This is a genomic window from Enterobacter sp. T1-1 (genome assembly GCF_000710795.1).
Taxonomy (GTDB): domain Bacteria; phylum Pseudomonadota; class Gammaproteobacteria; order Enterobacterales; family Enterobacteriaceae; genus Enterobacter; species Enterobacter cloacae.
Map to the genome: position 1 here is coordinate 115,344 of NZ_JALW01000003.1, position 49,600 is coordinate 164,943.

The 49,600-nt window shown below is 54.6% G+C and carries 46 protein-coding genes, 4 tRNA genes and 1 other annotated feature (1 of these 51 running past the window's edge); of the genes, 22 read left to right on the plus strand and 28 right to left on the minus strand.

Annotated features, from left to right (window positions below; all coding sequences use genetic code 11):
- The 4 genes from AK59_RS0101190 to ugd form a co-directional block, all read left to right on the plus strand.
- Positions 1-629: the 3' portion of an EpsG family protein gene (locus AK59_RS0101190; protein ID WP_149896229.1), read on the plus strand. 337 nt of this gene lie to the left of the window's left edge; 629 of the gene's 966 nt are visible here — the last part of the coding sequence; the start codon falls outside the window, past its left edge; it ends in the stop codon at positions 627-629.
- Positions 630-746: 117 nt separating this feature from the next.
- The gene (locus tag AK59_RS0101195; protein ID WP_029881821.1) at positions 747-1,892 is read left to right on the plus strand and encodes a glycosyltransferase family 4 protein; all 1,146 of its coding nucleotides are present in this window, start codon (positions 747-749) and stop codon (positions 1,890-1,892) included.
- A 255-nt stretch (positions 1,893-2,147) separates the two neighbouring features.
- Entirely contained in the window at positions 2,148-3,554 is a 1,407-nt protein-coding gene (gndA, locus tag AK59_RS0101200; RefSeq protein ID WP_029881822.1) for an NADP-dependent phosphogluconate dehydrogenase, read from the plus strand.
- A 253-nt stretch (positions 3,555-3,807) separates the two neighbouring features.
- Entirely contained in the window at positions 3,808-4,974 is a 1,167-nt protein-coding gene (gene ugd / locus AK59_RS0101205; protein ID WP_029881823.1) for a UDP-glucose 6-dehydrogenase, read from the plus strand.
- Between the two features lie 51 nt (positions 4,975-5,025).
- Here the strand turns inward: ugd and AK59_RS0101210 are convergent, their stop codons facing one another.
- Complete coding sequence (locus AK59_RS0101210) at positions 5,026-6,030, minus strand: NAD-dependent epimerase (protein ID WP_029881824.1); 1,005 nt, start codon at positions 6,028-6,030, stop codon at positions 5,026-5,028.
- Between the two features lie 192 nt (positions 6,031-6,222).
- Here AK59_RS0101210 and wzzB point away from each other — a divergent pair, with 192 nt between their 5' ends.
- Entirely contained in the window at positions 6,223-7,203 is a 981-nt protein-coding gene (gene wzzB / locus AK59_RS0101215; RefSeq protein WP_029881825.1) for an LPS O-antigen chain length determinant protein WzzB, read from the plus strand.
- A 39-nt stretch (positions 7,204-7,242) separates the two neighbouring features.
- Here the strand turns inward: wzzB and hisIE are convergent, their stop codons facing one another.
- From hisIE to hisL, 9 genes are all read right to left on the minus strand, one after another.
- Positions 7,243-7,854 (minus strand): bifunctional phosphoribosyl-AMP cyclohydrolase/phosphoribosyl-ATP diphosphatase HisIE, encoded by a 612-nt coding sequence (gene hisIE / locus AK59_RS0101220; RefSeq protein ID WP_000954830.1) that lies wholly within the window; start codon positions 7,852-7,854, stop codon positions 7,243-7,245.
- On the minus strand, positions 7,848-8,624 hold the full coding sequence (hisF, locus tag AK59_RS0101225) for an imidazole glycerol phosphate synthase subunit HisF (RefSeq protein ID WP_029881826.1): 777 nt from the start codon (positions 8,622-8,624) through the stop codon (positions 7,848-7,850). The genes hisIE and hisF overlap by 7 nt, the downstream gene beginning before the upstream one ends.
- Positions 8,606-9,343, minus strand: a complete 738-nt coding sequence (gene hisA, locus AK59_RS0101230; RefSeq protein ID WP_029881827.1) for a 1-(5-phosphoribosyl)-5-[(5-phosphoribosylamino)methylideneamino]imidazole-4-carboxamide isomerase — start codon at positions 9,341-9,343, stop codon at positions 8,606-8,608. Before hisA ends, hisF begins: the two co-directional genes overlap by 19 nt.
- On the minus strand, positions 9,343-9,933 hold the full coding sequence (gene hisH, locus AK59_RS0101235) for an imidazole glycerol phosphate synthase subunit HisH (protein WP_001103580.1): 591 nt from the start codon (positions 9,931-9,933) through the stop codon (positions 9,343-9,345). Before hisH ends, hisA begins: the two co-directional genes overlap by 1 nt.
- Complete coding sequence (gene hisB / locus AK59_RS0101240; protein ID WP_020686233.1) at positions 9,933-11,000, minus strand: bifunctional histidinol-phosphatase/imidazoleglycerol-phosphate dehydratase HisB; 1,068 nt, start codon at positions 10,998-11,000, stop codon at positions 9,933-9,935. The genes hisH and hisB overlap by 1 nt, the downstream gene beginning before the upstream one ends.
- Positions 10,997-12,058, minus strand: coding sequence for a histidinol-phosphate transaminase (hisC, locus tag AK59_RS0101245; protein WP_029881828.1), 1,062 nt, complete (start codon positions 12,056-12,058; stop codon positions 10,997-10,999). The genes hisB and hisC overlap by 4 nt, the downstream gene beginning before the upstream one ends.
- The gene (gene hisD / locus AK59_RS0101250) at positions 12,055-13,359 is read right to left on the minus strand and encodes a histidinol dehydrogenase (RefSeq protein WP_029881829.1); all 1,305 of its coding nucleotides are present in this window, start codon (positions 13,357-13,359) and stop codon (positions 12,055-12,057) included. The genes hisC and hisD overlap by 4 nt, the downstream gene beginning before the upstream one ends.
- Before the next feature lie 5 nt (positions 13,360-13,364).
- A complete protein-coding gene (hisG, locus tag AK59_RS0101255; protein WP_000886595.1) occupies positions 13,365-14,264 on the minus strand; it encodes an ATP phosphoribosyltransferase in 900 nt (299 codons plus the stop codon).
- Between the two features lie 45 nt (positions 14,265-14,309).
- Positions 14,310-14,433 (minus strand) — a sequence feature (His leader region).
- Positions 14,409-14,459, minus strand: a complete 51-nt coding sequence (gene hisL / locus AK59_RS1000000124870; protein ID WP_013009236.1) for a his operon leader peptide — start codon at positions 14,457-14,459, stop codon at positions 14,409-14,411. Its footprint overlaps the feature before it by 25 nt.
- A 175-nt stretch (positions 14,460-14,634) precedes the next feature.
- On the opposite strand from hisL, the gene AK59_RS0101260 reads away from it, so the two are divergent.
- From AK59_RS0101260 to AK59_RS0101270, 4 genes are all read left to right on the plus strand, one after another.
- The gene (locus tag AK59_RS0101260; protein WP_013097842.1) at positions 14,635-15,459 is read left to right on the plus strand and encodes an SDR family oxidoreductase; all 825 of its coding nucleotides are present in this window, start codon (positions 14,635-14,637) and stop codon (positions 15,457-15,459) included.
- Between the two features lie 41 nt (positions 15,460-15,500).
- Positions 15,501-16,430 (plus strand): LysR substrate-binding domain-containing protein, encoded by a 930-nt coding sequence (locus AK59_RS0101265; RefSeq protein ID WP_013097841.1) that lies wholly within the window; start codon positions 15,501-15,503, stop codon positions 16,428-16,430.
- Positions 16,431-16,647: 217 nt separating this feature from the next.
- Complete coding sequence (yoeI, locus tag AK59_RS1000000124875) at positions 16,648-16,710, plus strand: membrane protein YoeI (RefSeq protein WP_099458931.1); 63 nt, start codon at positions 16,648-16,650, stop codon at positions 16,708-16,710.
- Positions 16,700-18,058, plus strand: coding sequence for an APC family permease (locus AK59_RS0101270; protein WP_013097840.1), 1,359 nt, complete (start codon positions 16,700-16,702; stop codon positions 18,056-18,058). The genes yoeI and AK59_RS0101270 overlap by 11 nt, the downstream gene beginning before the upstream one ends.
- A gap of 121 nt (positions 18,059-18,179) precedes the next feature.
- Here the strand turns inward: AK59_RS0101270 and sbcB are convergent, their stop codons facing one another.
- Positions 18,180-19,616: an exodeoxyribonuclease I gene (gene sbcB / locus AK59_RS0101275; RefSeq protein ID WP_029881830.1), complete on the minus strand. Its 1,437-nt coding sequence runs from the start codon at positions 19,614-19,616 to the stop codon at positions 18,180-18,182.
- 198 nt (positions 19,617-19,814) lie between these two features.
- Between sbcB and dacD the strand changes: the two genes are divergently transcribed.
- The 4 genes from dacD (at position 19,815) to AK59_RS0101295 (ending at position 23,228) form a co-directional block, all read left to right on the plus strand.
- Positions 19,815-20,981, plus strand: a complete 1,167-nt coding sequence (gene dacD / locus AK59_RS0101280) for a serine-type D-Ala-D-Ala carboxypeptidase DacD (RefSeq protein WP_029881831.1) — start codon at positions 19,815-19,817, stop codon at positions 20,979-20,981.
- 118 nt (positions 20,982-21,099) lie between these two features.
- Positions 21,100-21,573: a DNA gyrase inhibitor SbmC gene (gene sbmC, locus AK59_RS0101285; RefSeq protein WP_029881832.1), complete on the plus strand. Its 474-nt coding sequence runs from the start codon at positions 21,100-21,102 to the stop codon at positions 21,571-21,573.
- A gap of 92 nt (positions 21,574-21,665) precedes the next feature.
- Entirely contained in the window at positions 21,666-22,724 is a 1,059-nt protein-coding gene (locus AK59_RS0101290) for an FUSC family protein (RefSeq protein WP_029881833.1), read from the plus strand.
- Between the two features lie 168 nt (positions 22,725-22,892).
- Positions 22,893-23,228 carry a DUF496 family protein gene (locus tag AK59_RS0101295; protein WP_010432067.1) on the plus strand — a complete coding sequence of 112 codons (336 nt, stop codon included), beginning with the start codon at positions 22,893-22,895 and terminating at the stop codon, positions 23,226-23,228.
- A gap of 49 nt (positions 23,229-23,277) precedes the next feature.
- On the opposite strand, the gene AK59_RS0101300 is transcribed toward AK59_RS0101295, so the two are convergent.
- Positions 23,278-23,610 carry a gamma-glutamylcyclotransferase family protein gene (locus AK59_RS0101300; protein WP_029881834.1) on the minus strand — a complete coding sequence of 111 codons (333 nt, stop codon included), beginning with the start codon at positions 23,608-23,610 and terminating at the stop codon, positions 23,278-23,280.
- A gap of 54 nt (positions 23,611-23,664) precedes the next feature.
- Positions 23,665-23,740 (minus strand) — tRNA-Asn (locus tag AK59_RS0101305).
- Positions 23,741-23,901: 161 nt separating this feature from the next.
- On the opposite strand from AK59_RS0101305, the gene emmdR reads away from it, so the two are divergent.
- Entirely contained in the window at positions 23,902-25,356 is a 1,455-nt protein-coding gene (emmdR, locus tag AK59_RS0101310; protein ID WP_120727113.1) for a multidrug efflux MATE transporter EmmdR, read from the plus strand.
- 103 nt (positions 25,357-25,459) lie between these two features.
- Positions 25,460-25,535 (plus strand) — tRNA-Asn (locus AK59_RS0101315).
- A gap of 138 nt (positions 25,536-25,673) precedes the next feature.
- Here AK59_RS0101315 and AK59_RS0101320 read toward each other — a convergent pair.
- The 3 genes from AK59_RS0101320 to shiA all read right to left on the minus strand — a co-directional run bounded on the left by AK59_RS0101320 (position 25,674) and on the right by shiA (position 30,306).
- Positions 25,674-27,446 (minus strand): aminopeptidase P family protein, encoded by a 1,773-nt coding sequence (locus AK59_RS0101320; protein ID WP_029881836.1) that lies wholly within the window; start codon positions 27,444-27,446, stop codon positions 25,674-25,676.
- A gap of 18 nt (positions 27,447-27,464) precedes the next feature.
- Positions 27,465-28,919, minus strand: a complete 1,455-nt coding sequence (locus AK59_RS0101325) for an AMP nucleosidase (RefSeq protein WP_020684707.1) — start codon at positions 28,917-28,919, stop codon at positions 27,465-27,467.
- Positions 28,920-28,992: 73 nt separating this feature from the next.
- Positions 28,993-30,306: a shikimate transporter gene (gene shiA / locus AK59_RS0101330; RefSeq protein ID WP_020684706.1), complete on the minus strand. Its 1,314-nt coding sequence runs from the start codon at positions 30,304-30,306 to the stop codon at positions 28,993-28,995.
- 192 nt (positions 30,307-30,498) lie between these two features.
- On the opposite strand from shiA, the gene ldtA reads away from it, so the two are divergent.
- A complete protein-coding gene (ldtA, locus tag AK59_RS0101335) occupies positions 30,499-31,434 on the plus strand; it encodes a L,D-transpeptidase (RefSeq protein WP_029881837.1) in 936 nt (311 codons plus the stop codon).
- An 85-nt stretch (positions 31,435-31,519) separates the two neighbouring features.
- On the opposite strand, the gene AK59_RS0101340 is transcribed toward ldtA, so the two are convergent.
- Positions 31,520-31,595 (minus strand) — tRNA-Asn (locus AK59_RS0101340).
- A 320-nt stretch (positions 31,596-31,915) separates the two neighbouring features.
- Here AK59_RS0101340 and nac point away from each other — a divergent pair.
- The 4 genes from nac (at position 31,916) to AK59_RS0101360 (ending at position 34,899) form a co-directional block, all read left to right on the plus strand.
- Positions 31,916-32,833: a nitrogen assimilation transcriptional regulator NAC gene (nac, locus tag AK59_RS0101345; RefSeq protein ID WP_010432103.1), complete on the plus strand. Its 918-nt coding sequence runs from the start codon at positions 31,916-31,918 to the stop codon at positions 32,831-32,833.
- A 96-nt stretch (positions 32,834-32,929) separates the two neighbouring features.
- A complete protein-coding gene (gene cbl, locus AK59_RS0101350) occupies positions 32,930-33,880 on the plus strand; it encodes an HTH-type transcriptional regulator Cbl (protein WP_013097829.1) in 951 nt (316 codons plus the stop codon).
- 358 nt (positions 33,881-34,238) lie between these two features.
- Positions 34,239-34,613, plus strand: coding sequence for a type II toxin-antitoxin system RelE/ParE family toxin (locus tag AK59_RS0101355; RefSeq protein WP_020687566.1), 375 nt, complete (start codon positions 34,239-34,241; stop codon positions 34,611-34,613).
- Complete coding sequence (locus AK59_RS0101360; RefSeq protein WP_014832568.1) at positions 34,597-34,899, plus strand: XRE family transcriptional regulator; 303 nt, start codon at positions 34,597-34,599, stop codon at positions 34,897-34,899. Before AK59_RS0101355 ends, AK59_RS0101360 begins: the two co-directional genes overlap by 17 nt.
- Before the next feature lie 95 nt (positions 34,900-34,994).
- On the opposite strand, the gene AK59_RS0101365 is transcribed toward AK59_RS0101360, so the two are convergent.
- Positions 34,995-35,927 (minus strand): LysR family transcriptional regulator, encoded by a 933-nt coding sequence (locus AK59_RS0101365; protein ID WP_029881838.1) that lies wholly within the window; start codon positions 35,925-35,927, stop codon positions 34,995-34,997.
- A gap of 141 nt (positions 35,928-36,068) precedes the next feature.
- On the opposite strand from AK59_RS0101365, the gene AK59_RS0101370 reads away from it, so the two are divergent.
- Positions 36,069-36,458 (plus strand): RidA family protein, encoded by a 390-nt coding sequence (locus AK59_RS0101370; protein ID WP_013097827.1) that lies wholly within the window; start codon positions 36,069-36,071, stop codon positions 36,456-36,458.
- A 191-nt stretch (positions 36,459-36,649) separates the two neighbouring features.
- Here the strand turns inward: AK59_RS0101370 and AK59_RS0101375 are convergent.
- The 6 genes from AK59_RS0101375 to AK59_RS0101400 form a co-directional block, all read right to left on the minus strand.
- Positions 36,650-36,725: transfer RNA gene (locus AK59_RS0101375), tRNA-Asn, on the minus strand.
- Between the two features lie 168 nt (positions 36,726-36,893).
- The gene (locus AK59_RS0101380) at positions 36,894-39,083 is read right to left on the minus strand and encodes a TonB-dependent siderophore receptor (protein ID WP_013097826.1); all 2,190 of its coding nucleotides are present in this window, start codon (positions 39,081-39,083) and stop codon (positions 36,894-36,896) included.
- A 26-nt stretch (positions 39,084-39,109) separates the two neighbouring features.
- Positions 39,110-40,435, minus strand: a complete 1,326-nt coding sequence (locus AK59_RS0101385; RefSeq protein ID WP_029881839.1) for a lysine N(6)-hydroxylase/L-ornithine N(5)-oxygenase family protein — start codon at positions 40,433-40,435, stop codon at positions 39,110-39,112.
- Positions 40,432-42,174 (minus strand): IucA/IucC family protein, encoded by a 1,743-nt coding sequence (iucC, locus tag AK59_RS0101390; RefSeq protein ID WP_029881840.1) that lies wholly within the window; start codon positions 42,172-42,174, stop codon positions 40,432-40,434. The genes AK59_RS0101385 and iucC overlap by 4 nt, the downstream gene beginning before the upstream one ends.
- A complete protein-coding gene (locus tag AK59_RS0101395; protein ID WP_029881841.1) occupies positions 42,171-43,118 on the minus strand; it encodes a GNAT family N-acetyltransferase in 948 nt (315 codons plus the stop codon). Before AK59_RS0101395 ends, iucC begins: the two co-directional genes overlap by 4 nt.
- Positions 43,118-44,860 carry an IucA/IucC family protein gene (locus AK59_RS0101400; RefSeq protein ID WP_029881842.1) on the minus strand — a complete coding sequence of 581 codons (1,743 nt, stop codon included), beginning with the start codon at positions 44,858-44,860 and terminating at the stop codon, positions 43,118-43,120. The genes AK59_RS0101395 and AK59_RS0101400 overlap by 1 nt, the downstream gene beginning before the upstream one ends.
- Before the next feature lie 138 nt (positions 44,861-44,998).
- On the opposite strand from AK59_RS0101400, the gene AK59_RS0101405 reads away from it, so the two are divergent.
- Entirely contained in the window at positions 44,999-46,210 is a 1,212-nt protein-coding gene (locus AK59_RS0101405) for an MFS transporter (protein WP_029881843.1), read from the plus strand.
- On the opposite strand, the gene mtfA is transcribed toward AK59_RS0101405, so the two are convergent.
- The 4 genes from mtfA to AK59_RS0101425 form a co-directional block, all read right to left on the minus strand.
- Positions 46,207-47,004, minus strand: coding sequence for a DgsA anti-repressor MtfA (gene mtfA / locus AK59_RS0101410; RefSeq protein ID WP_029881844.1), 798 nt, complete (start codon positions 47,002-47,004; stop codon positions 46,207-46,209). The genes AK59_RS0101405 and mtfA overlap by 4 nt on opposite strands.
- A gap of 228 nt (positions 47,005-47,232) precedes the next feature.
- On the minus strand, positions 47,233-47,775 hold the full coding sequence (locus AK59_RS0101415) for a chorismate mutase (protein WP_029881845.1): 543 nt from the start codon (positions 47,773-47,775) through the stop codon (positions 47,233-47,235).
- Positions 47,776-48,118: 343 nt separating this feature from the next.
- The gene (locus AK59_RS0101420) at positions 48,119-48,514 is read right to left on the minus strand and encodes a flagellar protein FlhE (RefSeq protein WP_231501482.1); all 396 of its coding nucleotides are present in this window, start codon (positions 48,512-48,514) and stop codon (positions 48,119-48,121) included.
- A gap of 8 nt (positions 48,515-48,522) precedes the next feature.
- Positions 48,523-49,600 (minus strand): FHIPEP family type III secretion protein (locus tag AK59_RS0101425; protein ID WP_029881847.1); only part of this gene is annotated, 1,078 nt, incomplete at its 5' end.

Here is a 49,600-nt window from a genome sequence, read left to right on the forward strand (position 1 = left end):
ATGAAATGACGCAGATTCGTGTAGCTATAGCTATAAGCTTTGTTCTCTTAAGTCTTTACTTTAAATCGAACGAACGAACTAAATTGTCATTTTTGTTTTTTATACTTTCAATATTGTTCCATTACTCCATGGCATTCTTTATTATGGGCCTGATAATACCCAACGCATGGTTGGCGAACAACAAACTAAAAATACCTGTAATTTTTCTTTATGCAGTGATAGCAGCAGTTATTTTGTATTACATACAGGATATTCTAATTTCTAATTTTAGCATGATAAGATTATATGCCAGTCGGGCTGATAACGAGAGTTTTAATTTTGCATCTATAAGATTTATGGGGCTGCTATTACCACTGATAATTGGTGTTTTTTCTTTTAACAATCTTTCAGTCTTTCAAAAAAGATGTTTTATAATTTCTATGGCGGCATATGCGATTTCAATACCTGCATCACTAATTCCTACGATTGCAAGCAGAATATTCGAGTTAGGATGGACTTGCTTTTATTTTTGGGTTCCAGGAGTTACCAATAAGTGGAATAAAACAATTGCATTGTTCTTTCTAATTTTTGTAAGTGTGTATTTTGCGGTTAGAAATATCTACCTTGAGCCAATTTTTGGCACGCAATAAGTTATTTGATATTTTGTGTTTCGCTTGTTATTGATATTTTTTTTGCAAAAAATAATAATTCGGGTGAAAAAAGTTTTGTATATGTTGAGAATTTGATTGAAATGAAGAGTGTTCATAATGATTAATAATGAGCGAAGGACGTTGTTGTATTTCGTGAACGTTGATTGGTTTTTTATTTCACATCGTTTGCCAATAGCGTTGAAAGCACTTCAGCAGGGTTTCCACGTTGTAATAGCATGTCGTTTTACTACTCACCGTGAGCAACTGGAGTCTATGGGATTCGAGACTTATGAAATCCCTTTCAGTCGAAGCGGTGTTGGGCTATTTTCAGAAATGAAAACTCTTCTCAATGTGCGGCAAGTAATTAGTTTGACACGTCCTGATATTATTCATTCAATTACTATTAAACCAGTTATATATTCAGGTTTAATGCGGAAGACGCTCTTTAGAAAGAGTGCAATGGTATCCGCAATATCTGGACTGGGATATGTTTTTACGTCCCCAACCTTGCGCGCAAGATTAATAAAGTTGACTGTTTCATTGCTTTATAAAATCTCGTTGAGCGGGAAAAGGAAAATTGTTATTTTCCAAAATAGTTCTGATGAAAGCATTCTTAGTAATATAGTTGGTTTGACTCGCGATGATAAAGTTTTGATTAAAGGTTCTGGTGCTGACCTGAACGTCTATAATTATAAGCCTGAAATGGAAGAGTGCTCGGTTAAGGTTTCAATGGCATGTCGCTTGTTAAAAGATAAAGGTGTTTATGAATATATCGAAGCTGCCAAGCTAGTTAAGGAAAAATACCCTGACGTTGATTTTTTACTTATTGGTACCCCTGATATCGAAAATCCAAATTCAGTCATGATTCATGAAATTGAAAAGTGGGCAAATGATGGAGTGGTAAAATATTTAGGCCACCGAACAGATATTGCTGAGATTTTTAGTCAATCTAATATTGTTTGCCTCCCTTCTTTTTATGGTGAAGGGGTTCCAAAGGTTCTTATTGAAGCGGCAGCATGTGGTAGAGCTATTGTCACTACAAATAACCCCGGTTGCAGAGATGCGATTATTCATGGCCAAACAGGTCTCTGTGTCCCTATAAAAAATTCACAGGCTCTGGCTGGCGCTATTATAAGTTTAATCGAGCAACCTGAACTGAGACGCAAAATGGGAATTGCTGCGAGAGATTTTGCTGAACAAGAATTCGATGTCAACTCGGTGGTTGATAAACACATGAGTATTTACAATCGACTTATTACGTAACATAACATCGATTTTTAATCCAAAAGTACTAAATTGTTTTTTTAAATTCCTTTATGGTCCTGGTTTCAATATTTTTGCAATGTACTAATTTCGCTAAAAAGTTTTTTAGCCACATTTTGCAATATCCCTCACTTATAGTAGGTAAAAGTTTTAAAAGCAATTTTAGCTACCTCCATGACCTTAACCTGAGTTAACATTATCAACATATTCAAGCCGCGCATAAGTCGCGGCGACCACACCTGACAGGAGTATGTAATGTCCAAGCAACAGATCGGCGTTGTCGGTATGGCAGTGATGGGGCGCAACCTGGCGCTCAACATCGAAAGCCGTGGTTATACCGTCTCCGTTTTCAACCGCTCCCGTGATAAGACCGAAGAAGTCATCGCTGAGAATCCGGGTAAGAAGCTGGTTCCTTTCTATACGGTTAAAGAGTTTGTTGAATCTCTGGAAACGCCTCGTCGTATCCTGTTAATGGTGAAAGCTGGCGCAGGTACCGATGCAGCCATCGATTCCCTGAAACCTTATCTGGATAAAGGCGACATCATCATTGATGGTGGTAACACCTTCTTCCAGGACACCATTCGTCGTAACCGTGAACTCTCTGCTGAAGGTTTCAACTTCATCGGTACCGGTGTTTCCGGTGGTGAAGAGGGCGCGCTGAAAGGCCCATCTATCATGCCTGGCGGCCAGAAAGAAGCGTACGAGCTTGTTGCGCCAATCCTGACCAAAATCGCTGCGGTTGCGGAAGATGGTGAGCCGTGTGTGACCTATATCGGTCCGGACGGTGCAGGCCACTATGTAAAGATGGTTCACAACGGCATCGAATACGGCGATATGCAACTGATTGCTGAAGCCTACTCTCTGCTGAAGGGGGGCCTGAACCTCTCCAACGAAGAACTCGCAGATACCTTCACCGAGTGGAACAAAGGCGAGCTGAACAGCTATCTGATCGACATCACCAAAGATATCTTCACGAAGAAAGATGAAGAGGGTAAATACCTGGTCGATGTGATTCTTGACGAAGCGGCGAACAAAGGTACCGGTAAATGGACCAGCCAGAGCTCTTTGGACCTGGGCGAACCGCTGTCTCTGATCACCGAATCCGTATTCGCTCGCTACATCTCTTCTCTGAAAGATCAGCGCGTGGCGGCTTCCAAAGTGCTGTCTGGTCCGCAGGCTAAACCAGCGGGTGACAAAGCGGAATTCGTTGAGAAGGTTCGTCGTGCTCTGTACCTGGGCAAAATCGTCTCTTACGCGCAAGGTTTCTCTCAACTGCGCGCGGCTTCTGACGAAAACAACTGGGATCTGAACTACGGTGAAATCGCGAAGATCTTCCGTGCAGGTTGCATTATCCGCGCCCAATTCCTGCAGAAAATCACCGATGCCTATGCTCAAAATGCAGGTATCGCGAACCTGCTTCTGGCACCTTACTTTAAGAAGATTGCTGACGAATACCAGCAGGCGCTGCGTGATGTGGTTGCATACGCTGTACAGAATGGTATTCCTGTGCCGACCTTCTCCGCTGCAGTGGCGTACTACGACAGCTATCGCGCTGCCGTACTGCCTGCCAACCTGATCCAGGCGCAGCGTGACTACTTCGGTGCGCACACTTATAAACGTACGGATAAAGAAGGTGTGTTTCACACCGAATGGCTGGATTAATCTGATTTAACTCAGCCTGATAACAAAGCCCGGTGATGCCCACCGGGCTTTTTTTATAACGGATAAGCCCATCTGGACTTGCTTTGTCCAGCGAGTGTCTTTCAACACCCTATAAACCACTGCGTTTTCTCATTTCTGCAGCCAGGCATTCGCCTTGACAGCCGCTCAACATAAGAGGTAAAAACCTCAACAGTTGTTTATTGCGGTGGTGTGCTTACGCCTCCTGAAACTTAAACTTGAAGAAGTTGAACGAATGAAAATAACTATCTCCGGAACAGGCTATGTAGGCCTATCAAACGGCATTCTGATCGCACAAAACCATGAAGTGGTGGCGTTGGATATCGTTAAGTCCAAAGTGGATATGCTTAATCAAAAGCAATCCCCGATTGTCGATAAAGAAATCCAGGAATACCTTGCCAATAAACCGCTGAATTTCCGTGCCACGACGGATAAAGAAGACGCCTATCGCGACGCAGATTTCGTCATCATCGCGACACCAACGGATTACGACCCTAAAACCAACTACTTCAACACCTCAACCGTAGAAGCGGTGATCAAAGATGTTATCGCAATCAACCCAAAAGCGGTGATGATCATCAAATCGACCATTCCGGTAGGCTTCACTAAATCGATTAAAGAAGAGTTGGGTATTGATAATGTCTTCTTCTCGCCAGAGTTCCTGCGCGAGGGCAGGGCGTTATACGATAACCTGCACCCATCCCGTATCGTGATCGGTGAGCGCTCTGAGCGTGCGGAGCGCTTCGCCGCACTGCTGCAGGAAGGCGCAATCAAGAAAGATATTCCGGTACTGTTCACTGACTCCACCGAAGCCGAGGCGATCAAGCTCTTCGCCAATACCTATCTGGCAATGCGCGTGGCCTACTTCAACGAGCTGGACAGCTACGCTGAGAGCCTGGGTTTGAACACCCGCCAGATCATCGAAGGTGTTTGTCTCGATCCGCGCATTGGTAACCACTATAACAATCCGTCATTTGGCTACGGTGGTTACTGCCTGCCAAAAGATACCAAGCAGTTGCTGGCCAACTATCAGGCTGTGCCAAACAACCTGATTTCAGCGATTGTGGATGCCAATCGCACGCGTAAGGATTTCATTTCTGATTCCATCCTCGCGCGTCAGCCGAAAGTGGTGGGCGTGTATCGTCTGATCATGAAGAGCGGTTCCGATAACTTCCGTGCCTCTTCCATTCAGGGGATCATGAAGCGTATTAAAGCGAAGGGTGTACAGGTCATTATTTATGAACCCGCAATGCAGGAAGATGAGTTCTTCCATTCACGTGTGATTCGCGATTTGAATGCATTCAAGCAGGAAGCGGACGTGATTATCTCTAACCGCATGGCGGAAGAGTTGGCGGATGTGGCGGATAAAGTCTATACCCGCGATCTGTTCGGTAGCGATTGATTATTTTAACGCGCGTAAAAAACCCGGCTATGTTGCCGGGTTTTTTTATTTTCAGACCTTGTAGAAAGCGCGATACCAGTCGACAAAGTTTTTCACCCCGTCTTTGACTGAAGTCTGCGGTTTAAAACCAATAACGTCATACAACGCTTTCGTGTCCGCGCTGGTTTCCAGCACGTCACCCGGTTGAATCGGCATCATGTTTTTCTCTGCTTCTTTGCCGAGAGCTTCTTCCAGCGCCGTAATGTAATCCATAAGCTCGACCGGAGAGCTGTTACCAATGTTGTAAACCCGATAAGGCGCGGAGCTGGTTGCCGGGGAACCGGTCTCGACGGTCCAGTCTGCATCGGCCTGAGGTATGACATCCTGCAAACGAATAATGGCTTCAGCGATGTCATCAATGTAAGTGAAGTCACGCTTCATCTTGCCGTAGTTGTAAACATCGATGCTTTTGCCTTCTATCATTGCCTTTGTAAACTTGAACAGCGCCATGTCCGGACGTCCCCACGGGCCATACACGGTAAAGAAACGCAGGCCGGTGGTCGGCATGTTATAGAGATGGGAATAAGTATGCGACATCAGCTCGTTGGCTTTTTTGGTCGCCGCGTACAGTGACACCGGGTGATCTACGGAGTCGTCAGTGGAGAACGGCATCTTGCGGTTCAGACCATAAACGGAGCTTGATGAGGCATACAGCAGGTGCTGTACCTTGTTATGACGACACCCTTCCAGCACGTTAAGGTGACCGACCAGGTTAGCATCCGCATACGCGTGCGGATTTTCCAGCGAGTAACGCACACCTGCTTGAGCGGCCAGATGTATCACGCGATCAAACTTTTCGGTGGCAAACAGCGCTGCCATAGTTTCACGATCGGCTAACTCCATCTTGTGGAAGGTGAAATTCCCGGATTTCAGTAAATCCAGACGTGCCAGCTTGAGATTGACGTCATAATAGTCATTAAGATTATCAATTCCGACGACCTGATGCCCGGCATCCAGCAAGCGTTGGCTGACATGCGATCCGATAAAACCTGCCGCGCCCGTGACCAAAAATTTCATATCTTTCCTCATTATATTTCTATCTTGTCGATGCCTGAGGCATCAGAATTGCTATATGATAACGCGTTGACTGCGAGTTACATAACCCATCTTTCCGATATAACTCATCGGATTCTGATAGAAAAATCGCTGGCAACAGATACACTATGTAAACATCACTGTTTTTGCCCTTTTTCATCTGTTAGGGATTGTATGACGCAGAACAACAATACTCCGGTTAATAGCAGTAATGGTCCGGAGCAAATTGATTTACTTGATTTAGTGCTACAGCTGTGGCGTGGAAAGTGGGTAATTGGCGCTTTTGTTGCTGTTTTTATCATCATTGCGGGTATTTACATCACCATTGCAAAAGAAAAATGGACCTCGTCCGCGATTATTGCCCAGCCGGATGCGGCGCAAATTGCCACTTACGCGAATGCACTGAATATCCTTTACGGTAGTGCGGCACCTTCAATGCTGGATATTCAAAACCGTGCCATTGGTCGTTTCAATTCGTCGTTTTCTGCTTTAGCTCAGGCGCTTGAAAACCAGGAAATGCCAGAAAAGCTGACCATCGATGCAACCGTTAAAGGGCAACCGCTGCCGTTAAGCGTCACTTATCAAGGTGAGTCAGCAGAAGCGGCACAAAAACAGCTTGCGCAGTACATCCAACAGGTGGATGAGCAAACGGCGAAGGAACTTGCTCTCGACCTCAAAGACAACATTAAGCAGCAGATCACCAGCCTCAATGACTCCCTTGAAAACCAGGAGAAAGTCGCTCAGGAGCAGAAAGATCTGCGTATTAAACAGATTTCTGAGGCGCTTAAGAATGCGGAAGCGGCGAAAATTACCACCCCGCAGATCCAGCAGACCCAGGACGTGACTCAGGAAACCATGTTCCTGCTGGGAAGCGAAGCGCTGAAATCGATGATTGATAACGAAGCGTCTCGTCCACTGGTCTTCTCTGGCGCTTACTACCAGACTAAGCAAAACTTACTGGATATCGAGAAGTTAAACGTGAACCCGGATACCATCCATGTTTATCGTTACGTTATGAAGCCGGATCTTCCCGTCTATCGTGACAGCCCGAAAAAGGCCATCACGTTAATTCTGGCGGTCTTGCTCGGTGGAATTATCGGTTCTGGTGTGGTTCTCGGCCGCAACGCGTTGCGTAACTACAAACCAAAAGCCTGACTTGCAGATAAAAAAAACCGGGGAAATTCCCCGGTTTTTTTATTTATGCCGCTTACGAAGATTCTCAATCACCGCCGTTAAATCCAGCTCCTGATCCTGCAGCAGCACCAGCAGGTGATACATCAAATCAGACGCTTCGTTGGTCAGCTCTTCGCGGTCATGCACCGTCGCGGCCAGCGCGGTCTCAACGCCTTCTTCACCCACTTTCTGCGCAATACGCTTGGTGCCGCTTGCATACAGCTTCGCCGTATACGAACTGGAAGGATCTGCCGTTTTACGCTCAGCCAGTAACTGCTCCAGTTGATACAGGAACAGCCACTGGTGGCTTGCCTCTCCGAAGCAACTGCTGGTGCCTTTATGGCAGGTGGGACCGATGGGGTTAGCCAGAACCAGCAGAGTATCGTTGTCGCAATCCGGCGTAATGCTAACCACATTCAGGAAGTGGCCAGAGGTTTCCCCTTTGGTCCACAGGCGCTGTTTCGTGCGCGAGAAAAAGGTCACTTTACCGCTGTCGACCGTTTTCGCCAGCGCCTCCTGGTTCATATATCCCAGCATCAGCACTTCACCGGAAACGGCATGCTGGACAACCACGGGCAGTAATCCGTCAGTTTTTTCCCAGTCCAGCTGCGCCTGTTGTTGCTCTGTTAACATACCCTGATCTCCACGCCCTGGTCGGCCAGGTACGTTTTTAACTCACCAATATTGATAATCTGTTTGTGGAACACGGAAGCCGCCAGCGCGCCGTCAACGTTCGCATCGCGGAAGGCTTCCAGGAAGTGTTCCATAGTGCCCGCGCCGCCGGAGGCGATCAGCGGTACGTGACAAACCGCACGCACTTTTTTCAGCTGTTCCAGATCGTAACCGTTACGCACGCCGTCCTGGTTCATCATGTTCAGCACCATTTCGCCCGCGCCACGTTTCTGCACTTCCTGAACCCAGTCCAGCGTCTCCCATTGGGTCACGCGGGTACGGCTTTCGTCGCCAGTATACTGGTTGACGTGATACTTGCCGGTGGCCGCGTCATACCAGGTGTCGATCCCGACAACAATACACTGCACGCCAAAGCGATCGGCCAGACGGGTAATCAGCTCCGGGTCGGCCAGCGCAGGGGAGTTGATTGAAATTTTGTCGGCACCAAAGGAGAGGATTTTCGCCGCATCTTCTGCAGACTTAATCCCGCCCGCCACGCAGAACGGAATATCAATCACCTCTGCGACGCGCGAGACCCAGCTTTTATCCACCACTCGGCCATCGCTGGAGGCGGTGATATCATAAAATACCAGCTCGTCTGCACCTTCATCGGCATAGCGTTTTGCCAGTGGGACGATGTCGCCGATGATCTCGTGGTTGCGGAACTGCACGCCTTTTACAACCTGGCCGTCACGTACGTCCAGGCAAGGGATTATCCGTTTTGCCAGCATTGAATCGCCTCCGTCACAGTAAATTTTCCTTCCAGCAGGGCCCGGCCCACAATCACACCCTTCACGCCGGTCCCGCGCAGTGCGGCGATGTCGTTAATATCGCCTATGCCGCCAGAGGACTGAAACGCCACCTGCGGATAGCGGGTGCAAACTTCTTGATATAAAGAAACGTTAGAGCCTGCCAGCGTGCCGTCGCGGGAGATATCGGTGCACAGCACGTGCTTCAGGCCAACGGGCAGATAAATATCCACCAGCTCCTCCAGGGTAACGCCAGAATTCTCCTGCCAGCCGCTGACCGCTACCTGCTTATTGCCCTGTTCATCGATACGGACATCCAGGGCCAGCACCAGCGCGTCGGCACCAAAGCGGCGGAACCAGCCTTTCACCGTGTCGGGATCTTTGACCGCCGTCGAGCCGACCACCACGCGCGCCACGCCGGCGTCCAGCAGTGCCGCAACGTCATCTTCCGTGCGCACACCGCCACCAACCTGTACGGGGACATCCACGCCCGCCACCAGTTTTTTTAACAGTGGGATCTGGCGTTTTGCCGGATCTTTCGCGCCCGTTAAATCCACCAGGTGCAACACCTGCGCACCCTGAGCGGCATAATCCTGCAGGCGGGGCAGCGGATCGTTACCGTAGTCGCGCTGCTGGCCGTAATCACCCTGATGAAGACGAACAACCGTGCCGTCAATTAAGTCTAAAGCGGGAATAATCATCACATCTCCAGGAAGTTTTTCAGCAGCTGAGCGCCTGCGGCACCCGAACGTTCCGGGTGAAACTGCACGCCGAAGAAGTTATCTTTCTGCACTGCCGCGGTAAACGCCTCGCCATAATTGCACTGGGCGATGGTGTAGGGATTCACAGGCATGGCGTAGCTGTGCACGAAGTAGAAGTAAGCGCCATCCTCAATGCCGCGAAACAGTCTGTCACCCGCTTTCGCATAAACGCGGTTCCAGCCCATATGTGGCAGTGGTAAACCGTGATCGGCCATTTTTGGCACGTCTTCTTCAATAATACCCAGCAGTTCGACGCCGTTGCTCTCTTCACTACGACGGCCGAGCAGTTGCATACCCAGGCAAATCCCGAGCACTGGCTGGGTACAGGCTTTGATGAGATCGACCAGTTCACGCTCGTGGATCTGATCCATCGCCGCCTGCGCGGTGCCTACACCAGGCAGGAAGAGTTTGTCTGCGCGCAGCACGACGTCCGGGTCACGGCTCACCACTGGCTCGTAGCCGTGGCGAGCAATGGCCGATTTCACGGAGTTCAGGTTGGCGCATCCGGTATCCAGAATCACCACATTCATTACAGCACTCCTTTTGATGAGGGCAGGGCGTCACCTTCCACACGAATTGCCTGGCGCAGGGTACGGCCAAAGGCCTTGAACAGGCTCTCCACTCGGTGGTGGTCGTTCTTGCCTTTGGTCTTAAGGTGCAGCGTCAGGCCCATGGTGTAGGACAATGAACGGAAGAAGTGCTCCACCATTTCGGTGCTGAGATCGCCCACGCGCTGGTAGGTGAAATCGGCTTTATATTCCAGGTGCGGACGACCGGAGATATCCATCGCACAGCGCGCCAGGCACTCATCCATTGGCAGAACAAACCCAAAACGGTTGATGCCACGTTTGTCGCCCAGGGCCAGCTTCAGCGCTTCGCCCAGCGCCAGACCGGTGTCTTCAACGGTGTGGTGATCGTCAATGTAGAGATCGCCTTTAACCGTAATCTCCATGCGGAAGCCGCCGTGGGTGGCAATCTGATCCAGCATGTGGTCGAAGAAACCCACCCCGGTGTGGATCTTGCTGCCGCCTTCGCGATCCAGCCACACCTTGACGTCAATCTGTGTCTCTTTGGTGTTGCGTTCTACGTGCGAGTAGCGGTCACGTTTGGTGAGCTGCTCGCCAATCTTCGCCCAGTTGAGATCGTCGCGGTTGTAGCGCAGCCCGGTGATGCCCATATTTTCGGCAAGCGTAATGTCGGTGGCGCGATCGCCAATAACGTAGCTGTTAGCTTTATCCAGGACATCTTCCAGCAGATAGCGCTCTACCAGTTTCACCTTCGGCTTGCGGCAGTCGCACGCATCGGCAGGCAGATGTGGGCAAATCAGCACCTCATCAAATACCACCCCCTGAGAGGTGAGTACCTGCATCATCAGGTTATGCGGGCCGTCAAAGTCGGCCTGCGGGAAGCTGTCGGTACCCAGACCGTCCTGGTTGGTGATCATCACCAGCTTATATCCGGCTTTCTGCAGTTTCAGCAGCACCGGGATCACGTCTGGTTCAAAAGCCAGTTTGTCGAAACGATCGACCTGAAAATCGGTTGGTGGCTCCGAAATCAGGGTGCCGTCTCGGTCGATAAAGAGGATCTTCTGGCTCATACTTTCTCCGCTTTCAGTGCGTCAATCACGCGCTGGCTCTCTGCACGGGTACCTACGGTAATACGCAGGCAGCCGCTCAGAGAAGGTTGTTTATTTTGATCACGTAAGATAATGCCCTGATCCCATAAAGATTTAAATACGGCACTGGAGGCGGTAAAGCAAACCAGGAGGTAGTTGGTTTCAGAGTCGAACACCTGCTCTACGCAAGGGATCGCTTTCAGGGCGGTCACCAGGTACTGTCGTTCTTCCAGGATTTGTGCCACACGCTCACGCATCGCATTGATCCCTTGCGGGGTCAGGGCCTGAGCGGCAATGTCAGCCACGGGAGTAGAAAGCGGATAGGGGGCGATCACTTTCAGCAGCAGGTCGATCACCGCTTTATTGGCCAGCGTAAACCCGCAGCGCAGACCTGCAAGCGCAAAGGCTTTCGACAGCGTACGCAGCACCACCAGGTGTGGGTACTCTTCCAGCCAGCCGGCCAGCGTCGCCTGAGGGCAGAACTCAATATAGGCTTCGTCGGCGACCACCAGTGCTTTGCCGCGGGTCATCTCCAGCAGGGTACGGATATCCTGAGGGTTGATAATTTGCCCGGTTGGGTTGTTGGGGCTACAGACAAAGACCACCTTCACGCCGTCCAGATTGTCGGCAATTCCCTGCAGGTCCAGCTGCCAGTTCTCCAGGGAGAGCACGTTACGGCACGCCACGCCAAAGGTTTCCGCGCTGACGCTGTACATGCCGTAGGTTGGCTGGCAATACATCACCGCATCTTTACCTGGCTCGCAGAACGCGCGGATCAACAGCTCAATGCCTTCATCCGCACCGCGGCTGACCAGCACCTGCTCCGGCTTCACGCCCGCATATTGCGCATAGTTTTCAATCACTGCTTTTGGCTGGCACTCCGGATAACGGTTCAGCGTCTGCTGCGACAGCTCAAACTGTACCGCTGTAGGGAATTCGTTGGCGTTCAGCCAGACATCACCGTTGCCGCCCAGGCGACGAGCAGATTGATAAGGCGTCAGTCGACGGACATTTTCCCGCGCTAATTCTTCAATGTTCATGCTTGCTCCTTCAGGGCTGCAACGCGCAGCGTAACGGCGTTTTTGTGGGCGGTAAGGCGCTCGGCGGCGGCCAGCGTCTGAATGGTGGACGCCAGCGAGGCAAACCCTTCACGGGAGAGTTCCTGCACGGTCATGCGTTTCTGGAAATCGGCCAGGCCCAGGCTGGAACAGGTCGAGGTGTAACCATACGTCGGCAGAACGTGGTTGGTGCCGGAGGCGTAATCGCCCGCGGACTCCGGGGACCAGTCGCCGAGGAAAACCGAACCTGCGCTGGTGATGCTGTCGACCAGGTCGCGCGCGTTGCGGGTCTGAATAATCAGATGCTCCGGGCCGTACTGGTTGGAGATAGCGATGCACTGGCCAAGATCGCGCGCCACAATCAGGCGGCTGGCGGATAACGCCTGGCGTGCCGTGTCGGCGCGGGGTAAATCGGCAAGCTGACGCTCTACGGCTTCACCCACGCGTTTGGCCATATCGGCATCTGGCGTCAGTAAAATCACCTGAGAATCCGGGCCGTGTTCCGCCTGGGATAACAGGTCAGACGCCACAAAATCCGGCGTGGCGCCGCTGTCGGCAATCACCAGCACTTCCGACGGACCCGCGGGCATATCAATGGCCGCGCCATCAAGACGCTGGCTGACCTGGCGCTTGGCTTCGGTGACAAAGGCGTTGCCCGGGCCGAAAATTTTGTCGACCTTCGGGATAGATTCTGTGCCAAACGCGAGGGCAGAAATCGCCTGCGCGCCGCCGACTTTAAACACTTCCTGCACGCCACAGAGTTTTGCAGCATAGAGAATTTCATCGGCAATCGGTGGTGGGGAGCAGAGCACCACTTTCTGGCAACCGGCAATACGCGCCGGAGTGGCCAACATTAATACGGTTGAGAACAGCGGGGCGGAGCCGCCAGGGATGTAGAGACCCACCGAGGCGACGGGACGGGTCACCTGCTGGCAACGCACACCCGGCAGCGTTTCCACATCAACGGTCTGCAGTTTCTGCGCGACGTGGAAGGTCTCGATGTTTTTCACTGCGACGGCCATCGCCTGTTTGATGTCATCACCCAGACGATTACTGGCATCAATGATTTCCTGTTCGGTAACCTTTAATGCATCAACTTCCGTTTTATCAAACTTTGCACTGTATTCCCGCAGCGCTTTATCGCCACGGGTTTTGACGTTATTCAGGATCTCCGTCACGGTACGGGTGATGCTTTCGGAGGCGCTGATGGCCGGGCGCATTAACAGCTCGCGCTGCTGTTCGTCAGTACACTCATTCCAGGTGATGATCGTGTTAAAGCTCATGGCAATTACTCCATCATCTTCTCAATTGGCAGCACCAGAATGGAGCTTGCGCCCAGTGCCTTCAGTTTTTCCATGGTTTCCCAGAACAGCGTTTCGCTACTGACCATGTGCATCGCCACACGCTGCTGATCGCCCGCCAGTGGCAGAATGGTAGGGCGCTCAGCACCTGGCAGCAGGGCGATCACTTCGTCCAGACGTTCGGTTGGTGCATGCATCATGATGTACTTGGATTCACGCGCCTGAATCACACCCTGAATACGGGTCAGCAGTTTATCGATCAGCTGCTGCTTGGCGTCAGCCATTTCGCCGTCACGCTGGATCAGGCACGCTTTGGAGCGGTAGATCACTTCCACTTCGCGCAGGCCGTTCGCTTCCAGGGTGGCACCGGTGGAGACGAGGTCGCAAATGGCATCCGCCAGGCCCGCACGCGGCGCGACTTCAACAGAGCCGTTAAGCAGACAGGATTTAAACTGCACACCTTTCTGATCCAGATAGCGTTTTAACAGGTGAGGGTAGGAGGTAGCGATGCGTTTGCCGTTCAGCGCGGCCGGGCCATCCCAGGCTTCATCAACCGGTGTTGCCAGCGACAGGCGGCAGCCGCCGAAGTCCAGGCGACGCAGGGTGAAGTAACGCGGATCTTCACCCTGAGCGCGACGGGTCAGAAGCTCTTCTTCCAGTACGTTTTCACCGATGATGCCAAGGTCAACGACACCGTCCATCACCAGGCCTGGGATATCGTCATCACGCACGCGCAGAATGTCGATGGGCATGTTTTCAGCCAGGGCAATCAGGCGCTGGGTGTGCAGGTTGATTTTAATCCCGCAGCGGGCCAGCAGTTCGCGTGAATCATCACTCAAACGGCCTGATTTTTGAATAGCTATGCGTAAACGTGAGTTATCTAACATTCTGTGTTCCTCGTTAACCTGTTTTAATCTGTCTGAATTTGGTCCAAAAAAAAGCCCCCGGAAGAAGATCTTCCGGGGGCTTTTTCATGCGTTCATGCACCACTGGAAGATCCAAACGTCTTCCAGCACACATCGCCTGAAAGACTAGTCAGGATGATGGTGATGATGGCGGTGTTTAAATTGAACGCGTGTCATATAAATTCTCGATGAATGCTTATTCATTTGATGTCTTTTAACCTAAACCAGTTGTATGACACATTGCAAGGGCTTTTTTTGATCATTAATTCATTTCATATTGATGCTATGAATTGTGTGTTCTGCTGCGCTGGCGTAGCCTTATGAGAGACGAGTGAGAGTCAGGAGAATTCACATGAAAAAGGTCGCGATTGTCGGTTTAGGATGGCTGGGAATGCCGCTGGCGATGTCATTAGCCGCGAAAGGCTGGCATGTGACCGGGAGCAAAACCACGGCAGATGGCGTGGAGGCGGCGCGCATGTGCGGTATTGATGGCGTCGAGCTGCGTCTTGAACCAGAGCTGGTATGTGATACTGACGATCTGGACACGCTGATGAATGTGGATGCGCTGGTCATTACGCTTCCCGCGCGTCGCAGCGGTCCGGGCGAATCATTCTATCTGCAGGCGATGCAGGAGATTGTCGACAGCGCACTGGCACACGATGTGCCGCGTATTATTTTTACCAGCTCAACCTCGGTCTACGGTGATGTTGAAGGTGTGGTGAAGGAGACTACCGAGCGCCGCCCTGTTACCGCGAGCGGAAAAGTGTTGAAAGAGCTGGAAGACTGGCTGCACAACCTGCCGGGAACGCAGGTTGATATCCTGCGTCTGGCGGGGCTGGTTGGCCCTGGGCGACACCCGGGACGCTTTTTTGCCGGCAAGTCTGCCCCCGATGGGCAACATGTGGTGAATCTGGTGCATCTAGACGATGTTGTCGGGGCAATTGAGCTCCTCTTGCAGGCTCCAAAGGGCGGGCACATCTATAATATATGTGCACCCTCTCATCCTGCGCGAAGCACATTTTACCCGCTGATGGCGCGTCAGTTGGGTCTGGCGCCACCCGTTTTTGGTGAGACAAAGGACGAAAGCAAAGGCAAAATTGTTGATGGCAACCGCATTTGTCATGAACTGGGTTTTGAGTATCAGTATCCCGATCCGCTGGTGATGCCCATGGCATAAGTCCTCCGGCGGAATCCCTCGCACACCGGAAGGGGGCGAACATGAAACCGCTGCTGGATGTTCTCATTATTCTGGATGCACTGGAAAAAGAAGGCAGCTTTGCGGCTGCCTCAGCGAAGCTCTACAAAACCCCTTCAGCGCTGAGCTACACGGTTCATAAACTGGAAAGCGATCTGAATATCCAGATCCTCGATCGCTCTGGCCACCGGGCCCGCTTTACCCGCACCGGACAAATGCTGCTGGAAAAAGGGCGTGAAGTGCTGCACACCGTCCGCGAACTGGAAAAACAGGCCATCAAACTTCATCAGGGCTGGGAAAATGAACTGGTGATTGGCGTTGACGATACTTTTCCGTTTTCCCTTCTGACGCCGCTGATTGAAGCGTTTTATCAGCGCCACAGCGTGACCCGGCTGATTTTCATTAATGGTGTGCTGGGCGGCTCCTGGGAGGCCTTGGTTCAGGGGAGGGCGGATATCATCGTCGGCGCATTACATGAACCTCCTCAACTGAGCGATTTTGGGTTTGCCCGCCTCGGGATACTTGAGCAAGTTTTTGCGGTTGCTCCGCATCATCCGCTGGCCCGGGAGCCCGAGCCCATTAACCGGCGCGTTATTAAAGGTTACCGTGCTATTGTGGTGGGCGACAGCTCACGGCCGGAATGTGCCGTATCGTCGCAGCTGCTTGATGAGCAGGAGGCCATTACTGTTTTTGATTTTAAAACCAAGCTGGAATTGCAAATCAGTGGGCTGGGTTGCGGCTATTTACCTCGCTATCTGGCGCAGCGATTTCTTGATAGCGGCGCGCTGATTGAAAAACAGGTGCTGGCTCAAAGCAGTAATGAATCGGTCTGGGTTGGCTGGAATGAACAAACGGCGGGGTTAGCCAGCGCCTGGTGGCGGGACGAAATTTTAGCAAATAGTGCTATCGCCGCTGTCTATACACAGAGCAGCGTCCACAAATCAGCCAGTTAGCGCAGGAATATTTACAATGCCTTTGTAAAGTATTGCGTTTTGTATCTGATGTGGGGCAAAATGCGCCGCAGCAACCAAAGGAATAATCGACGATATAAAAGGCGTCGGTTATTTTTTTTTGCATGTATGAAACGAAACTAAAAACCAAGAGGCCGGGCTTCGTACCGGATAGATATTTACTAAAATCCGACAGTTGTTGTCGCTGAGGAAGAAAGAAATGGGGCAATTTTTCGCTTACGTGGCGGTTATCACCGTAAAGGAGAATAACTATGTCGCATAACGCAACTCCAAACACCTCTCGCGTGGAATTACGTAAAACACTTACGTTGATTCCGGTTGTTATGATGGGCCTTGCCTATATGCAACCAATGACGCTGTTCGATACATTCGGTATCGTATCAGGCCTTACTGACGGTCATGTGGCAACGGCGTATGCCTTTGCACTGGTCGCTATTCTCTTTACAGCGCTGAGCTACGGTAAACTGGTTCGCCGTTTCCCGTCTGCAGGCTCTGCCTACACCTATGCCCAGAAATCCATTAGCCCGGCGGTTGGCTTTATGGTGGGCTGGTCATCGCTGCTGGACTACCTGTTCATGCCGATGATCAACATTCTGCTGGCAAAAATTTACTTCGAAGCGCTGGTACCTTCGGTACCGTCGTGGCTCTTTGTTGTTGCGTTAGTGGCCTTTATGACCATCTCTAACCTGCGCAGCATTAAGACCGTGGCGAACTTCAACACCCTGATTGTTATTCTGCAAATGGGTATTGTTGCGGTTATTGTGGGTTTGATCATTTACGGTGTTTCTCACGGTGAAGGCGCGGGCACGCTGGTCAGCTCTCGTCCGTTCTGGTCTGAAGGGGCACATGTGGTGCCGATGATCACCGGTGCGACTATTCTGTGCTTCTCGTTCCTGGGCTTCGACGGTATCTCTTCTCTGTCTGAAGAGACCAAAGATGCAGAACGCGTGATCCCACGAGCCATTTTCCTGACTGCGTTGATTGGTGGCATGATCTTCATTGGTGCCTCCTACTTCCTGCAGCTCTACTTCCCGGATATCTCTCGTTTCAAAGAGCCGGATGCTTCACAGCCTGAAATCATGCTGTATGTAGCAGGGAAAACCTTCCAGTGGGGCGTACTGATCTTCTCCAGCGTTACCGTTCTGGCTTCTGGTATGGCTGCGCATGCAGGGGTTTCTCGCCTGATGTATGTAATGGGTCGTGACGGTGTGTTCCCAACCCGTTTCTTCGGCTACGTTCATCCGAAATGGCGTACTCCGGCGTGGAACGTGCTGTTGGTTGGCGCAATCGCCCTGATGGCCATTAAATTTGACCTGGTGACGGCAACGGCACTGATCAACTTTGGTGCGCTGGTGGCCTTTACCTTTGTTAACCTCTCCGTGATCTCGCAGTTCTGGATCCGTGAGAAGCGCAACAAAACGCTGAAAGACCACTTCAATTACCTGGTTCTGCCAATGTGCGGTGCGCTGACGGTCGGTGCATTGTGGATTAACCTGGAAGAGAGCTCTATGATTCTGGGGCTGATCTGGGGTGGTATTGGTCTGGTTTACCTGGCCTGCGTGACGAAGAGCTTCCGTAACCCGGTTCCTCAGTACGAAGACGTTGCGTAATACCGTGTCGGGTGGCGGCTACGCTTACCCGACCGACAAAACCCGTAGGCCCGCGTAAGTGCAGCACCATCGGGCAAAAAAAACCGGAGACCATCGCCTCCGGTTTTTTTATCGCTGAATTTCAGACTATCTCTTGTACGTACCTGAACAGTGCTTTCAGCAGCGCCTGCTTCTCTTCATTCCCTTCGTATTGGCCGTAAAGCATCTCCAGCTCCTGCACATAGCCGTGCAGATATTCAGGCGTAAACACATTACGACGATGCTGCAGCCAGCTTTCCTGCTCAGCTTCATCCAGCGTGCCGGGATAGTTACGCGCGCGGTAGTTAAACATCAGCTTCTCAATGCGTTTATCCGCAAAGGTGATGTCCAGCGCGGGCAGGTTACGCGGTTCGGTTTGCAGGACGATGTTCATCGCAGCACGGTCGGCATCGCTGAAGAAGCCGTTATACAGCTGCGCATCCACATTTTCGGACGGCACGAATGGCTCGGCTTCGGCAAATATGGCGACGACTTTCTCGCGCACCTGCGGATTTTCGCGCAGTATTTTAAGGTTATCCAGGCAGTGCTGGCGGTTGATCCCGAGCCTGTCAGCATCTTCCGGGCGCAGCGTATTGGCCTGCGCCAGTACGGGACATTTATTGATATGCACCAGTTTGACCGGCACCGCGGGCAGGTCTCCCAGCGCATCTTTAGGGGTATAGAGGCGCTCACGCAAGGTATCGCTGTCGAGCTTCAGCAGCGGGGAGATATCCCCGGCTAAATCCACCATGATGACCGCGTTACGGTTATCCGGATGCCAGGCCAGCGGTGCCACCCAGCTGGTGTTGCCGCGCCAGGCACCAAACATGCCGGAGATATGCACCAGCGGTTTCATCTGCGGCACATCAATCAGCGTCATCAGTTTCTGCTTACTGCGATGACTCAACAGATACTCAAACAGGCGTGGTTGTGCGGTTTTGACGAGCTTCGCCATGGCAATGGTGGCGTAGACGTCGGCCATCGCGTCGTGGGCATTACTGTGCTCAATGCCGTTGGCGCGCGTCAGGTGCTCCAGCCGGAAGCTTGGCAATCCGTCTTCGTTTTCCGGCCAGTTAATCCCCTCCGGGCGCAGCGCATAACAGGCGCGCATGATATCCAGCAAATCCCAGCGCGAATTGCGGTTCTGCCAGCTCCAGGCGTAGGGATCGTAGAAGTTGCGGTAGAAGATGTTGCGCGTCACTTCATCATCGAAACGGATATTGTTATACCCGACCACGCAGGTATGGGGAACGGTGAACAGATCGTGGATACGGCGGGCGAACTCTGCCTCGTTAACGCCTTTTTCCCGCGCTTCCTGGGGCGTTATCCCCGTGACCATGACAGCGCCGGGCTGCGGCAGGTAGTCATCGGCAGGTTTGCAGTAAAAGACCTCTGGCTCACCAATAATATTGAATTCGTCGTCAGTGCGGATGGCGGCAAACTGCGCCGGTCGGTCCAGCGCCGGGTGGGTGCCAAAGGTTTCGTAGTCGTGGAATAAAAAAGTCGGGCGTGCGGCAGAGTCAGACACCAGTAATACCATCCTGTTAAAAAGTGACGTCACTATGGTAAACGATCGTGAGGGACAGACCGAATAAAAAGCGCCGTCATGCAGCAAATTTGCGAGCGTGGTTCCGGGAAAAACATGCTTCCTGTCACATTTTTTTGCAATTAAGCCAGGTAACGACACCAGAACTCCCGTAAAAAGGTCATCGATTTTTAATGACCTGAGGATATACCGTTGAAACGCCGTCTGTTTATTGCTGTTTCTTTACTCGCTTCGAGTGTCTCATCTGCTTTTGCGGCCGATCCGCTGGATTTTTCGCCGCAGCCTCCGGCCATTCAGGCCGGCTCCTGGGTACTGATGGATTACACTACGGGTCAAATCTTAACGGCGGGCAACGAACATCAACAACGCAACCCGGCGAGTCTCACCAAGCTGATGACCGGCTACGTTGTTGACCGCGCTATTGATAGCCACCGCATTTCCCCGGATGACATTGTCACCGTCGGGCGCGACGCGTGGGCAAAAGGTAACCCTGTCTTTGACGGTTCGTCACTGATGTTCCTGAAAGAGGGTGACCGCGTTTCTGTGCGCGACCTCAGCCGCGGTCTGATTGTTGATTCTGGTAACGACGCCTGTGTGGCGCTGGCGGATCACGTGGCCGGTGGTCAGCCGCAGTTCGTGAAGATGATGAACGACTATGTGCAAAAGCTGAATCTGCGCGATACGCACTTCGAAACCGTTCATGGTCTGGATGCCCCAGGCCAGCACAGCTCCGCGTATGACCTGGCCGTGCTGTCCAGAGCCATCATCCACGGCGAGCCTGAGTTTTACCACATGTACAGCGAAAAGAGCCTGACCTGGAATGGGATCACGCAGCAAAACCGTAACGGTCTGCTCTGGGATAAGACCATGAACGTGGATGGTCTGAAAACGGGGCACACGTCAGGGGCCGGATTTAACCTGATTGCTTCCGCCGTGGACGGTCAGCGTCGTTTGATCGCTGTAGTGATGGGTGCAGACAGTCCGAAAGGGCGTGAGGATCAGGCCCGTAAACTGCTGCACTGGGGACAACAGAATTTTGATACCGTGCAGATCCTGCACAACGGTAAAAAAGTGGGCACCGAGCGGATCTGGTACGGCGATAAGGAACAGGTGAACCTGGGCACCGACCAGGATTTCTGGCTGGCATTACCGAAAGCAGAAGTACCAAACATCAAGGCAAAATACGTGCTGGATACAAAAGAGCTGGAAGCGCCGATAGCCGCCCATCAGCGGGTAGGCGAGATCCAGTTATACGACCGCGATAAAGTGGTCGCTCACTGGCCGCTGGTGACGCTGGAGCGTGTTGATAAAGGTGGCCTTTTCTCCCGTCTGAGTGATTATCTGCACCACAAAATCTAACCTTTCTGGGCAGACTGGCAGGGTTGCGAGTCTGCTCACATAATAAACACTCCTTGATTGCCGATTATAGAAATTCTGCTTTATAGTGTATAAATATACAGTGATAAACGGAGGCAGTATGGACTACAGCATCAGGCAGGAAAAGAAACGTAAGATTGCCGGTTTTCACCTGGTCGGGCCATGGGAACACACGGTAAAACAGGGCTTTGAACAGCTGGTCATGTGGGTCGATGGCCGACACATTCAGCCGCTGGAGTGGGTTGCGGTTTATTACGATAACCCGGACGAAGTGCCGGCAGAAAAATTGCGCTGCGATACGGCCGTTACGGTACCGGATGATTTCGTTATCCCGGAAAACAGCGAAGGGGTGATGATGACGGAAATTGCGGCCGGAGATTACGCCGTCGCGAAAGCACGTGTTGAAAACTACGACTTCGCCACGCCGTGGTACCAGTTCTTTAACTCCCTTTTGCAGGACAACACATTCCAGATGGCTCTGAAACCGTGCTTTGAGCGCTATCTCAATGATGGCAACGCCGACGGGTACTGGGACATCGAAATGTTTATCGCTGTAGAGCATAAAGCGGGGTAGTCCTGTTAAATACAGGGTTTTTCAGCCGGGTGTGATCCGCCCGGCTGAAAACACAGTACAATTGTGATTTGCCGTGTAGCTGGAGAGCGGGTGTGCGTCCCGACAAATCATTAACGTCTTTCGAAATTCGGTTGTATAAACACTACCGCGTGGTTCATGGGTGCCGTATCGCGCTGGCATTCGTTCTGACGTTTGTGCTGGTCCGTTTACTGGATGTTCCTGAAGGAACGTGGCCGCTGATCACGCTGGTGGTCGTCATGGGGCCTATCTCGTTCTGGGGGAACGTTGTCCCGCGTGCTTTCGAACGCATTGGCGGTACGTTTTTTGGCTCAGCCCTTGGGTTGATTGCCCTTAAGCTGGAGCTTATTTCATTTCCGGTGATGCTGGCCTGGTGCGGTGTCGCCATGTTCCTCTGCGGCTGGCTGGCGCTGGGTAAAAAGCCCTATCAGGCACTGCTGATTGGTATCACCCTCGCGGTGGTGGTCGGCGCGCCAGCGGGTGATATGACCACGGCACTGTGGCGAAGCGGGGATGTTATCCTTGGTTCACTGCTGGCGATGCTTTTCACCGGTATCTGGCCGCAGCGCGCTTTCCTGCACTGGCGCATTCAGATGGCAAATTACGTCACCGCTTTTAACCGCGTCTACCAGGCCGGTTTTTCACCTAATCTTGTCGAACGTCCCCGGCTGGAGAAGCACCTTCAGCAGATCCTTAATGACGTGGTCAAAATGCGCGGTCTGATTACCCCTGCCAGTAAAGAGACCCATATTCAGAAATCGATTTTCGAAGCTATCCAGACCGTGAGCCGCAATCTGGTCTGCATGCTTGAATTGCAAATCAACGCGCACTGGGCCTCGCGCCCCAGCCATCTGTTAATGCTGAACGCGCAGACGCTGAAGGAGACGCAGCAGATGACGCAGCAAACCCTTCTGACCATCGCTCATGCCCTTTATGAAGGTAACCCGCAGCCCATCCTCGCAAACAGCGAGCGTCTGAATGAGATCGTTGCCGAACTGAAACAGCTGATCAACGAGCGACAGGGCGATAACGTAGCGGAAACCCCAATCCATGGTTACGTCTGGCTGAGCATGGAGCTGGCGCGTCAGCTTGAGTTGCTGTCGCATCTCATTTGCCGCGCACTGCGCAAATAAAGAGCAGCTATCGCCATATGTGACGGCTGCTGCTTCGATTCAGCATCAATTGGGGTTATGATAGTTTTAAACGATATACTCATTGTCATTCGCAGCCGCTGTCAGTAAGGTTATTGTTACAACGGTTGCTTTAACGAATCCGAATCTCACATTATCAGGGGTGTAAAAATGGAAACTACCAAGCCTTCGTTCCAGGATGTTCTGGAATTCGTCCGCCTGTTCCGCCGCAAAAACAAACTGCAGCGTGAAATCCAGGACGTTGAGAAGAAGATCCGTGACAACCAGAAACGTGTTCTGCTGCTGGATAACCTGAGCGACTACATTAAGCCAGGTATGAGCGTTGAAGCTATTCAGGGCATCATCGCCAGCATGAAGAGCGACTACGAAGACCGCGTTGATGACTACATCATCAAAAACGCTGAGCTGTCTAAAGAGCGTCGTGACATCTCCAAAAAGCTGAAAGTGATGGGCGAAATCAAAAACGCTGAAGCCAAAAGCGAATAATCGCTGCTGATTGCAAAAAAGGCTCTCTGGTGACAGAGAGCCTTTTTTATTACGCAGAGCGCGGCTGAAGCTGGTAGATCCAGGCCTTAACCTGGTCACCTTCGGCGGTGGTCACCATGACCTCGACCCGATCGTAGCCGTCTTCAAATTCGTCCAGCATCGGCCAGTGTGCCTCAAGGTTACTGGAGATAAACAGATAACCCTCAACGCGTGGGCCATCGGCGTGCAGCACGATACCCGGAAAATCTGCCGCAGCGCCCCAGCCACGCGCATAAAATGTCCCGGTGACAAAACCGGCCTGCCATTCACCGCCGATGCTTTCGAGAATATGTGCATTTGAATGGCCCGGGCGTAACGTACCGTAGACAAACAAAGAGTCCATTTTTCCTCACCAGAAAAGCAAAAAGCCCGCTTTAAAAGCGGGCTTTTCAGAATGTGGCTCCTCTGACTGGACTCGAACCAGTGACATACGGATTAACAGTCCGCCGTTCTACCGACTGAACTACAGAGGAATCGTTGTGGAGGCTTATCTTAGCGGCGAAAAAACTTTTGTCAAACCTGATCTTAGTGATTAGCGATCGATTGCCGATTCTGTCATCAGTTTGTTGCAAATCCAGACATCTTTTTATGGAAAATACTTTGCAGGATGAGCTTTTCTCCCCCATCATTTGAAATGGAGTTTCAACTTTTCTCGCTAAGGTCCATTTTGAACGTTACTGCCACTCTCCGCCAGGCGATTATGCGCACGCCATGGTATGCAAAACGTAAAAGTTATCGTGTTCTGTTCTGGCGTGAAATCACCCCGCTTGCCGTACCTATTTTTCTGGAGAATACCTGCGTTCTGCTGATGGGGGTGTTAAGCACCTTCCTGGTGAGCTGGCTGGGTAAAGAGGCGATGGCCGGGGTCGGGCTGGCGGACAGTTTTAACATGGTGGTGATGTCTTTCTTTGCCGCTATCGATCTTGGGACCACGGTGGTGGTGGCCTTTAGCCTGGGCAAGCTGGATCCGAAGCGTGCCCGCGAAGCCGCCCGGCAGTCGCTGATGATCATGACCCTCTTTTCGATCATCCTGGCGGCGGTGATCCACTATTTCGGCAAAGAGATTATCGACTTTGTCGCGGGTGAAGCGACGAATGAAGTTAAGGATCTGGCGCTGACCTATCTGGAAATGACGGTCTTAAGCTATCCTGCCGCGGCTATCGCGCTGATCGGTAGCGGCGCGCTGCGCGGGGCGGGCAACACAAAAATTCCGCTGCTGATCAACGGCGGAATGAACATCCTGAATATCATGATCAGTAGCGTCCTGATCTACGGTGTTTTCTCCTGGGAGGGGATGGGGTTTGTTGGTGCAGGGCTGGGGCTGACTATCTCCCGCTACATTGGTGCGGCAGCCATCCTCGGGGTGTTGATGGCGGGGATCACGCCATCGCTGCGCCTCACGTTAAAAAGCTACTTCCGACCCTTTAACTTCGCCATTATCTGGGAAGTGATGGGGATTGGTATTCCTGCCAGTATCGAGTCGGTACTGTTCAACGGCGGTAAACTGCTTACCCAGATGTTTGTTGCCGGTATGGGGACAGATGTGATTGCCGGTAACTTTATTGCCTTCTCCATCGCCTCGCTGATTAACCTGCCGGGTAACGCCTTAGGGTCGGCCTCCACCATCATCACCGGTAAACGGCTCGGCAAAGGGCAGATAGGGCAGGCGGAGCGGCAGCTGCGCCATGTCTTCTGGCTGTCGACCATCGGTCTGACGATAATTGCGTGGGGGAGTGCGCCCTTTGCCGGGCTGATGGCCTCGTTCTATACCCACGAAGATGATGTTAAAGAGGTCGTTAAGATCCTGATTTGGCTCAACGCGGCCTTTATGCCGATCTGGGCGGCGTCCTGGGTACTGCCTGCCGGGTTAAAAGGGGCACGCGATGCCCGCTTTGCGATGTGGGTCTCTATGCTCGGCATGTGGGGTTGCCGCGTGGTAGCGGGGTATACGCTGGGGGTCATGCTCGGTATGGGGGTCGTCGGGGTCTGGCTGGGGATGTTCCTTGACTGGGCCGTGCGTGGGGCATTGTTCTACTGGCGTATGGTAAGTGGGCGCTGGCTCTGGAAATATCCGCGGCACAATGCCTGACAAATGTGCGAAATGTTGAATAAATCGGCAAACGATCGGAAATCTGCATTCTGCCTTTGACAACACCGGGTAGCATCGATAATATGCGCCCCGTTCACACGATTCCTCTGTAGTTCAGTCGGTAGAACGGCGGACTGTTAATCCGTATGTCACTGGTTCGAGTCCAGTCAGAGGAGCCACATTCTGAAAAGCCTGCTTTTAAAGCAGGCTTTTTGCTTTTGTGCAGCAGGTAAAAATTGCCCGGTGGCGCTGCGCTTACCGGGCCTACGGACGAGTAGGCCGGGTAAGGCGAAGCCGCCACCCGGCAATAAACCGCACTACCGGTTAACACGAATCGGCGCCGTCGCCTCCACCAGCCACGGACGCGCGTCGCTCTCCACCAGCGGGGACAGCGCTTCGCGCACCTGCTGGTGATACTCATCCAGCCACTGCTTTTCCTGCTCGTTTAACAGATTGAGTTCGACCTGGCTGAGGTCGATTGGGATCAGCGTCAACGAGGCAAATTTGCAGAATCCTGGAGAGCTTTCCACAATCTCCACCTGATTTTCAATGCGGATCCCATGGCTATCCGCCAGATAGTATCCCGGCTCGATAGTCATAATATTGCCCGCCACCAGCGGCCATGGGTTGACCTTTTTAGCGATGCGATGCGGGTTCTCATGGATAAGCAACTGATGACCCACGCCATGGCCCGTTCCGTGATCGAAATCCAGCCCCATCTCCCACAGCGGCCGACGCGCGAAGGCATCCAACTGATGCCCCTGGGTGCCGGACGGGAACTGCAGGGTAATCAGCGACAGAAAACCTTTCAGCACGGCGGTGTAGTGTAATCGCTGCTGCGGGCTGACCTTGCCCCACGCCAGGGTACGCGTGGCGTCAGTGGTACCGTTATGGTACTGACCACCAGAATCATTCAGATAAAAGTGGTCATGGCCGATGGGTTTGTTGCTGGCTTCGCTTGAGTGGTAGTGGCACATCGCCGCATTGCTGGATGAGGCCGAAATGGTCGCAAAACTTTGCTCAATAAAGCCTGGCTGCAACTCGCGAAACACGAGTTGCTGTGCCTGGGCCTCCAGCTCGGTCAGCGGCTGGCCTGCTGCCGCACGTGCGGGCACTTCACGGCTCAGCCAGGCAAGGAAATTGACCCACGCGGCACCGTCCTGATGATGGCACTCCCGGTAACCCGCCAGTTCTACCGGATTTTTATTGGCCTTCATCAGCGTGATGGGGTCGGTGCGCCAGAGAATGTCACCGTGTGGCTCAATGGCAAAACGCAGAGCCACCGGCGCTGAATCGGCATCTACCATCACCCGTTTACCGTGAGAAAGGCGCTGGCAGCGTTCAATAAAGGCATCCTGCGGCGCAATGGTGAAAGCGTTTCGCACGCTATCAGGCAGGTTGCTTAGCTTATTGTCGTTAACGAACCACTCAACGCTACCGTCCCGACTGAGCAGGGCAAAAGAGAGCGGAACCGGGCTGGTGGGAATATCTGAACCGCGCACGTTAAGCAGCCAGGCGATGTTATCCGGCAGGGTCACGGCCAGATAATCGGCATTGTTCTCGGCCAGTACGGCGGCAACGCGCTGACGTTTATCGGCGCTGCTTTCACCACTGATTTCAACGGGCATCTCGCGGATAAGCCCCGCCGGAGCGGCAGGGCGATCGGTCCATAACGTATCAAACGGTGACTGGTTAAGCGGCACCATTTCGCACGGTGTCGCAGACAGCGTCTCATAATCGGCATTGGTCATCAGCAGCGCTTCAAAACCAATACGGGTGCCAGCTTCAACGTTGGCCGTCAGCCATTGTGCCAGCGGCTCGTTGTGCAGATGATGGATCTCTACTTCATCCATATTGACCTGCACGCGGGCCTGAACCTGATAGCGGCCATCGACAAAGAGCAGAGCCTTGTCTTTTAGCACCAGTGCCAGCCCCGCCGAGCCATCGAAGCCAGTCAGCCAGGCCAGTTTTTCATCATACGGCGCGCAGTATTCGCTCTGCCAGGCATCTGCGCGCGGGACGATCATCCCGTCGAGCTTATTTTCCTGTAGCCACTGACGCAGGGCCGGTAACGGTGATGGGGTGTGCATTATTTTTCCTTATTGTTATCAGCGGAATGGCGGTTCGTTAAAGGTACGCAGCTTGCGTGAGTGCAGCCGGTCACCTTCTGCCCGCAGCAAATCAATGGCGCGAATGCCAATTTGCAGGTGTTCGGAGATTGCCCCTTCGTAGAACCGGTTTGCCTGTCCCGGAAGCTTGATTTCACCGTGCAGCGGTTTATCGGAAACGCACAGCAGCGTGCCGTAAGGCACACGGAAGCGATAACCCTGAGCGGCAATGGTGGCGCTTTCCATATCAATCGCCACCGCGCGGCTCAGATTGAAGCGCAGGGCAGAGGCGGAGTAACGCAGCTCCCAGTTACGGTCATCTGTCGTGACTACCGTGCCGGTACGCAGACGCTGTTTGACCTCTTCACCCGGCATGCCGCTCACCTCTTTGGTGGCGTCGTACAGCGCGCGCTGCACTTCGGCAATGCTTGGGATCGGGATGTCCGGCGGGAGCACGGCGTCAAGCACGTGGTCATCACGCAGGTAGGCGTGGGCCAGCACGTAGTCGCCAATCAGCTGGCTTTCACGCAACCCACCGCAATGACCAATCATCAGCCAGACGTCCGGGCGCAGCACCGCCAGATGGTCGCAGATGGTCTTGGCGTTTGACGGACCCACACCGATGTTGATAAGCGTAATGCCCTGGCCGTCGGCGGTGATCAGGTGCCAGGCTGGCATCTGGTGCTTCTTCCATGCCAGATCGGAGATAGCCTGCTCAGGCGCTTCGGTTTCAGCGGTGATCCAGATCCCGCCGGCACAGGAGAGGGCGATATAAGGGCTCTCCGGGTCAAGGATTTGGCTACAGCCCCAGCGGACAAATTCGTCGACATAGCGGGTGTAGTTGGTAAACAGCACGAACGGCTGGAAATGCTCGGCTGGCGTCCCGGTGTAGTGACGCAGGCGCGCCAGGGAGAAATCCACACGGCGGGCGTCAAAATGCGACAAGGGGGAAAACTCTGCCGGATGATAAATGCCGTCGGCGGTCTCATCGCCAATCTGCGACAGCTCGGTCGTCGGGAAATGGCGCGTCAGCCCTGCGCTCATGGAGCGGTCGAGCGTTAACGCCGAACCGTCAATCACGTACGGATAGGGGATTTCATGCTGTGATGGCTCAACGGCAATGTGTGCGCCGTAATCCTGATAGAGCAGAGTGAGTTGCTCCTCAAGATAAGGACGGAACAATGCAGGGCGGGTCACGGTGGTGCTGTAGCAGCCGGAGTGGGTAAAACGCGCGTAGGCACGGGTCTTTGGCGTGGTACTGGCGCTGCCGTCCCAGGTGACAGAGAGCGATGGATAAACAAAAAGGCCCTGGGTTCTGGCCTTTTCGTCGGGAAGTTTCCCTGTTTCGATGTACTCACTGATGGCGCTGCGCAGCGCATTGACGGACTGTTCGTACAGCGCGTCGAGTTTTTCCAGTGCCTGAGTCGGGGTCAGGCTGGAGCCCTTATTATTCATGTCTGTCTCCTTGTTCCACAGGTGTGCTGCTATACCCGATAGTATGTCACACGCCTGTGAAACAAAAGGGAGATCAGGGATGGTGTGTCTCTTTCATCACCAGCGCCGTGGCGGCCGACAGCAGGCAGCCTGCCAGCAGGTAGCCTGCCACGCTGTGCCAGTTTCCGCCGGAGAACGTTACCAGCGCGGCGGCAATAAACGGCGTAAATCCGCCGCCCACGACGCTCGCCACCTGGTATCCCACGCCCGCCCCGCTGTAGCGGTAGCTTGCGCCGAACAGTTCGGTAAACATCGGTTGCTGCACGCAGACCACCATGTCATGGGCAATGTTGGCGAGCATAATGGCAAAGAAGACTATCCAGAAGACCGACTGTGCCTCCAGCGCCATAAAGAACGGCCAGGCGCTGAGGGAGCCAATCAGCGCACCGGTAATATAGACGCGGCGGCGGCCAAACCGATCCGCAAGCCAGGCGAAGCAGGGGATTGTCAGACAGCTGATCCCGCCCACCAGCAGACCGATATTCAGGAACAGCTCACGGGGGAGGCCGAGGTTCTGTGTGGAATAGTTCAGGGCAAACGCGGTGACGATATACATCGTCAGCAGCTCGCACAGGCGCAGGGCGATAATTTTCAGAAAAGCGCCAGGATGACGTATAAGCGCCTCCATCACCGGCAGCCGTTTTCTGGCAACGGGGTTTTCCCGCTGCTGTTCAAACTCGGCGGACTCTTCCATTCCGTTACGGATCCACAGCGCGGCGATAACCAGCACGATGCTGAAGATGAAGGGAATGCGCCAGCCCCAGCTCAGAAACTGCTCATCGGTCGTGAAGTGACTGATAAGCGACACCAGCCCGGTGGAGAGCAACAGACCCACGCCGTACCCTACCTGCACGCCGCTGCTGTAGAACGCTTTCTTATTTTTCGGTGCGCTTTCGACCGATAACAGCGCCGCGCCGCCCCATTCGCCGCCCACGGCAAAGCCCTGAATGGCGCGCAGGGTGACCAGCAGTACCGGAGCCCACCAGCCAATCGTGGCAAACGACGGCAAAATACCGATGAGCGCAGTGGCGATCCCCATCATCCAGACGGTGAGCATCAGCATGCGTTTGCGGCCAAGTCGGTCGCCAAAGTGGCCGAAGATCACCCCGCCCAGCGGGCGGAACAGGAAGCCGACGCCAAAGGTGGCAAACGCGGCGAGCGTGCCCATGGCGGGGCTAATTTGCGGAAAGAATTCGCGGTTAAAGACCAGAGCGGCGGTGATGCCGTAGAGCAAAAAATCATACCAGTCCACGACGGCCCCCGCGAAGCTGCCAAAGGCGGCGCGGCGGGCACGGTTAAGGCAAGGCGTCCCCTCGCCGGGACGTGTGGAGATGAGGGTGGAGTCCATAGTTGTCCTGTCTGCACTGATTTTTTATTTATTGGTATAAGAAAAGGTTACTCACAAAGCCATCGTCATAGCGACGCGATCTATGAGACTACCGCGACGGGAGGCACGAGGAAACTGATTTTATTTCCTGATGGGTAATGCAAAGCGGCTACGCTATGCTTAGCAAATAGTGAAGCGACTAAGGAAGGGAATATGCGTCGTAGAAATGTGCTGGGCTGTCTGGCTGCCTTGCTCATAAGCCAGAGTGTCCAGGCGGTGAGTTATCCTTTGCCGCCCGCCGGGAGTCGGCTGGTGGGCAGCACGCAGGTTATTACCGTACCGGACCACAACACCTTGCCGCTTGAAGCGTTTGCCGCGCAGCACGGGCAGGGGCTGAGCAACATGCTTGAGGCAAACCCCGGTGTTGATCCGTTTTTACCGCAATCCGGTACCCGACTGGTGGTACCTCAGCAGCTCATTCTTCCCGATACGGTTCGCAAAGGTATCGTGGTGAACGTGGCGGAAATGCGCCTTTACTATTATCCGCCAGGCAGCAATACCGTTGAGGTGTTTCCCATCGGTATTGGCCAGGCCGGGCGCGAAACGCCACGCAACTGGGTGACAGCCGTCGAGCGCAAGCAGGAAGGACCAACCTGGTCGCCCACGCCAAACACCCGGCGTGAATACGCGAAAGAGGGGAAAACGTTGCCCGCATTCGTGCCCGCCGGGCCGGATAACCCGATGGGGTTGTATGCGCTCTATATTGGCAGGCTTTATGCCATTCACGGTACCAACTCGAATTTTGGCATCGGCCTGCGCGTCAGTCAGGGCTGCATTCGTCTGCGTAATAACGATATCAAATACCTTTTCGACAATGTGTCGCCAGGCACGCGCGTGCAGCTTATCGATCAGCCTGTAAAAGTGACGACGGAGCCAGACGGCAGCCGCTGGGTGGAAGTGCACGAACCGCTGTCGCGTAACCGCGCAGAATTTGAATCAACCAATAAAGTGCCGCTGCCGATTACCCCCGCGTTGCGGGCACAGCTAATAAACGAGGGGGCGGGCGCAGAGCTGGAACGTCGATCCGGGATGCCGGTTAAGCTCGCTTTGCCCGGTGGCGCTGCGCTTACCGGGCCTACAGTCCCGTAGGCCGGGTAAGGCGAAGCCGCCACCCGGCAGTTTTCCAGAACGCAAAAAAGCAAAAAGCCTGCTTTAAAAGCAGGCTTTTCAAATTTGGCTCCTCTGACTGGACTCGAACCAGTGACATACGGATTAACAGTCCGCCGTTCTACCGACTGAACTACAGAGGAATCGTGTGAACGGGGCGCATAGTAACGGCCTGCGTACGCCTTGTCAAAGGATGAAACCACGCTTTGCGTCTGTTTGCTGACAATTTCAGCAAAGTGGCGATTTTGCCAACGTAATGCACCGTTGTGGTGCGGATATACCTCTTATGGGGCAGATCATAAACCGCTGTTTCAGTAATAAATCCGGCGTCTATGATTAGGTTTCCTTATTTTCAGGCGCTTAGCGAACAAATCAGACCTGCTGGTAAAACTGGCATTCATATTGCAAAACCTGTTCAACAACAACAGCCAGTACCGGCAAAGCATTTCGAACAGGGGGCAAAATGAACTTAAGACGACTGAAATACTTCGTAAAAATCGTCGATATCGGCAGCCTGACTCAAGCGGCGGAAGTGCTGCATATCGCGCAGCCTGCGCTGAGCCAGCAGGTGGCTACTCTGGAAGGCGAAATGGATCAGCAGCTGTTGATCCGCACCAAACGCGGCGTGACCCCAACGGAAGCAGGCAAGATCCTGTATACCCACGCGCGCACCATTCTTCGTCAGTGCGAACAGGCACAGCTGGCGGTAAATAATGTTGGCCAGACGCTGAGCGGACACGTTTCCATCGGGCTGGCACCGGGGACCGCTGCGTCCTCCATCACCATGCCACTGCTGCAGGCGGTGCGCGCTGAGTTGCCGGAAGTGCTGGTCTATCTGCACGAGAACAGCGGCTCTGTCCTGAATGACAAGCTGCTTAATGGCCAGCTGGATATGGCGGTGCTTTACGATCGCTCTCCGGTTGCGGGGATCACCAGCCAGCCGCTGCTGAAAGAAGATCTGTATCTCGTGGGCACCCGCGATTGTCCGGGGCAGAGCGTTGACCTCACTGCGGTTGCAGAGATGAATCTTTTCCTGCCGCGTGATTACAGCGCCGTGCGCGTACGCGTGGACGAAGCGTTCTCCCTGCGCCGCCTGACGGCGAAAATCATCGGTGAAATTGACTCCATCTCCACGCTGACTGCGGCGATCGCCAGCGGGATGGGCGTCACGGTGCTGCCGGAATCCGCCGCCCGCTCGCTGTGCAGCGCAGCAAATGGCTGGATGGCGCGCATCACCACGCCATCAATGAGTTTACCGCTGTCGCTGAACATGTCCGCCCGTGGCTCGCTGTCGCCACAGGCGCAGGCGGTGAAAGAAATTTTAATGTCGCTGGTGAGTAAGCCATCGCTGGAGAATCGTGAACTCCAGCTCGTGAGTTAATATTCCAGAAAAGCATAAGATGCTGGTTTTTATTATTTGTTCTGCAGCTCAGCTGACTCTAACAATAGAGCTATGTCAGATGCGCCGGAGTGAATCGTGAATTTCCAGCAACTTAAAATTATCCGTGAGGCGGCCAGGCGGGACTATAACCTGACCGAAGTCGCCAATATGCTCTACACCTCCCAGTCGGGCGTCAGCCGCCATATTCGCGAGCTGGAAGAAGAGCTTGGCATTGAGATTTTTATCCGTCGCGGCAAGCGCCTGCTTGGCATGACGGAGCCAGGTAAAGCGTTGCTGACCATCGCTGAGCGGATCCTCAACGAGGCCAGCAATGTCCGTCGCCTGGCGGATCTCTTTACCAATGACGCCTCCGGCGTGCTCACCATCGCCACTACCCATACTCAGGCTCGGTACAGCCTGCCGCCAGTGATAAAAGCGTTTCGTGAAATTTTCCCGGACGTTCGCCTGGAGCTTATTCAGGGCACGCCGCAGGAAATTGAAATGCTGCTGCAAAACGGTGGGGCGGATATTGGTATCGCCAGCGAACGCCTGAGCAACGACCCGCTGCTGGTGGCTTTCCCCTGGTTCCGCTGGTACCACAGCCTGTTGCTCCCGCTCGATCATCCGTTGAATCAGGTTTCACCGCTAACGCTGGAAGCGATAGCGAAATGGCCGCTGATTACGTATCGCCAGGGTATTACCGGGCGTTCGCGCATCGATGAAGCATTCAACCGCAAAGGGTTAACGCCGGATGTGGTGCTGAGCGCACAGGATTCCGATGTGATCAAAACCTACGTTGAGTTGGGGCTGGGCATTGGCCTGGTCGCGGAACAGTCCGGCGGCGAGGGCGATACCGGGAACCTGGTGCGTCTGGATACACGTCATCTGTTTGACGCCAATACCGTATGGCTCGGCCTCAAGCGCGGACAGCTACAGCGCAACTACGTGTGGCGCTTTATCGAACTCTGTAACGCCGGGCTGTCCGTTGACGAAATCAAACGCCAGGTGATGGAGCCGGAAGAAGTGGCGATTGATTATCAGATATAGCTGCTGGCTTGCCCGGTAGCGCTGCGCTGACAACGTGTGGGATCATCGATTGACTAAACGTCCAGACTACCGTACTGGCTAGTGACATCGACGTTAACAGAGGCAAGCCAGAGATGGCCCATTTCGTCGAATGGCTGGATGAGGAAGTGGCGGCCTGGCGGCCGTTAACGTAGTCCTGAACTCTTTTTTACGATACTGCTCGCAATGCGGTGAGCACCTGATGGGGGATTCACCGAAATACTCCTGCACGTCTTCAGCTTTCGCGTAACAACACAAGAATAACGCTCATTCTCTCAGGATAATCGCTGCTATAGCTTTACAGCTATATAGTTTGTGATCTATATTTTATGGAGGGAGTGTGTGGACAATTAACACGACGGACAGGTTCGATTGCTGGTTTCGTTCACTTGACGATACTGATCGGGCCAGCGTGCTGGCAGCACTGCTTGTTTTGCGAGAAAAGGGGCCTGCTTTGTCGAGGCCCTATGCCGATACGCTTAAAGGCTCTCGTCACAGCAACATGAAAGAGCTGCGCATTCAGAGTAAGGGCGATCCGTTGCGGGCATTTTTCGCGTTTGACCCAAACCGTACCGGCATTGTGCTCTGTGCCGGCAATAAGGTCGGCAACGAAAGACGCTTTTACGATGAAATGCTTCTGGTGGCCGACCGGGAATTCACTCACTGGTTGAATACATTAAAAGAGAGGACGTTACGCGATGGGCAGAAACCTTGAGCAGCTTATAGCGGATGAAAAATCGGATGTTGTTGCCAGCGCTCAGGCAATGGCTGCCGACATTTTGCTTAATATCCATCTGGCAGAGCTACGTGAAAAGGTGCAAAAAACGCAGGTTGAAATGGCGCAGGCGCTGGGCATCCGACAGCCCACCGTCGCGGTCATGGAAAAGCCCGGGCGCGATCTGAAACTCTCTTCACTCAAGCGCTACGTTGAGGCTGCGGGTGGAAAGCTTACGCTTGACGTTGAGTTACCGGATGGTTCGCATTATGAGTTTGTGCTGTAGGGCACAAAAGCAAAAAGCCTGCTTCAAAAGCAGGCTTTTCAAATTTAGCTCCTCTGACCGGGATCGCCTTAGCCAGTAACTAGCGAATAAACAAGCTAAATCAGAATTCCCTTTCGGTTGGCGTTGGTGACATGCTGCTGCACCAATTCAACGATCCAATCAATAAAAACGCGCAGTCTGGCGTTGACATGGCGGCTCGGCGGAAACGCCAGGTACAGGGGCATTGGAGCAATACGCCAGTGTTCAAATAGCGGAATCAAGGCACCACGAGCCTGATGCGCTGCCGCCATATAGACTGGCAGCGCGATCACGCCTAATCCCGCTAACCCGGCTTCGAGGTAAGCATTGCCATCATCCACGGCCAGTACATAGCTGCCCGTGATTTCAATACGTTCACTCTCACTGCGCAGTACCAGAGGATCAATCTTACCGGTGCGTGAGGACAAGAACCCTACTCTGCGATGGTCGGTGTTTTCCAGTTCTCGCGGGTGCGAAGGGGGGCCAAGGCGTTCCAGATAACTGGGGGCGGCGTAGACGCCGATTTGCAAATCTCCGACATGGCGTGCAATCAGGGACTGATCGGTGATCTCGCCGCCGCGTAGCACGCAATCCACGTTGTCGCCAATCAGGTCCACCACCCGGTCGCTCACGCCCATGTCGAACTGGATGTCAGGGTAGCGTGCATGGAATGCCGGTAGCGCCGGCACCAGGATGAGGCGGGCCAGCGGACTGGGCACATCCACCCGTAGCCGTCCCCTGGGCGTAATTGCCGCACTGGACAGGCTGTTTTCAGCATCTTCCATGTCCGCCAGCAGGCGGATGACGCGTTCGTAGTAGACCGCGCCATCGGGAGTGACGCTGAGCTTGCGGGTGGTGCGATGGAGCAATCTGACGCGCAGGCGCGCTTCCAGCTGCTGAATAAGCTGCGTCACCGTGGTTTTGCTCATATGAAGCGTTTGGGCAGCCTTTGTGAAGCTACCTGCCTCTACCACGCGAGCAAAGGCGCGCATCGCATCGAAACGATCCATTCCTTATCCTCTCTTTTCACCAATTGTTTGGATATTACAAACAATGATGGACAAAGTCGCTTGTTTATCCGCCCGATCCTGCACCTGTAAAGTGTCTTTAAGTTCATTGGGCAGATTTCGCCCCATTGCAAAGGTGTAAATATGACCGCACGCGAAGCAGTTTTTCCCTCAGGACGCCAGGCGCTCTATGAGCGCAATCGCTATTCACCGGCCATCAAATCTAACGGTTTCCTGTTTGTTTCGGGGCAGGTTGGTAGCCGTGAGGATGGTTCGCCTGAGCCCGATCTGAAAGCGCAGGTCAGGCTGGCATTCAATAATCTTAATGCTGTCCTCGCGGCTGCGGGCTGCACGTTCGATGACGTGGTTGACGTTACCCTTTTTGTCGTCGATCCCGAGTCAAACCTCGACGCTATCTGGAGTATCCTGCCAGAATATTGGGGAGAAGCGCCTTACCCAACGTTGACCGGGATCGGCGTGACATGGCTGTACGGATTCCAGTTTGAGATTAAGGTGATTGCCAGGCTGCCCTGAGCGTTAGGGACTTTCCGCCAGTCGAAAGACAAGACAGAAGAAAAATGATGAAAGCAGGGGATTATTGCCCGGTGGCGCTGCGCTTACCGGGCCTACAGTCCCGTAGGCCGGGTAAGGCGAAGCCGCCACCCGGCAAATTTTCCGAACGCACAAAAGCAAAAAGCCTGCTTCAAAAGCAGGCTTTTCAAATTTGGCTCCTCTGACTGGACTCGAACCAGTGACATACGGATTAACAGTCCGCCGTTCTACCGACTGAACTACAGAGGAATCGTGTGAACGAGGCGCATAGTAGCGACCTCGGTTCGGCTTGTCAAAGGGTGAAAACACCCTTTTTGATCGTTTGCCGACAATTTCAGCAAATCGCTGATTTTATAGCAAATTTGCGGCGAAATTACACAGCAGGATGCGCCGCCCGCGGGCAGGCGGCGCAGTTGTTTAGAACAGAACGGAGTAGTTCAGACCAAACGTGCGGCCACGGCCTTTATAGGTATACAGACCCGGAGCGCCATACGTTGGGCTATACAGCCCCGGTGCGCGCTGTCCCCAGGCAGTGGTGTAGTCTTTGTCCAGCACGTTTTCCACGCTGAAGCTCACTTTACCCACCGGCAGGGCGTAGCTGCCCAGGAAATCTACCGTGTTATAGCCATCGATCTTCTTACCGTCGGCATCAGAGACGTCAAAGGTCTGGGTACTCTGCACGCGCAGGGTCCAGTCGCCCGGCGCCCAGTTGACCCAGGCGCTGGCTTTCGACGGGCTGGCGCTGTCTACTGTCAGCTTCTCCCATTTACCGTTTTCACGGGTTTCAGACTTAATGGCGTTAAAGTTTGCGCCGGTGCTCCAGTCGCTATCGGTGAAGAAATAGTCCACCTGACCTTCCACCCCGTAGATACGACGCTTGTCGTCTTCCAGGTTGATGGTCATATCGGTTTTGTTGATGGTGATGGTTTTATCCGAGAGCGAGTAGTACGCCGCAACCTGTGTGCGCAGATTATCGCCGGTGTAGCGCCAGCCCAGCTCGTAAGCGTTAACCTTAATGCCGTCCAGCGTCGAGTCGTTAACGTTCACGCTGTTCAGCAGGCGATAGTGCCCGTCGACAAGCTGATAGGTGCCGGAGCCGTAGTACTTCGCCAGGTCCGGAATTTCAAAGCCCTGAGAGAAGTTAAACCACAGCTGCTGCTGTTCGGTCAGGCGGCCAAGGATCCCGGCGTTAAACAGGAAGTTGTTGTAATCGGTTTTCCCGCCCGGCACTGCGTCTGCAGAGGTGGCTTTCCCGGTGGCGATGGCCTGCTGCTGGGCGTAGCCAACAAAATCATCCACCTTGTTTTCAGTGTACTGGTAACGCACGCCGCCGCTCAGGGTGATGGCGTCAATGTCGTAGCTCGCCTGCAGGAACGGGGCGAGGTTGGTAATGCTGTAACCCGGATAACGCCCCACGTTGTACGCATTGTCCAGCTTCATGCCGCCGCTCGCTGCCGCTTTACTCAGGTCGAAGAACTGCTGGTTGGCGTCGAAGGTTTCATGGTCGGCGTCCACACCCCAGGTGAGCGTCAAATCATCCACCGGTTTGCTGTTCAGCGTCAGCTTGCCGCCGTAAAAATCGGTTTTCTGCTGAGAGGCACCAATGCTGGTCACCGTCCCTTTGCTCAGGGTCGGGAACGGGTAGTAGGTCAGGCTCTCGTCACGATAGTAGATCTGCGCGACCAGGTCCTGGCCCCAGAAATCGGTATTAGAGTACTGCAGGTTAATCAGATGGCGCTCGGTACCGGGAATACGGTCAGAATCCAGGTTGTTTTTGTTATACGCGGTGGCATCACCCGTAACCGCCGAGAAATTCTTCCCGAGGTACAGGCCGTGTTTGCCATCAGATTCGCTCTTGTAGTACTGGGTGGTTAACTGCAACTGCTGATGATCGTCAATATTGATGGTGCCAGTGCCCATCACATCAATACGGTCAGAATACTGTAAGCCGGTCTGGGTGTTATCGATAATCACCTCGTCGCCGTTGCCGTCATACCAGCCGCCGTAACGCTGATAAGAAACGGACAGACGACCAGACGCATTATCATTACCGCCGCTGACCGCCGCCGACACGTTCTCATCGTGGTCGTTGTGGCTGTTAAACCCGCTTTTTGCCCCGGTCTGGAATTCGACTTCCGTCTCCGGCTGACCTTTTTTGGTGACGATGTTCACCAGGCCGCCGGTACTGCCGCCGCCGTACAGTGAAGTAGCGCCGGAAATCACTTCGATACGGTCGATGTTGAACGGATCGATAGAGTCAAGCTGACGGCTGTCGCTGCGGGAGGAGTTCAGACGCACGCCGTCCACCATCACCATCATTGAACGGCCGCGCAGGTTCATGCCGTAGTTGGTGCGCCCCTGGCTGCTGACGTCCATGCCCGGGATCAGCTGCGCCAGCACGTCTTTAATCTCTTTCCCGCCCTGAACCTGCTGCTCAATTTCCGCACGCTCGATAACCCAGGTGGTCTGCGCCATCTCCGCCACGCTGCGGTGTGCGCGGCTGGCGGAGACAACAATATTTTCTTCCTTTTGTTCTTCTGCCCACGCAGAGGTCGAAAGCATGGCAAGCAAGCACGGATTTAAAACCCAAAGATGAGAACGTTTCATTGTTATGTTGATCCTGATTGTGTGTGTCAGTACTCGGTGGTCTGTGCTAATGATTTAAAAACCTGGCTGTTATCCGTGCTGGTGGTGCTACGCCAGTGGATCACGCCGGGGGTAGTAGCCAGCTCAAACGGCTCGTCATCGTGCGCGCGATTGAGAATTCGCGCGGCGCGCCAGGCCATCAGGCTGAGCTGGGGTTCGGCAATACCGAGACGGTGCATCCCGGCATTTACGGCAAACAGGCGGTTGCTCTGCGGGCCGTCCCATTCCAGGGTGAAATCGTTGTTGATGTGAAAAGCTTCGTCGGCATCCAGGTGCAGACGATGGGAGAGTGGCGCCAGAAACGCAGGCTGCGCGGCGCGGTAGCCCGTGGCAAAGATCACCACGTCGCTCTCCAGCTGTTCACGGCCACCGTCGAGGTGATGCTTTAGCGTCAGGCGTTGCCCGTTTTGCAGTCGCGTGAGTGCGGTTACCGAGCGGGACGGCATCAGGTGCGCCCAGGGTTTTTCACGCAGCACTTCAAAGCGGTGGTACATGGCGCGGTAAATCGCCAGCAGGGACTCGGTGGTGATACCGTCAGAGGTCATCTTCTGCTCGTGCAGCATCTGACGACGGGCCTCTTCACCAAGTGTGGAGAAGCTGTCCACGTACTCCGGCGTGAAATACTCGTTGGCAAATGCGGCCTCATCCAGGGCGTTGTAGTTGTTGCGGCGCGACACCCAGTTCAGGCTCAGCGGCTGACCCCACTCCCCGCGGAAGATATTCAAAAACAGATCGGCACCGCTCTGGCCGCCGCCAACGACGGTCACCCGTTTGCCCGCCAAATCTGGCGTGCGCAGCATCATCTCGCTGGCATGGAAGCAGCTGTCATCCTGTGCGGTCACGCAGTCGGGGAGGTTGATCTGTTTGCCAATCCCCACACAGACGTGGCGCGCCAGGAAGCGATCGCGCTGGGTTACTACCTCAAACAGGCCCTTTTTCTCATCAAAACTCACCTGCTGTACCTGCTGGCTGAAGGCGAGGTTGGTGAGGTTTTCCGCCGCCCAGCTCAGGTAATCAGCAAACTCCTCGCGGGAGACGGTGCGCTGCTCGGTGGTCAGAAAACGGTAGAACTTTTTACGCTGTACCAGGTAGTTCAGAAAGCTGTGGCGGTTGGTCGGCTCCACGGCGCTGACCAGATCCTTCAGGAAGCTGGTTTGCATGTGGCAGTCCGGCACCATCATCCCCGGGTGCCAGGAAAAATGCGGCTTACGTTCAAGAAACAGTGAACTGAATCCGTCCAGCCCCTCTGCAAGGGCAGCGATGCTGAGGTTAAACGGGCCAATACCAATGCCGATGAAATCATACGTTTTCATTGCGCTGACTCCTGGGAGACCAGAAAAAGGGGGTTATCGAGATCGCAGACGTAGTTCGGCAGCATGCGGCTGCCACCGTCGTGTTCGGAGAAGGTGAGTTTGACCGGGTTGAGGATCACGCGAATGATCTGCGGCTTAAACAGGTCGAACTTCGCGAAGCGCCCGGCAAGATCCGGATGTGCGGCCATATAACGGCGTAAAACCTGCGCCAGGATCTGGTAGAAGCGGGTTTCGCTGACGCCGCTTTGCTGCGTGAGACGCGAGATAAAACGCAGCACCGTCACGAAGTTGCCGGTTTGCAGGTCATGGATGATGTACTCCGCGCTCAGGCGCGCCGTGACGGCTTTCACCTGTTGCGGCAGGCTTTCCGCCTGCGGGAAATCTTCATCAACCAGCCGCATATCACCCTGGAAATCCTTCAGCAGGATGCGCTGCGGCACGTAGTCTTTCATCACCAGCGTCACGTTCTGGCCGTGGGCGATGAGCGCCACGCCGTAGCGGCAGAGCAGGTGATAGAACGGGATCACCGTGGCATCGAACAGTTTTTCCAGCCAGGCTTCGGCGGTTAATCCCGAATGCGCAATCCACGCGTCAATCAGCGGGCGTCCGGCGTTGTCGGTCTCCATCAGCGCCGCCATCAGCACCGCCTGCTCGCCGTCCTGCAAATAGCAGGACGGGTTTTCGCGCCAGATCACGCCCAGCATCTCCTGATAGCGATAGGGCGCTTTCGGTAATGCGGCGTAACCGGTATGCGCCAGATATCCGGCGGCGGGTTCACCAAGCACCTGCGCGCCAGAGCGGGTGAGAGTGGCGTCGCTGGCAAACTGCTGCTGTAACCAACGCGAAGCCAGCGGACCGGCGGCAATGTACTTACCCGGAATGCCGCGATAGCAGGAGGTGTTGTAGATGGTCAGCGGCAGCTTGATGTCATACGGCGCGCGGCGGCTGGCGTTGGTCAGCGTGCGCAGGGACTGTTGGGCCAGATACTCATCGCCAAATTCCCCCAGCTCTACCATCTCACCGCGCGCGAGCTGGGCCAGGAAATGGACGGCAATTTTTTGCTGCCACTGCCACGGGTGCAGCGGCACCGGTAGCCAGCTGTCGTCAAGCTTCAGCGCCTGCCAATGGGCGTCAAAGCGCGCGCGCTCGGCACTGTCCATGGTGCTGGCCAGCAGGGTGTTGATATCGCAATCGACATCGCTGCTCCAGACCAGATGCTCGCGCTGCACGGCAACCCAATGCAGGCGAAAACGGCCACGGTATTCCGGCGCGTACTGGCGCAGCGCCTCCAGCCCCCAGCCGCGGCGTCCTTTGTTAAAAATGAACTTGGGATGGCCGCTCATCAGACACTGGAGTTCGTCCGGGTCGAGATGAATAAGCGCGTCGGCATCCAGCGTCTCTCGCGCCTGCAGCAGCTGCATGTCGCCCCGCAGCGTGGCGTAAAGATCTTCCAGATGCTCTGCCGTTTGTGCGTCGCTCATCTCCAGCACCGTCGCCAGCTGCAGAAACGCGCTTTCCGCTTCCACGGCGGCTCCGCTGGCGGTGGTCAGACTGGCGGGATCGATATGTAACCAGCCCCAGATGCCGCGCGTGGCGCGAAACTGCCATGTTTCGCTGCCCATGGTGATTTGCCAGCGGTCAGCGGCCAGCGGCTCGGCGCTCAGGGTACGTTCGTATTCCAGCTCGGCGAGGATCTTCGCCACCATCTCGCGGTTCACTTTTTGCCAGAGTGCGTTCACAGTCCCACCTCGCTGAAGAAGCGGTGACGCTCGCTCATGATGAGGCGCGAACGTTTATGTGGGAAGTCGAACTCTTTAACGGTGTCGAAACCGGCGGAAGCCAGATGGCGGAACAGGCGCTGATTGTCGAAACGTGGCTCAGCGACAATGCGCGTCGTGCGCGGTTCATCCAGCCACAGATAGTGGCTCAGACCGCGCAGCCAGCTACGGATATACTGCGCGCCGCGCCAGTTCTCTTCGCCGACCAGCATATGCAGCCCACGGTCAAACGGCTGCCAGCGATAGTGGCGTCCGATACGGTCTTCTGCGGCCCAGTAGAGTTCAAAATAGCCGAACGGCTGATCGTCAAAGCAGCCGATAACCGGGTAGCAGTACGTCGAGTCGAGCTGACGGCGCAGGTAGTTTTCCTGCTCTTCCTGAGGACCGGCCATCTCCCAGAACGCGTTGACGCGCGGGTTGTTCATCCACTGGGTAAAACGCTCACCGTCCAGCGCCACGTCGGCCACGCGGAAGCTCAGGGTGCGTTTAATTTGTGCATCGTAACGGCGATAGACTTCCCCTTGCGGACGGTGAGGGCGCAGCGGGAAGTAAAGCTGACGGCTCTCATCGAACTGCATGCCACCGCTGGCCTGCGGACGCTCCCCCTGCAGCCACAGCGGCAGTTGCCAGAAGGTCTCACGGGCCAGATAATCGCCGCTGGCAAGCGCGAATAACGCCTGCGCCTGCGGTTCATCCTGCCAGGCTGCCCACGGCAGCGTGATGCCGGTCAGTGCCGGTGCGGCGACAAACAGCTGATCCAGCGCCTCTACCAGCCAGCCGTCCGGGATATCGCGCAGGCGCTCCAGCACCGCGCTGCCGTCGAGGCCTAATGTCAGCGGCAGGGACGTGTCCGTTGCGGTGCAACGAAAGCCGTAGCCGGAATGGACGATATTCGCGTTAGCCATCACGCCTTCTCCTTGTAAAACGGGTTGCTAAAGTCGAAATAGATCACTGCCGGATCGGCAATCGTATTTTCGTTGCGATCGTGCAGGTAGCAGAAAAAGTTGCCTTTACAGTTCCAGGTCGGGCTGTCGAGCACATAGTCGAGGCAGCGGGTCTGCTTCGCGGTCTGGCGCAGGCTGGCCAGCGCGTCACGCACCCGTGACATCAGGCTCTCTTCGCTGTCGAAACCTGCGGCAGCGAGGGCGGCGGTGACGGCGAGTGTGGAGTTCAGCAGCAGGTAATAGGGGAAGTAGCGCAGCAGCTGGCTCTCGCCGAAGCGGTTTTCCACCTCGCTTTCACCTGCCTCTTTCAGCCACGCGTCGGCCCCTTCGGTCCAGGCGCTGCCCTGGCAGTCACGGTAGATAAGCCCGACCGGGAAGTCCTGCTGCATCTCCACAAGAATGTTTTGCTGATGTGCCAGCAGGACCAGACCGTAATCGGCTTCGGCGCTGAACAGCGGAAGGAGAACGCGGTCGCAATAGGCGTCCAGCCAGCAGCGCGCGGCCTGGGCGAGGGGGAGATCCAGACGCTGGCTCAGACGGCGGACCGCAGCCGCCAACAGACTGTCACCGCCGTCCGGCGCGGCCTGCGTCAGGCTCACCAGCACGTTGGTTTGCGTATCCGGCGTATCAAACAGCAGGTTCACGCGCAGCGCCATCAGGCTCTCTTCCTGAATGACGCCGCTTTCGTCACGCAGACCCGCCCAGCCGTCTTCCTGCATCACGCGCATGGTGGGGTAGCGCGCCTGGAGCTCCTGCCAGCGCGCCGTTTTCGCCAGACGCGCCAGACGCATCCCGCGCTTAACCTCTTTCACCGACAGCGTGCGCACGGAGTTTGTCAGGCGCACGCTCAGGGAAAACTTAATCATGTCGCTGTTGGTTTCGCTGTACAGCGAGCGGGAGGAGCTGGTGGGCAGCCATTGCGCGCCCGCTTCGCCCAGATCCTGCAAGGCTCCCTTCGCCACCAGTCGCTGGCACCAGTCCTGACCGAGCAGGTACTCCGCCTGCCACGGGTGCATCGGCAGCAGCCAGCGGGCGTCGGTGAAATGACCGAGCAGTTCAGGGGCGCTCTGGGCTGCGAAGCGCAGCAGACGTTCGCGCAGGGAGACGTTCAGGCTCTCGCCAGCGATCAGTTCACTCTCAACCGCAAACCAGCGCAGCGGAAAGCGGGAGGCGAAATCGGGCAAATAGCGGCGGGCTTCGGTTTCGTTAAACGGCTCGTGTGACTTCGGGGCCGGATGGAATGCGTGGCCGACCAGCAGCGCCTGTTCCGCCTCGGCGAATGTCAGCGGCGTGTCGCGCAGGTTTGCCCAGCGGTGACGCAAGTCGATCGCCTGCCAGGTATGGGCATGGCTTTCAAGGGCGCGCTGCTTAAAACGCGCCAGCGTATCGGCATCCAGTGAGCCTTTTACATCGGGTTTTTCAATAATTAAATCAACCAGTTGAGGGAAAGTGACGGCGTCACTACGGTCGCTGTCGGTCTGGATGAGCGTTGCCGGGAAGCGATACTGATGATGCTGGGTTGGGGAGAAATAGTGTACTGAAACCCGGATGGCCTGGGTTTGCGAGAGCGGGATATGGATCTGCGATAGCTCATCCGCAGCGGTAGCGGGGAGATAGCGCCAGTCCTTCGTTTCGCGCAACAGGGCGTTTAAAAAACACTGGGCCGCAACGTCTGTACCGGCAGAGCGGGGCAGAGTACGCATAGATGTACCTCATTCCATGACTGATAATAATTCTCGTTATGATATTCATTCTGTTTACAGTCGCAACTATTTTTGCAATATTTGTTTTCATAAACTTCATGATTTCCACACATTTATTGACACTATGTTCACAATTCTATGCGCTCACTTTCCGACACTCTGACCGACAATCTCACCCCGAAAGCGAACTGGCCCCTGGCGTTGTGTGCCGGTTTACTGGGGATCGGGCAAAACGGTTTGCTGGTCATGCTGCCGCAGCTGGTCACGATGACCGGGCTATCGCTCTCCGTTTGGGCGGGTCTGTTGATGTTCGGTTCGATGCTCTTTTTACCGGCTTCGCCCTGGTGGGGACGCCAGAGCGAGCGGCACGGCTGCAAAAGCGTGATGCTGGCCTCGCTGAGCGGCTATCTGGCAAGTTTCTTCGTCATGGCGCTGGTGGTCTGGGCAATGGCGAACGGGATGCTTAATGCCGCCTGGGGGCTGGCAGGGCTTATCCTCTCGCGCACCCTGTACGGCCTGACGGTCTCTGGTCTGGTGCCGGCGGCTCAGACATGGGCCATTCAACGTGCGGGTCTGGAGAAAAGAATGGCCGCGCTGGCGACGATAAGCTCGGGCCTCAGCTGCGGGCGTCTGCTGGGGCCGCCGCTGGCAGCGCTGATGCTCAACGTTAACCCGGTGGCACCGCTGTGGCTGATGGCTATGGCTCCGTTTATCGCCCTGCTGATAGTGCTGCGTGAAGTGGCCGATCCGCCTTTACCGCCAGTGGCGCAACAGGCGACGCGGCTGCAGGCATCAATGCTGCCTTATCTTATGCTGGCGCTGTTGCTTGCCGCACTGGTGAGCCTGATGCAGCTTGGTCTGTCACCCCATCTCAGTCCGTTGCTGGACGGCAATGCGGCGCAAATCAGCCATCACGTTGCGCTGCTGCTGAGCCTGGCCGCGCTGGCAACGCTCGCTGCCCAGTTTCTGGTGGTGCGTCCGCAGCACTTTCGCCCGATGACGTTACTTTGCCTGGCAGCGGTGTTGATGGTGGTCGGACTTGGGGTGATGTGTCTCGCGGATGTGGCACTGTTCTATGTGGGGATCGTCATTACCTCGCTGGGGGCGGCGATGGCAACGCCCGGCTATCAGCTGCTGCTGAACGACAGGTTAACGACAGGCAAAGGGGCGGGGGTGATCGCCACCAGCCATACGCTGGGCTACGGCGTCAGCGCGTTGCTGGTGCCGCTGGTGACGCGCGCATTCGGTGAAACGTTTTTAATCGTGGCCGCCTGGGCAATGGCGCTGCTGTTTTTAGCCTTGAGCTTAGGGGTACGGTCGGTTGAGCGTACCCCAGAAACAGGGGCCTAGTGGACGTGTCGGGAGGCGGTGCTGCCGGAACCCTCACTCTGGCGCAGACGCTGCAGGGGATCCTGCTGATAAAAATGACAAAAACGTTGCCACAGGGCCGGGAAACGCGGGGCGAACAGCTCGGGGGCGCTAAAGAAATACTCTGACAGCACCGCAAAACACTCGGCCGGATCGGTTGCCGCATAGGCATCAATGCTGGCCGCGCTTTCCCCGACAAGGTCAATCTCATCCTGGATATTTTCCATCGCCGCATGCAGGTCGTGCTCCCAACCGGCGACTTCACGCAGGGGGATCAGCGGAACACCGCTGGCGCGATCGCCGTTGCGGGTATCAAGCTTATGCGCCACTTCGTGAACAATCAGGTTAAACCCGGACGCGTCGAACGAGTCCTGAATATCCAGCCAGTTGAGGATGATGGGGCCTTGCTGCCAGCTTTGCCCGGACTGCACCACGCGCTGGTTATGCACCAGGCCAATATCATCTTCCCACTCGTCATCAACGATAAATGGTGCGGGGTAGATCAGCACTTCGTGGAAACCATCCAGCCACTCGATACCCAGTTCGAGCACCGGCAGGCAGAAAAGCAGGGCGATACGCGCGCTTTTAAGTGCATCCAGCTCAAACCCCTGCAGCGGAACCAGCCGCTTTTGCTGCAAAAAGCGATCCGCCAGTTGAATGAGCTTTGACTGTTCATCCGGCTGGAGGTTGGCCAGCACGGGGATCGCCAGCGCGTCATCCCACGGCAGCGCCACATGTTGACCAGCGTCATTTGATTTCCAGGGCCACTTAATCATCGCTGTGCTCGCAAACTCGTCACGTGTACAAAATTGAAAGGTCAGGTTCCGTTAACATGCCAAAGAACCCGGCATGAAGGCAACTATAAAACGTAGAGATGTGGGAATGGCAGGAGAGGCCAGCCCTCTGCCATTATTCAAACACTTATCCCGTTTCCTTTCAGTGACAAAAATCCCATTGAGACGATCCCCAGTGGAAAACATGGCACAACGGGTGGCACAGGGCGTTTATCGACGTTTGATTTCCCCGAGCGCGTCGATCAGTTGCGCCTTCTCCAGCGCTGAGATCTGCTTATCGTTCAGCAACCCGGAGAGCTGGCGGTCCTGCTCTTCACCAAATCCGCCACCGGTCATGATTTGCCGGCTAATCAGGTTCAGGATGGTGTTATCCAGTTCAAGAATTTGTGCTCTTACTTCTGCCAGCGGGCGGGGCTGCCACGCTTTTTCAGGCTGCAAACGCCAGCGATCGAGATAGCGGTACTGGATGTTTTTACTGACGGCCATCTGTGTCTGGATAAACGCATCAATACTCTGCGGATCCAGCATGACGTCACGCGCAGCATCCTGTGCTTTCAGCAGAACATTTTTTTCTCGAGGGAGATCCTCAACGGGAAGATGGTTCGCCGCCTTATAACCCGCCACATCCTTCATCACCTCGAATCGTGTATTTAATGCCTCAGCCAGCTCAGGAAGGGTTGCCGAATTCACGGAAGCAGCCAGCGATGAACCACACATTAAAATTGACGAAACCACAACTGCGAAATAGCGCACGGTTATTCTCCCGCAAAGATGAATTGAGCATCTATTATCGCAGCCTGTTTATTACAGGCAATCGTTTATAACGTTAATAAACGGCCATATTTGTAAGCATTTCAGGGGATAGATAGAAAATAAAAAATCCTGATGAATAAAGTCATCGATAGCGCAAATGTCTTTAATCTTATTGCCAAATTTCGCATTTCCAATTGCTATGCCTGGAATATGCTACCGAGCGACATCTTATTCCCCATTTCAGAAATAACATGAAAAATAACCACCCTATGTTCGGACGAAAATGAAGAAAATTTATAAAAATGAGTCAGACAAATCACCGACGGCAACTTATGGGATACGCTTAACCCCGGTTGCGATAACTCACCGTCACCTGATTGCTCAGCACATGCAGCGGCGCGTCGAAACGCCCCCCCGCCACGGAATAATACTCAAAACGAAACGGCCCAGCGGCTGGCATCCCGGCAGGCAGGGGCAGCTCTCCGGCGAAGCCGGGCAGCGTCAGGCAGCGCGTGGTGCTGCACAGGCGAATGCGAAACCCCGGTGGGGTCAGGCCGTCTGTCTGAATCTTCCAGTACACGCGCGAGGCCACCACGCCAGCGGGCAGGGGAGAGGGGTTTTGCACCGGTTTGCTTTTCAGTACCATTTGCCCCCGGGTCAGCGTGCCGCCAAAGCTCTCTCCGCTCCAGGAACCGTCCGCCGCAACAGCCAGCGGCGAAACCAGAAGCAGCGCAAGCACTGCTCTCCTCATCCTTTGCCCCCAATCAGATACGTCATCCGCACGTTGCGCTGGGTATTAATCTCCTGGCTGGAGAGCACCGCCAGCTGCGGGAAGATGCGGCGCAGGTAGCGCGACAGCATCAGACGCAGGGCCGGGTTCACCAGCAGCACCGGCGGTGCGCCTAAACCTTCCTGATGCTGCAGCGCCTTTTCGGTCTGCTTCATCAGGTTTTCAGCTATGCCCGGCTCAATTGCGCTGCCGCTCTGGGTCGCCTGGATCAACAGCTGCTCCAGAGAGAGATCCAGGCCAATCAGCTGAATGTCCTCCTCGCCCGGGAACCACTGCTGGGTTATCGCCCGGGAAAGGCGCGCCCGCACGCGGGTGGTCAGCTCATCAGCATCGCTCTGGGCGGTGGCAAACTCCGCCAGCGTATCGATGATGGTACGCATATCGCGGATCGGCACGCGCTCGGCCAGCAGATTCTGCAGCACCTTATGCAGCGTGGTCAGGCTGATGACCGCCGGGATCAAATCTTCCACCAGTTTCGGTGAATGTTTGGTGATCTGATCGAGCAGCTGCTGCGCCTCCTGACGACCAAACAGCTCCTCGGTATGGGTGGTGATAAGATGGTTAAGGTGTGTTGCCACCACTGAACTCGGATCCACCACCGTGTAGCCCAGCGTCTGCGCCAGTTCACGGTGAACTTCGTCAATCCACAGCGCAGGCAGACCAAAGGTGGGCTCGGTACACGGCGTGCCAGGGACTTCCCCTTCGGCGCAGCCGGGGTTGATCGCCATCCAGCGATCCGGCTGCACTTCACCGGAACCAATGGTGACCCCTTTAAGCAGGATGCGATAGTGCGTTGGCGCCAGATCCAGGTTGTCACGAATATGCACGGCAGGCGGCAGGAAGCCCATCTGCTGGGCAAACTTCTTGCGAATACCGCGCACGCGGGTCAGCAACTGACCCTGCTGTTCGTGATCCACCATCGGGATCAGGCGATAGCCCACTTCCAGACCCAGAGTATCTTCCATCTGAACATCAGACCAGGAGGCTTCGTTCACCTGCGCCACCTCAGCGTCCGCCGCATCGGCATCCGCCTGT

Excerpts from the sequence above, each read along its gene's own strand:
- AK59_RS0101195 (WP_029881821.1), top strand. The coding sequence starts at position 747 with ATGATTAATAATGAGCGAAGGACGTTGTTGTATTTCGTGAACGTTGAT.
- gndA (WP_029881822.1), top strand. The coding sequence starts at position 2,148 with ATGTCCAAGCAACAGATCGGCGTTGTCGGTATGGCAGTGATGGGGCGC.
- ugd (WP_029881823.1), top strand. The coding sequence starts at position 3,808 with ATGAAAATAACTATCTCCGGAACAGGCTATGTAGGCCTATCAAACGGC.
- AK59_RS0101210 (WP_029881824.1), bottom strand. The coding sequence starts at position 6,030 with ATGAAATTTTTGGTCACGGGCGCGGCAGGTTTTATCGGATCGCATGTC.
- wzzB (WP_029881825.1), top strand. The coding sequence starts at position 6,223 with ATGACGCAGAACAACAATACTCCGGTTAATAGCAGTAATGGTCCGGAG.
- hisIE (WP_000954830.1), bottom strand. The coding sequence starts at position 7,854 with ATGTTAACAGAGCAACAACAGGCGCAGCTGGACTGGGAAAAAACTGAC.
- hisF (WP_029881826.1), bottom strand. The coding sequence starts at position 8,624 with ATGCTGGCAAAACGGATAATCCCTTGCCTGGACGTACGTGACGGCCAG.
- hisA (WP_029881827.1), bottom strand. The coding sequence starts at position 9,343 with ATGATTATTCCCGCTTTAGACTTAATTGACGGCACGGTTGTTCGTCTT.
- hisH (WP_001103580.1), bottom strand. The coding sequence starts at position 9,933 with ATGAATGTGGTGATTCTGGATACCGGATGCGCCAACCTGAACTCCGTG.
- hisB (WP_020686233.1), bottom strand. The coding sequence starts at position 11,000 with ATGAGCCAGAAGATCCTCTTTATCGACCGAGACGGCACCCTGATTTCG.
- hisC (WP_029881828.1), bottom strand. The coding sequence starts at position 12,058 with ATGAACATTGAAGAATTAGCGCGGGAAAATGTCCGTCGACTGACGCCT.
- hisD (WP_029881829.1), bottom strand. The coding sequence starts at position 13,359 with ATGAGCTTTAACACGATCATCACCTGGAATGAGTGTACTGACGAACAG.
- hisG (WP_000886595.1), bottom strand. The coding sequence starts at position 14,264 with ATGTTAGATAACTCACGTTTACGCATAGCTATTCAAAAATCAGGCCGT.
- AK59_RS0101260 (WP_013097842.1), top strand. The coding sequence starts at position 14,635 with ATGAAAAAGGTCGCGATTGTCGGTTTAGGATGGCTGGGAATGCCGCTG.
- AK59_RS0101265 (WP_013097841.1), top strand. The coding sequence starts at position 15,501 with ATGAAACCGCTGCTGGATGTTCTCATTATTCTGGATGCACTGGAAAAA.
- AK59_RS0101270 (WP_013097840.1), top strand. The coding sequence starts at position 16,700 with ATGTCGCATAACGCAACTCCAAACACCTCTCGCGTGGAATTACGTAAA.
- sbcB (WP_029881830.1), bottom strand. The coding sequence starts at position 19,616 with ATGGTATTACTGGTGTCTGACTCTGCCGCACGCCCGACTTTTTTATTC.
- sbmC (WP_029881832.1), top strand. The coding sequence starts at position 21,100 with ATGGACTACAGCATCAGGCAGGAAAAGAAACGTAAGATTGCCGGTTTT.
- AK59_RS0101295 (WP_010432067.1), top strand. The coding sequence starts at position 22,893 with ATGGAAACTACCAAGCCTTCGTTCCAGGATGTTCTGGAATTCGTCCGC.
- AK59_RS0101300 (WP_029881834.1), bottom strand. The coding sequence starts at position 23,610 with ATGGACTCTTTGTTTGTCTACGGTACGTTACGCCCGGGCCATTCAAAT.
- emmdR (WP_120727113.1), top strand. The coding sequence starts at position 23,902 with ATGGAGTTTCAACTTTTCTCGCTAAGGTCCATTTTGAACGTTACTGCC.
- AK59_RS0101320 (WP_029881836.1), bottom strand. The coding sequence starts at position 27,446 with ATGCACACCCCATCACCGTTACCGGCCCTGCGTCAGTGGCTACAGGAA.
- AK59_RS0101325 (WP_020684707.1), bottom strand. The coding sequence starts at position 28,919 with ATGAATAATAAGGGCTCCAGCCTGACCCCGACTCAGGCACTGGAAAAA.
- shiA (WP_020684706.1), bottom strand. The coding sequence starts at position 30,306 with ATGGACTCCACCCTCATCTCCACACGTCCCGGCGAGGGGACGCCTTGC.
- ldtA (WP_029881837.1), top strand. The coding sequence starts at position 30,499 with ATGCGTCGTAGAAATGTGCTGGGCTGTCTGGCTGCCTTGCTCATAAGC.
- nac (WP_010432103.1), top strand. The coding sequence starts at position 31,916 with ATGAACTTAAGACGACTGAAATACTTCGTAAAAATCGTCGATATCGGC.
- AK59_RS0101360 (WP_014832568.1), top strand. The coding sequence starts at position 34,597 with ATGGGCAGAAACCTTGAGCAGCTTATAGCGGATGAAAAATCGGATGTT.
- AK59_RS0101365 (WP_029881838.1), bottom strand. The coding sequence starts at position 35,927 with ATGGATCGTTTCGATGCGATGCGCGCCTTTGCTCGCGTGGTAGAGGCA.
- AK59_RS0101370 (WP_013097827.1), top strand. The coding sequence starts at position 36,069 with ATGACCGCACGCGAAGCAGTTTTTCCCTCAGGACGCCAGGCGCTCTAT.
- AK59_RS0101380 (WP_013097826.1), bottom strand. The coding sequence starts at position 39,083 with ATGAAACGTTCTCATCTTTGGGTTTTAAATCCGTGCTTGCTTGCCATG.
- AK59_RS0101385 (WP_029881839.1), bottom strand. The coding sequence starts at position 40,435 with ATGAAAACGTATGATTTCATCGGCATTGGTATTGGCCCGTTTAACCTC.
- AK59_RS0101395 (WP_029881841.1), bottom strand. The coding sequence starts at position 43,118 with ATGGCTAACGCGAATATCGTCCATTCCGGCTACGGCTTTCGTTGCACC.
- AK59_RS0101400 (WP_029881842.1), bottom strand. The coding sequence starts at position 44,860 with ATGCGTACTCTGCCCCGCTCTGCCGGTACAGACGTTGCGGCCCAGTGT.
- AK59_RS0101405 (WP_029881843.1), top strand. The coding sequence starts at position 44,999 with ATGCGCTCACTTTCCGACACTCTGACCGACAATCTCACCCCGAAAGCG.
- mtfA (WP_029881844.1), bottom strand. The coding sequence starts at position 47,004 with ATGATTAAGTGGCCCTGGAAATCAAATGACGCTGGTCAACATGTGGCG.